This is a genomic window from Nakamurella sp. GG22 (assembly GCF_052976845.2).
In genome coordinates, this window is record NZ_JBRIIO020000022.1 from 1 (window position 1) to 57,010 (window position 57,010).

At 69.3% G+C, this 57,010-nt stretch carries 55 protein-coding genes, 2 pseudogenes and 2 riboswitches (1 of these 59 cut by a window edge); of the genes and pseudogenes, 14 read left to right on the plus strand and 43 right to left on the minus strand.

What is annotated here, in order from left to right; genetic code table 11:
* From ACVBEQ_RS19845 to nadA, 11 genes and pseudogenes are all read right to left on the minus strand, one after another.
* A pseudogene (locus ACVBEQ_RS19845) lies at window positions 1-223 on the minus strand (hypothetical protein); the annotation flags it as partial.
* Between the two features lie 150 nt (window positions 224-373).
* Window positions 374-919 carry a DinB family protein gene (locus ACVBEQ_RS19850; RefSeq protein ID WP_447155036.1) on the minus strand — a complete coding sequence of 182 codons (546 nt, stop codon included), beginning with the start codon at window positions 917-919 and terminating at the stop codon, window positions 374-376.
* 21 nt (window positions 920-940) lie between these two features.
* Window positions 941-1,639 carry a hypothetical protein gene (locus tag ACVBEQ_RS19855; RefSeq protein ID WP_447155037.1) on the minus strand — a complete coding sequence of 233 codons (699 nt, stop codon included), beginning with the start codon at window positions 1,637-1,639 and terminating at the stop codon, window positions 941-943.
* Window positions 1,640-1,649: 10 nt separating this feature from the next.
* Entirely contained in the window at window positions 1,650-2,282 is a 633-nt protein-coding gene (gene hisH / locus ACVBEQ_RS19860) for an imidazole glycerol phosphate synthase subunit HisH (protein ID WP_447155038.1), read from the minus strand.
* 7 nt (window positions 2,283-2,289) lie between these two features.
* On the minus strand, window positions 2,290-2,451 hold the full coding sequence (locus ACVBEQ_RS19865; protein ID WP_447155039.1) for a hypothetical protein: 162 nt from the start codon (window positions 2,449-2,451) through the stop codon (window positions 2,290-2,292).
* Window positions 2,448-3,053, minus strand: coding sequence for an imidazoleglycerol-phosphate dehydratase HisB (gene hisB, locus ACVBEQ_RS19870; protein ID WP_447155040.1), 606 nt, complete (start codon window positions 3,051-3,053; stop codon window positions 2,448-2,450). The genes ACVBEQ_RS19865 and hisB overlap by 4 nt, the downstream gene beginning before the upstream one ends.
* Window positions 3,053-4,156: a histidinol-phosphate transaminase gene (locus ACVBEQ_RS19875; RefSeq protein WP_447155041.1), complete on the minus strand. Its 1,104-nt coding sequence runs from the start codon at window positions 4,154-4,156 to the stop codon at window positions 3,053-3,055. Before ACVBEQ_RS19875 ends, hisB begins: the two co-directional genes overlap by 1 nt.
* Window positions 4,153-5,457, minus strand: coding sequence for a histidinol dehydrogenase (gene hisD, locus ACVBEQ_RS19880; RefSeq protein ID WP_447155042.1), 1,305 nt, complete (start codon window positions 5,455-5,457; stop codon window positions 4,153-4,155). The genes ACVBEQ_RS19875 and hisD overlap by 4 nt, the downstream gene beginning before the upstream one ends.
* A gap of 4 nt (window positions 5,458-5,461) precedes the next feature.
* A complete protein-coding gene (gene nadC, locus ACVBEQ_RS19885) occupies window positions 5,462-6,361 on the minus strand; it encodes a carboxylating nicotinate-nucleotide diphosphorylase (RefSeq protein ID WP_447155043.1) in 900 nt (299 codons plus the stop codon).
* Window positions 6,352-7,995: an L-aspartate oxidase gene (locus ACVBEQ_RS19890; RefSeq protein ID WP_447155044.1), complete on the minus strand. Its 1,644-nt coding sequence runs from the start codon at window positions 7,993-7,995 to the stop codon at window positions 6,352-6,354. The genes nadC and ACVBEQ_RS19890 overlap by 10 nt, the downstream gene beginning before the upstream one ends.
* Entirely contained in the window at window positions 7,992-8,987 is a 996-nt protein-coding gene (gene nadA / locus ACVBEQ_RS19895; protein ID WP_447155045.1) for a quinolinate synthase NadA, read from the minus strand. The genes ACVBEQ_RS19890 and nadA overlap by 4 nt, the downstream gene beginning before the upstream one ends.
* A 49-nt stretch (window positions 8,988-9,036) precedes the next feature.
* Between nadA and ACVBEQ_RS19900 the strand changes: the two genes are divergently transcribed.
* Window positions 9,037-9,732, plus strand: coding sequence for an NUDIX hydrolase (locus ACVBEQ_RS19900; protein ID WP_447155046.1), 696 nt, complete (start codon window positions 9,037-9,039; stop codon window positions 9,730-9,732).
* Here the strand turns inward: ACVBEQ_RS19900 and ACVBEQ_RS19905 are convergent.
* From ACVBEQ_RS19905 to metF, 12 genes are all read right to left on the minus strand, one after another.
* Entirely contained in the window at window positions 9,695-10,225 is a 531-nt protein-coding gene (locus ACVBEQ_RS19905) for a DUF2567 domain-containing protein (RefSeq protein WP_447155047.1), read from the minus strand. The two genes, ACVBEQ_RS19900 and ACVBEQ_RS19905, sit on opposite strands and share 38 nt — an antisense overlap.
* A complete protein-coding gene (dnaE, locus tag ACVBEQ_RS19910; RefSeq protein ID WP_447155048.1) occupies window positions 10,222-13,746 on the minus strand; it encodes a DNA polymerase III subunit alpha in 3,525 nt (1,174 codons plus the stop codon). Before dnaE ends, ACVBEQ_RS19905 begins: the two co-directional genes overlap by 4 nt.
* A gap of 77 nt (window positions 13,747-13,823) precedes the next feature.
* Window positions 13,824-14,063, minus strand: coding sequence for a hypothetical protein (locus ACVBEQ_RS19915; RefSeq protein WP_447155049.1), 240 nt, complete (start codon window positions 14,061-14,063; stop codon window positions 13,824-13,826).
* Window positions 14,064-14,170: 107 nt separating this feature from the next.
* Window positions 14,171-14,410: a LapA family protein gene (locus ACVBEQ_RS19920; RefSeq protein ID WP_447155050.1), complete on the minus strand. Its 240-nt coding sequence runs from the start codon at window positions 14,408-14,410 to the stop codon at window positions 14,171-14,173.
* The gene (locus ACVBEQ_RS19925; protein ID WP_447155051.1) at window positions 14,411-16,519 is read right to left on the minus strand and encodes an alpha-1,4-glucan--maltose-1-phosphate maltosyltransferase; all 2,109 of its coding nucleotides are present in this window, start codon (window positions 16,517-16,519) and stop codon (window positions 14,411-14,413) included.
* A gap of 24 nt (window positions 16,520-16,543) precedes the next feature.
* Complete coding sequence (gene pgi / locus ACVBEQ_RS19930) at window positions 16,544-18,172, minus strand: glucose-6-phosphate isomerase (protein WP_447155052.1); 1,629 nt, start codon at window positions 18,170-18,172, stop codon at window positions 16,544-16,546.
* An 18-nt stretch (window positions 18,173-18,190) separates the two neighbouring features.
* A complete protein-coding gene (locus tag ACVBEQ_RS19935) occupies window positions 18,191-18,541 on the minus strand; it encodes a type II toxin-antitoxin system PemK/MazF family toxin (protein WP_447155141.1) in 351 nt (116 codons plus the stop codon).
* On the minus strand, window positions 18,538-18,756 hold the full coding sequence (locus ACVBEQ_RS19940; protein WP_447155053.1) for a ribbon-helix-helix domain-containing protein: 219 nt from the start codon (window positions 18,754-18,756) through the stop codon (window positions 18,538-18,540). Before ACVBEQ_RS19940 ends, ACVBEQ_RS19935 begins: the two co-directional genes overlap by 4 nt.
* Before the next feature lie 26 nt (window positions 18,757-18,782).
* Complete coding sequence (locus ACVBEQ_RS19945; protein WP_447155142.1) at window positions 18,783-19,661, minus strand: RluA family pseudouridine synthase; 879 nt, start codon at window positions 19,659-19,661, stop codon at window positions 18,783-18,785.
* Between the two features lie 37 nt (window positions 19,662-19,698).
* Complete coding sequence (lspA, locus tag ACVBEQ_RS19950) at window positions 19,699-20,226, minus strand: signal peptidase II (RefSeq protein ID WP_447155054.1); 528 nt, start codon at window positions 20,224-20,226, stop codon at window positions 19,699-19,701.
* A complete protein-coding gene (locus ACVBEQ_RS19955; protein ID WP_447155055.1) occupies window positions 20,223-21,734 on the minus strand; it encodes a potassium/proton antiporter in 1,512 nt (503 codons plus the stop codon). The genes lspA and ACVBEQ_RS19955 overlap by 4 nt, the downstream gene beginning before the upstream one ends.
* Before the next feature lie 3 nt (window positions 21,735-21,737).
* On the minus strand, window positions 21,738-22,625 hold the full coding sequence (gene metF, locus ACVBEQ_RS19960) for a methylenetetrahydrofolate reductase [NAD(P)H] (protein ID WP_447155056.1): 888 nt from the start codon (window positions 22,623-22,625) through the stop codon (window positions 21,738-21,740).
* Between the two features lie 61 nt (window positions 22,626-22,686).
* Between metF and ACVBEQ_RS19965 the strand changes: the two genes are divergently transcribed.
* Window positions 22,687-23,733, plus strand: coding sequence for a polyprenyl synthetase family protein (locus ACVBEQ_RS19965; protein ID WP_447155057.1), 1,047 nt, complete (start codon window positions 22,687-22,689; stop codon window positions 23,731-23,733).
* A gap of 3 nt (window positions 23,734-23,736) precedes the next feature.
* Here the strand turns inward: ACVBEQ_RS19965 and ACVBEQ_RS19970 are convergent, their stop codons facing one another.
* Together ACVBEQ_RS19970 and ACVBEQ_RS19975 are read right to left on the minus strand one after the other, a co-directional pair.
* Window positions 23,737-24,072, minus strand: a complete 336-nt coding sequence (locus tag ACVBEQ_RS19970; protein WP_447155058.1) for an Rv2175c family DNA-binding protein — start codon at window positions 24,070-24,072, stop codon at window positions 23,737-23,739.
* A 5-nt stretch (window positions 24,073-24,077) separates the two neighbouring features.
* Window positions 24,078-25,283 (minus strand): amidohydrolase family protein, encoded by a 1,206-nt coding sequence (locus ACVBEQ_RS19975; protein WP_447155059.1) that lies wholly within the window; start codon window positions 25,281-25,283, stop codon window positions 24,078-24,080.
* A gap of 45 nt (window positions 25,284-25,328) precedes the next feature.
* Here ACVBEQ_RS19975 and pknB point away from each other — a divergent pair, with 45 nt between their 5' ends.
* Entirely contained in the window at window positions 25,329-27,461 is a 2,133-nt protein-coding gene (gene pknB, locus ACVBEQ_RS19980) for a Stk1 family PASTA domain-containing Ser/Thr kinase (RefSeq protein ID WP_447155060.1), read from the plus strand.
* A 15-nt stretch (window positions 27,462-27,476) separates the two neighbouring features.
* On the opposite strand, the gene ACVBEQ_RS19985 is transcribed toward pknB, so the two are convergent.
* From ACVBEQ_RS19985 to ACVBEQ_RS19995, 3 genes are read right to left on the minus strand one after another with little or no spacing between them, the layout of a single operon-like run.
* Window positions 27,477-28,865, minus strand: coding sequence for a class II 3-deoxy-7-phosphoheptulonate synthase (locus ACVBEQ_RS19985; protein WP_447155061.1), 1,389 nt, complete (start codon window positions 28,863-28,865; stop codon window positions 27,477-27,479).
* Window positions 28,866-28,896: 31 nt separating this feature from the next.
* Window positions 28,897-29,403, minus strand: coding sequence for a polyadenylate-specific 3'-exoribonuclease AS (locus tag ACVBEQ_RS19990; RefSeq protein WP_447155062.1), 507 nt, complete (start codon window positions 29,401-29,403; stop codon window positions 28,897-28,899).
* Between the two features lie 6 nt (window positions 29,404-29,409).
* Complete coding sequence (locus ACVBEQ_RS19995; RefSeq protein WP_447155063.1) at window positions 29,410-30,171, minus strand: lysophospholipid acyltransferase family protein; 762 nt, start codon at window positions 30,169-30,171, stop codon at window positions 29,410-29,412.
* 123 nt (window positions 30,172-30,294) lie between these two features.
* Here ACVBEQ_RS19995 and ACVBEQ_RS20000 point away from each other — a divergent pair, with 123 nt between their 5' ends.
* A complete protein-coding gene (locus ACVBEQ_RS20000; RefSeq protein WP_447155064.1) occupies window positions 30,295-31,059 on the plus strand; it encodes an alpha/beta hydrolase in 765 nt (254 codons plus the stop codon).
* Window positions 31,056-31,637 (plus strand): hypothetical protein, encoded by a 582-nt coding sequence (locus ACVBEQ_RS20005; protein ID WP_447155065.1) that lies wholly within the window; start codon window positions 31,056-31,058, stop codon window positions 31,635-31,637. The genes ACVBEQ_RS20000 and ACVBEQ_RS20005 overlap by 4 nt, the downstream gene beginning before the upstream one ends.
* Before the next feature lie 15 nt (window positions 31,638-31,652).
* Here ACVBEQ_RS20005 and ACVBEQ_RS20010 read toward each other — a convergent pair whose 3' ends face one another.
* From ACVBEQ_RS20010 to ACVBEQ_RS20055, 10 genes are all read right to left on the minus strand, one after another.
* Window positions 31,653-32,603 carry an ROK family protein gene (locus tag ACVBEQ_RS20010; RefSeq protein ID WP_447155066.1) on the minus strand — a complete coding sequence of 317 codons (951 nt, stop codon included), beginning with the start codon at window positions 32,601-32,603 and terminating at the stop codon, window positions 31,653-31,655.
* Window positions 32,600-32,995: a hypothetical protein gene (locus ACVBEQ_RS20015; protein ID WP_447155067.1), complete on the minus strand. Its 396-nt coding sequence runs from the start codon at window positions 32,993-32,995 to the stop codon at window positions 32,600-32,602. Before ACVBEQ_RS20015 ends, ACVBEQ_RS20010 begins: the two co-directional genes overlap by 4 nt.
* Window positions 32,992-34,212: an ArsA family ATPase gene (locus tag ACVBEQ_RS20020; protein WP_447155068.1), complete on the minus strand. Its 1,221-nt coding sequence runs from the start codon at window positions 34,210-34,212 to the stop codon at window positions 32,992-32,994. The genes ACVBEQ_RS20015 and ACVBEQ_RS20020 overlap by 4 nt, the downstream gene beginning before the upstream one ends.
* The gene (locus ACVBEQ_RS20025; RefSeq protein WP_447155069.1) at window positions 34,209-34,646 is read right to left on the minus strand and encodes an SRPBCC family protein; all 438 of its coding nucleotides are present in this window, start codon (window positions 34,644-34,646) and stop codon (window positions 34,209-34,211) included. Before ACVBEQ_RS20025 ends, ACVBEQ_RS20020 begins: the two co-directional genes overlap by 4 nt.
* A gap of 71 nt (window positions 34,647-34,717) precedes the next feature.
* A complete protein-coding gene (locus ACVBEQ_RS20030) occupies window positions 34,718-35,512 on the minus strand; it encodes a metallophosphoesterase family protein (RefSeq protein WP_447155070.1) in 795 nt (264 codons plus the stop codon).
* Between the two features lie 21 nt (window positions 35,513-35,533).
* Window positions 35,534-36,790, minus strand: a complete 1,257-nt coding sequence (locus tag ACVBEQ_RS20035) for an NlpC/P60 family protein (protein WP_447155071.1) — start codon at window positions 36,788-36,790, stop codon at window positions 35,534-35,536.
* A gap of 10 nt (window positions 36,791-36,800) precedes the next feature.
* Window positions 36,801-36,971, minus strand: a riboswitch (cyclic di-AMP (ydaO/yuaA leader).
* A gap of 172 nt (window positions 36,972-37,143) precedes the next feature.
* Window positions 37,144-38,268, minus strand: coding sequence for a glycosyltransferase family 4 protein (locus tag ACVBEQ_RS20040; protein ID WP_447155072.1), 1,125 nt, complete (start codon window positions 38,266-38,268; stop codon window positions 37,144-37,146).
* 36 nt (window positions 38,269-38,304) lie between these two features.
* Entirely contained in the window at window positions 38,305-39,513 is a 1,209-nt protein-coding gene (locus ACVBEQ_RS20045; RefSeq protein ID WP_473163194.1) for a C40 family peptidase, read from the minus strand.
* A gap of 131 nt (window positions 39,514-39,644) precedes the next feature.
* A riboswitch (cyclic di-AMP (ydaO/yuaA leader) is annotated at window positions 39,645-39,807 on the minus strand.
* Between the two features lie 228 nt (window positions 39,808-40,035).
* Window positions 40,036-40,311, minus strand: a complete 276-nt coding sequence (locus ACVBEQ_RS20050; protein ID WP_447155074.1) for a hypothetical protein — start codon at window positions 40,309-40,311, stop codon at window positions 40,036-40,038.
* 62 nt (window positions 40,312-40,373) lie between these two features.
* Entirely contained in the window at window positions 40,374-41,669 is a 1,296-nt protein-coding gene (locus ACVBEQ_RS20055; protein WP_447155075.1) for an NYN domain-containing protein, read from the minus strand.
* An 82-nt stretch (window positions 41,670-41,751) separates the two neighbouring features.
* On the opposite strand from ACVBEQ_RS20055, the gene ACVBEQ_RS20060 reads away from it, so the two are divergent.
* Window positions 41,752-43,560, plus strand: coding sequence for a DEDD exonuclease domain-containing protein (locus ACVBEQ_RS20060; RefSeq protein ID WP_447155076.1), 1,809 nt, complete (start codon window positions 41,752-41,754; stop codon window positions 43,558-43,560).
* 78 nt (window positions 43,561-43,638) lie between these two features.
* Entirely contained in the window at window positions 43,639-43,920 is a 282-nt protein-coding gene (locus ACVBEQ_RS20065) for an Lrp/AsnC family transcriptional regulator (protein ID WP_447155077.1), read from the plus strand.
* 17 nt (window positions 43,921-43,937) lie between these two features.
* Here the strand turns inward: ACVBEQ_RS20065 and trpD are convergent, their stop codons facing one another.
* Together trpD and ACVBEQ_RS20075 are read right to left on the minus strand one after the other, a co-directional pair.
* Complete coding sequence (gene trpD, locus ACVBEQ_RS20070) at window positions 43,938-44,990, minus strand: anthranilate phosphoribosyltransferase (protein WP_447155078.1); 1,053 nt, start codon at window positions 44,988-44,990, stop codon at window positions 43,938-43,940.
* On the minus strand, window positions 44,987-45,412 hold the full coding sequence (locus ACVBEQ_RS20075) for a DNA-binding response regulator (RefSeq protein WP_447155079.1): 426 nt from the start codon (window positions 45,410-45,412) through the stop codon (window positions 44,987-44,989). Before ACVBEQ_RS20075 ends, trpD begins: the two co-directional genes overlap by 4 nt.
* A gap of 173 nt (window positions 45,413-45,585) precedes the next feature.
* Between ACVBEQ_RS20075 and ctaE the strand changes: the two genes are divergently transcribed.
* From ctaE to ACVBEQ_RS20105, 6 genes and pseudogenes are all read left to right on the plus strand, one after another.
* Window positions 45,586-46,200: an aa3-type cytochrome oxidase subunit III gene (ctaE, locus tag ACVBEQ_RS20080; protein ID WP_447155080.1), complete on the plus strand. Its 615-nt coding sequence runs from the start codon at window positions 45,586-45,588 to the stop codon at window positions 46,198-46,200.
* A 142-nt stretch (window positions 46,201-46,342) separates the two neighbouring features.
* The gene (gene qcrC / locus ACVBEQ_RS20085; protein ID WP_447155081.1) at window positions 46,343-47,164 is read left to right on the plus strand and encodes a cytochrome bc1 complex diheme cytochrome c subunit; all 822 of its coding nucleotides are present in this window, start codon (window positions 46,343-46,345) and stop codon (window positions 47,162-47,164) included.
* Window positions 47,161-48,276, plus strand: a complete 1,116-nt coding sequence (gene qcrA / locus ACVBEQ_RS20090) for a cytochrome bc1 complex Rieske iron-sulfur subunit (protein ID WP_447155082.1) — start codon at window positions 47,161-47,163, stop codon at window positions 48,274-48,276. The genes qcrC and qcrA overlap by 4 nt, the downstream gene beginning before the upstream one ends.
* Complete coding sequence (gene qcrB / locus ACVBEQ_RS20095) at window positions 48,273-49,892, plus strand: cytochrome bc1 complex cytochrome b subunit (RefSeq protein ID WP_447155083.1); 1,620 nt, start codon at window positions 48,273-48,275, stop codon at window positions 49,890-49,892. Before qcrA ends, qcrB begins: the two co-directional genes overlap by 4 nt.
* Window positions 49,893-50,269: 377 nt before the next feature.
* Window positions 50,270-51,752 (plus strand): annotated as a pseudogene (locus ACVBEQ_RS20100) (MFS transporter).
* Window positions 51,749-52,351: a universal stress protein gene (locus ACVBEQ_RS20105; RefSeq protein WP_447155084.1), complete on the plus strand. Its 603-nt coding sequence runs from the start codon at window positions 51,749-51,751 to the stop codon at window positions 52,349-52,351. Before ACVBEQ_RS20100 ends, ACVBEQ_RS20105 begins: the two are co-directional and overlap by 4 nt.
* Before the next feature lie 57 nt (window positions 52,352-52,408).
* Here the strand turns inward: ACVBEQ_RS20105 and ACVBEQ_RS20110 are convergent, their stop codons facing one another.
* A complete protein-coding gene (locus ACVBEQ_RS20110) occupies window positions 52,409-52,813 on the minus strand; it encodes a cytochrome c oxidase subunit 4 (protein ID WP_447155143.1) in 405 nt (134 codons plus the stop codon).
* A 77-nt stretch (window positions 52,814-52,890) separates the two neighbouring features.
* Window positions 52,891-53,850, minus strand: a complete 960-nt coding sequence (ctaC, locus tag ACVBEQ_RS20115; RefSeq protein WP_447155085.1) for an aa3-type cytochrome oxidase subunit II — start codon at window positions 53,848-53,850, stop codon at window positions 52,891-52,893.
* Between the two features lie 302 nt (window positions 53,851-54,152).
* On the opposite strand from ctaC, the gene asnB reads away from it, so the two are divergent.
* Window positions 54,153-56,066, plus strand: a complete 1,914-nt coding sequence (gene asnB, locus ACVBEQ_RS20120) for an asparagine synthase (glutamine-hydrolyzing) (protein WP_447155086.1) — start codon at window positions 54,153-54,155, stop codon at window positions 56,064-56,066.
* Between the two features lie 15 nt (window positions 56,067-56,081).
* On the opposite strand, the gene ACVBEQ_RS20125 is transcribed toward asnB, so the two are convergent.
* Window positions 56,082-57,010, minus strand: the 3' portion of a protein-coding gene (locus tag ACVBEQ_RS20125) for a carbohydrate kinase family protein (protein WP_447155087.1). The gene runs 49 nt beyond the window's last position; 929 of the gene's 978 nt are visible here — the last part of the coding sequence; its start codon lies off the right edge, out of view — the gene reads right to left on this strand; its stop codon occupies window positions 56,082-56,084.

The window sequence follows — 57,010 nt, forward strand, 5'->3', positions numbered from 1 at the left end:
CCTCCAGATCCTCCAACGGCACAGCACCCGGCGGATCCACCGGCATCACCGGAACAACCGGCACCACCGGGGTCGGGAACGGGGATACCCGTAAGGGTGAGGGTGAAGGAGGGGGTTCACCGTGCCGCCGACGGCGCTGCGGGGCGCTCTGCCACATCAACGACAGATCACCATCACCACCGTCGTCATCGACGGTGTCGTCGCCTGCCTGGAACCCCATCATCTGCCATCCCCTACCCTCAATCGAACACATGTTCGAGAGTAGACCACGGCACCGACAGCCGACGAAAACAGTCGTCCCGGGCTGGGCAGTGATGAGAAAACAGCAGCGAAAACGTTCCCGCGGAAACGCCCCGATCCCAGAAACGACCGGTCAGTGCTGCCAGGCGTACAGATCCCGGAGCAGGGAGATCTCCGCGCCGTGATGGATGACCTCGCGGTTGATGTGCAGGACCAGCGCGGCCATCGGGTCCTGCTCGAAGCCGTACTCGCCGCACGGCTGCTGCAACCCATCGGCGTCCAGTGACCGGACGCCCGCGATCCAGTCCGCGTACATGCTGTCGATGCGATCGAGGGCATCGGCGGCCGTGGACGGGTAGTCGTAGGAGTCGTAACCGACGGCGGGACCGCCGAAGTGCTGGGCCAGCCGGGCACCGAAGACGCCGACCAGCAGGTGGCCGATCCGCCAGGCAATGGTGGTCACCGGCGCCGGCGACGGTTCGGGAAAGGAGAAATCGATGATGAAGTCCCCGGAACCGGCGGCGACCTCTGCCACACCCTGGCCGCGGGGACGGACGCTCCACATCCCGGGAACGGGCTCCCAGAAGTACTCGTCGTCACCGAGTCCGTCCCACCGCGGACGCAGGTGGTTCTCCCAGTGCCAGCTCAGTTGCTTGTCGAGCTCATCGGTCCAGTTCATGTCGACCTCCTGTCGAGATACTTATCCCACGTGGGCCACCGGTTCGTAGCCCGGTTGAACCTGCATCGGATCCACCGCCGCGGCGACTTCGATGCTGGTCCGCCCGGCGCGCATCAACAAAGCGGCCTGTCCGGCGCGACCGGCGGCCGCCCCCCGACCGCCGACCTCGACGACGAGCTCACGATCCCGGAGCCGGCCGTGTCCGCGACCCAGCCCGGTCCAGCCCACCCAGCGGGCGGTGAGTACGAGATCGGCACCCGGCCACGGTCCCATCACCAGCAGCACGGCGCCGCGCTGGCGGAGCCGCCCGGTGAGCACCCGCTGTCGGGACGGGGTGGGCCGCGCGGTGGCCGGAAGCGCCACGGCGATCATGTCGACCCCGTCCACCAGGATCGACAACACCTGCAGCACATCGGGTCCCGGCTCGGGGATGACGGCAATCCGGTCCAGGTCGATGCCGAATTCGGTGGCCGCCAGCAGGCCGATGCCGGGCATCCCGACCAGCGCCGACCAGGCGTCCTGCGGACCGGACAGCAGCGTGAACAGCAGACTGGTGGCACCCTGACCGAGGACGCTGACCACCGAACCGCGGGCCAGACCACCGCGGGGCAGAACGGCGGCGAGCGGCGCGGCGACCGGCAATACGGCTCCGGTCTCAGGAACAGCCGCGTCCATTCGATGACGCAACTCATGGAGCACCTGGTTGCGTTGATCGAACATGTGTTCGAGACTAGAGCGTGGCCACCCAGCGTCGCAAGACCTCGGCGCCGGCGTCACCCGACTTCTCCGGGTGGAACTGGGTCGCGGACAACGGGCCGTTCTCGACGGCTGCCACGAACCGGTCGCCGCCGTGCTCCGCCCAGGTCACCACCGGTGCGCTGAACCGCCCGTAGACCTCGAGTTCCCAGCGGCGGACGGCGTAGGAATGCACGAAGTAGTACCTGGTCCGCGGGTCCAACCCCTCGAACAGCACCGACCCCTCGCCGGGTTGCACGGTGTTCCAGCCCATGTGCGGGACGATCGGCGCCTGCAGTCGCTCGACGGTGCCCGGCCACTCCCCGACCCCGTCGGTCTCGACGCCGTGCTCCACCCCGCGGTCGAACAGGATCTGCATCCCGACGCAGATGCCCAGCACCGGCCGGCCACCGGCCACCCGCCGGTCGATGATCCGCTGACCACGGACTGCGGACAACCCGGTCATGCAGGCCTCGTACGCGCCGACCCCGGGGACGACGAGCCCGTCGGCGTTGAGCGCGGCGTCGAAATCGTCGGTCACCACGACATCGGCACCGGTCCGGCGCAGCGCCCGCTCCGCGGAGGCGAGATTGCCGGACCCGTAGTCCAGCACCACAACACCACTCATCGCCGCGTCACGACTTCCCGATCAGCCACAGGATGCCGCCGACGATGCACCCGGCGGCGAAGACACCCAGCACAACAGCGGCCGGTATCGACTTCTTCCGCAGCGCCAGCACCCCGCCCACCAGGAACCCGCCCAGGGCGAGCAGCAGGATCGGCAGCAACTGGCTCACAGCACGCCTTTGGTCGACGGGATGCCCTGCACCCGCGGGTCGGGCTCCACCGCCTGCCGCAGCGCCCTGGCGATCGCCTTGTACTGCGCCTCGCAGATGTGGTGCGGATCGCGGCCGTAGATCACCCGCACGTGCAGCGCGATCCGGGCGTGGAAGGCCAGCGAATCGAACACGTGCCGGTTCAGCACCACCGGGTAGTTGTTGCCGACGATGAACCCCAGGATCGCATCGGGCTCCCCGGTGTGCACGGAGAACGGCCGGCCGGAGACGTCCACCGCGGCGTGCGCCAGCGTTTCGTCCATCGGGATGAAGGCGTCACCGAACCGCCGGATGCCGGCCTTGTCGCCGAGCGCCTGGCCGATGGCCTGGCCGAGCACGATCGCGGTGTCCTCGACGGTGTGGTGCGCGTCGATGTCGACGTCGCCGACGGACCGCACCGTCAGGTCGAAGCTGCCGTGCACCCCGAACGCCGTCAGCATGTGGTCGTAGAACCTGACGCCGGTGGAGATCTCCACCTGCCCGGTGCCGTCCAGGTCGAGGTCGACCACCACCGACGACTCGCTCGTCGTGCGCTCGATTCGGGACCGACGTTCGCCGACCATCACGCCATCTCCTTGAGCCTGGAACTCACGTTCAGCAACACATCGTTCTCCGCATCGGTCCCGATGGTCGCCCGCAGGTAACCGGGAATCCCCATGTCCCGCAACAACACTCCGGCATCGAGGTACTGCCGCCAGGTCGCAGCGGCGTCATCGAAGTGACCGAACAGCAGGAAGTTCGCGTCGGATTCGATGACCTCGAACCCCCGATCGACGAGGACCGACGTCACCCGGCGGCGTTCCGCGACCAGGTGCGCGACCGAGGCCAACGTGTCGTCGGCGTGCCGCAGCGCGGCGGAAGCGGCAGCCTGGGTCAGCGTGGAGAGGTGATACGGCAGGCGCACCAACAGCAATGCGTCAATGACGGCCGGTGCGGCCGCCAGATAGCCGAGCCTGCCGCCGGCGAACGCAAATGCCTTCGACATCGTGCGCACGACGACCAACTGCGCGGGGAACTGGTCGATCAGCCCGATGGCGCTCGGACGATCGCTGAATTCCGCGTACGCCTCGTCGATCACCACGATGCCGGGTGCGGCGCGCACCAGGGTGCGGATGTCCTGCAGCGGAAGGGATCCGCCGGTCGGGTTGTTCGGGCTGGTGATGAACAGCACGTCGGGTGCCCGCTCCGCGATCATCGCGGCGGCGGCGGGGACATCGACGCTGAAGTCGTCGCGGCGCGGGCAGGACAGCCAGCTGGTCCGGGTGCCGGAGGCGATGATCGGGTGCATGGAGTACGACGGCTCGAAGCCCAGTGCAGTGCGGCCGGGGCCGGCGAAGGCCTGCAGGATCTGCAGCAGGATCTCGTTGGAACCGTTGGCGGCCCAGACGTTCGCGCTCGACAAATCAAGGCCGGTCGAGCGGGACAGATATTGCGCCAACTGTTCCCGCAGCGCGACCGCGTCCCGGTCCGGGTACCGGTTGAGATCGGCGGCGACGGCCGCGACCGAGGCGGCGAGGTCCGCCACCAGCGCGGCCGATGGCGGGTAGGGGTTCTCGTTGGTGTTGATCCGCACCGGAACGTCCAGTTGCGGTGCGCCGTACGGCGATCTCCCGACCAGATCCGCACGCAGCGGCAGGTCCGCCAGCGTGACGTCCACCCCGATCATGAGAACCGGGCCGATACCGCTTCGCCGTGCGCCGGCAGATCCTCGGCGTCGGACAACGCGAGCACGTGCGGGGCGACTGCGGCCAGCGCGTCGCGGGAGTAGTCGATCACCTGCATCTGCCGCAGGAACGTCATGGCGCTGAGCCCGGCGGTGAAACGTGCCGAGCCGCCGGTGGGCAGGACGTGGTTCGAGCCCGCGCAGTAATCGCCCAGCGACACCGGCGAATAGGAACCGACGAAGACCGCACCGGCGTTGCTGATCCGGCCGGCGACCGCGGCGGCATCCCTGGTCTGGATCTCCAGGTGCTCCGCGGCGTAGGCGTCGGCAACAGCGATCGCGTCGTCGATCGACGCGACGAGCACCGTCCCGGACTGCTGTCCCGACAGCGCCTCGCGAACACGGTCGTGGTGCTTGGTCAGCGGAACCCGTTGCAGCAGAAGCTCATCGACCGCATCGGCCAGCAGGACAGAGGTGGTGATCAACACCGACGCCGCGACCGGGTCGTGCTCTGCCTGCGAGATCAAATCCGCGGCAACGTGAACCGGGTCGGCCGAATCGTCGGCGACGACGGCGATCTCGGTCGGACCGGCCTCGGAATCGATCGCGACGGTGCCGCGCAGCAGTCGTTTGGCGGCGGTGACGTAGACATTGCCCGGCCCGGTGATGACGTCCACCGGCTCGATCGGGGTGCCGTCGACGTCGACCGCGCCCAGCGCCAGCAGGGCGATCCCCTGGGCACCGCCGGCCGCGTAGACCTCGTCGACTCCCAGCAGCGCGCACGCCGCCAGTACGTTCGGATCGGGCCAGCCGTCGTTGTCCCGTTGTGGCGGCGAGGTGACAGCGATCGCCCGGACACCGGCCACCTGCGCCGGCACCACGTTCATCACCACGCTCGACGGGTACAGCGCGAGGCCGCCGGGGACGTACAGACCGACCCGGCGCACCGGTACCCAGCGCTGGGTGACGGTCCCGCCGGGAGCGATGTCGGTGACCCGCTCGACGGGCAGTTGCGCGGCATGGCCGACCCGGGCGCGGGCGATGGACTCGGTGAGCGCCGCCCGGACCGACGCGGAGACGGACTCCAGCGCGCCGGCGAGCACGTCGGCCGGAACCCGCAGCGAGCGGGGCCGGACACCGTCGAACCGCTCGGCCGCGTCCAGCACGGCCGCTGAACCCCGCTCGCGAACGTCCTGGATCAGGGGTTCCACCGAGGATGCGGCGGCTCCGATGTTCACGGCCGCCCGCGGCAGCACGGCGCGCAGGTCGCCGAGTCCGGAGCGAAGGTCGATCCGCTGCAGCATGGGTTCAGGGTAAGGGCTGGGCAACCAGGTCCAGACCCAGGTCCAAGGCGGGCGCGGAGTGGGTCAACGCGCCCACCGCGAGGAAGTCGACGCCCGTCGCCGCCACCTCGCCGGCCCGATCCAGGCTGAGCCCACCGGAGGCCTCGAGGAGCACCGGCCGGCCCGACGAACGCACGACGGAAACGGCCTCGACGGTGTCCGCCGTCGAGAAGTTGTCCAGTAGAACGAGTTCCGCGCCGGCCGCGATGGCTTCCGCCAGCTGGTCCAGGTTGTCGACCTCCACCTCGAGCGGGATGGAGGGGTTGAGCGACCGCACCGCTTCGATGGCGGCGTGGACGGAGCCGGCCGCCGCGACGTGGTTGTCCTTGATGAGAGGAGCGTCACCCAGGCTCATCCGGTGATTCACCCCGCCGCCGCAGCGCACCGCGTACTTCTCCAGCAGCCGAAGTCCGGGCAGCGTCTTGCGGGTGTCCCGGATCCGCGCATCGGTGCCGGCGACAGCGTCCACCCAGGCACGGGTGGCGGTCGCGATCCCGGACAGGTGGGTCAGCAGGTTCAGCGCCGTCCGTTCGGCCGTCAGGATGCCGGCGGTCGGGCCGGCCACCGCAAGGGCGGGAACGCCGGGAATCAGCCGGCCGCCCTCGGCCACCAACTGCTCGAACTCCGCAGTGAACGAGACCGTCTCGAACACGGCCATCGCCACCGGCCCGCCGGCCAGTACACCGGCCGATCGCGGGGTGATGTTGGCCACGCTGAGCTGATCTGCGGGAACGGTGGCGTCGGTGGTGACGTCCGGGCCGTCCCGCAGGTCCTCGGACAGCGCGCGGTCGATCAGCGCGGCGACCTCGTCGGCGGCGAGCCCGGCCTCGGCGAGCGCGAGACGGGTCTGTTCGGTCAGGCCCATGCCACGGCCGTCCGGAGGTCCGCCACGTCGGTGCTGATCAGGCCGTCGACGGCACGGACCAGGACCGACCGCTCCCAGACCGGCAGGCTGTCCGGGTGGTCGTTGCGGACATGGCAGCCGCGGGATTCGGCCCGGACCTCGGCAGCGGCCAGCAACGCCGCCCCGGCGAGGGCGAGGTTGGCGGTCTCGACGGACCACCGGTCGGCGACGGTGGTCGGCGCGGCACCGAGCCGGGTAGCGGTGGACCGCGCCGCGAGCAACCCGACCAGATCGCGGCCGATGCCCGCCGCCCGGCTCATGGTGGCCTGCAACTCGGTCCGGCCGGCCGGGTCCGCCCCGGGGACCGGGGTCAGGATCAGTTCCGCCGGGCGGGAACGGGCGAGCAGCACGTCCGCGCCGATCGCTGCCGCGGCGCGTTCGCCCATCACCAGCCCCTCCAGCAGCGAGTTGGACGCCAGCCGGTTCGCGCCGTGCAGGCCGGTACGGGCGACCTCGCCGACTGCGAACAACCCGGGCACGGTGCTCCGGCCGTCCAGGTCGGTCAAAATGCCGCCGCAGTGGTAGTGCGCGGCGGGGGCCACCGGAATGGGCTGGGTCGACGGATCGACCCCGGCCAGCGCACAGGCGGCTGACACGGTCGGGAACCTACGGGCGAAAACGTCGCCGGCGATCCCGGTCGCGTCCAGGTAGACGTGGTCGCCGATGCCGCCGGGCGCCAGTCCCATCCGGCGGGAGATGGCCAGTGACACCACATCTCGCGGAGCCAGGTCGGCCAGCGGGTGGACGCCCGGCATGATCCGCGCGCCGGCGCCGTCGATCAGCACCGCGCCCTCGCCGCGGACCGCCTCGGTGATCAGTGGGCGGTGCCCCAGATCGCCGGGGCCGGTCCAGAGCACCGTCGGGTGGAACTGGAAGAACTCGGTGTCGGCCAGCGCGGCACCGGCGCGCAGCGCCATCGCGAGGCCGTCGCCGGTGGCGACACCGGGGTTGGTGGTGGCCGCGTACAGATGGCCGGCGCCGCCGGTCGCCAGCACGACGGCGTCGCTGCGGATCAGCCCGACGGTCCCGTCCGGGGCGAGGACGGACAGTCCGCGAGCCCGGCCGGAGCCGTCGAGGACCACGTCCAGCGCCTGGTGTCCGGCGAGCACGGACGGCAGGCCGCGGACGGCGAGCAGCGCGCGCTCTATTTCCGCGCCGGTGGCGTCGCCACCCGCGTGGATGACCCGGTTGGCGGAGTGGCCGCCCTCCCGGGTGCGCAGCAGCCCGTCCGGTCCGGCATCGAACCGGGCGCCGTGATCCATCAACCGCTGCACCGCGTCCGGGCCGTCGGTGAGGATGAGGTCGACGGCGATGGGGTCGGCCAGGCCCGCGCCGGCGACCAGGGTGTCCTCGATGTGGTGCGTGACCGAGTCGCCGGGGTCGCGCTCGTCACGGACGACGGCGACACCGCCCTGCGCCCACTGGGTGCTGGCCTCGTCGGGCTGGCCTTTGGTGATCAGCAGGACGTAGAGACCCTCGGCCGCGGTGGTCAGTGCGGCGGTCAGCCCGGCGACGCCGGTGCCGACGACGACCACGTCGGCCTCTGCCTCCCAGGACGGCAGCAGGGCGCCGGCGGCGGCGCTCAGCGGCGTCATTCGCCGCCGCCGCTCTGCCCGATTGCGATCATCCGTTCCACCGCGCCGCGCGCACGGGCGGCGATGTCGGGGTCGACCACGACCTCGTCGCGCATCTCCAGCAGCGAGGTCAGCAGCTTGACCGGCGTGATCATCTTCATGTACTTGCAGGACGCACGTTCGTTGACGGCGCGGAAATCGACACCGGGGGCGGCCTTGCGCAACTGGTGGATCATCCCGATCTCGGTGGCCACCAACACCTGTCGCGACGTGCTGACCAGTGCGGCGTCGACCATCTGGCCGGTGGACAGGATCTTGATCCGGTCGGCGGGGACGGCACCGGCGGTGGCCAGGTACAGCGCGCTGGTCGCGCAGCCGCACTCCGGGTGGATGTAGAGGTCGGCGTCGGGGTGCGCCTTCGCCTGTGCGCTCAGCTGCGCGCCGTTGATGCCGGCGTGCACGTGGCACTCGCCGCCCCAGACGGAGATGTTGTCCCGGCCGAGGACCCGGCGGACGTGCGCGCCGAGAAACTGGTCGGGCCCGAACAGCACCGGGGTGTCGGCCGGGATGGACCTGACGACGTCGACGGCGTTGGACGACGTGCAGCAGATGTCGGTCTCGGCCTTCACCTCAGCGGTGGTGTTGACGTAGGAAACGACGACAGCGCCGGGGTTCTCGGCCTTCCAGGCCCGCAACTGGTCGGCGGTCAGCGAATCGGCCAGCGAGCAGCCGGCGTTCGCGTCCGGGATCAGCACGGTCTTCTCCGGGGACAGGATCTTGGCGGTCTCCGCCATGAAATGCACGCCGCAGAACACGATGGTGGATTGCGGCGCGGTGGCCGCGATGCGGGACAGCGCGAGCGAGTCGCCGACGTGGTGGGCGACGTCCTGGATCTCCGGCACCTGGTAGTTGTGCGCGAGGATCACCGCGTCCCGCTGTGCCGCGAGTTCACGGACCTGCCGAGCCCATTCGGCGACGTCGCCGGGTGCGCCCGTCAGTACTGGTGCGGTCATGGAAGCCCTTCCTGGGCGAAGCCGAGGTTTTCGACTTACAATCGATAACGTGGCCAATGGTAGCAGTTCCGCTGTCGAGGTGCTGGCAGCTGTTTTCACCGTCCGACCCGACGGCGAGGGACGGCCGTCGCTGCAGGTGCTGCTGTGGCAGCGGGCCAGGGAGCCCGACGCGGGCCGGTGGGCGCTGCCGGGCGGCACCGTTCTGGGTGACGAGGACGTCGACGCATCCGCGTCCCGGCAGCTGGCGGAGAAGGTCGACCTGGCCAGGGTGGCGCACCTCGAGCAGATCGGGGTGTTCTCCGATCCGGAACGGGTGCCGGGGGCGCGGGTGATGGCCACCGGCTTCCTCGGCCTGGTTCCCCTGGGCGCGGACCCTCACCTTCCGGAGGACACCCGCTGGCATCCGGTGGCCGACCTACCGCCGACCGCGCTGGACCACGGGGTGATCGTCGACCGGGCCTACCGGCGGCTGCAGGCGAAGTTGTCGTACACCAACATCGGGTTCGCGCTGGCGCCGGCGGAGTTCACCATCGCCGAACTCAGACGGGTCTATGCGACCGCACTGGACCATGACGTCGACCCGACCAACCTGCAACGCATCCTGACCAGGCGCGGGATGCTGGAGCCGACCGGCACCACCGCGGCGTCCGGCCCCAGCGGGGGGCGGCCCGCCGCGATGTACCGGTTCACCATCGGCGAGCTCCGGGTCACGGATCCGTTCGCGGCGTTCCGACCGCCCCTGTGAAATCGACCGGTGTGACACCGAGGTTGGGCTGCCCGTTCCAGGCGACCAGGAACGTGTAGACCGCGGCGGCGAGGGCGGGTTGGGCGAGCACCACCAGGATGGTGCCGGTGGTCGGCGGCGCGGTGACGATGGAGTCCGCCGTGCTCGGACCGACCGTCGCGGGATCAGTCCCGGGTGCCACGAGAATGCCGATCCCCCAGGCGATCAGCGCCCCGAGCAGCGATCCGCCGACCAGTGCGACGAGGGCCTGCCAGCCGCGCACCGATCGCACCTGCCACAGCGCGACCGCCAGCACGATCCCGATCACCGCGCCGGACAGTGCGAAGACGGCCACGTCGACGAAGTGGTAGGTCGAGGTGGTCGGCAGTCCCCCGTACCGGCCGTCGGCCAGCACCTTGTACGGGATCCCCGGAGCCAGGAACGCCCAGAGCACGCCCTGGAGGACACCGACCAGGACGCACACCCCGAGGATGGCGAGGACGGCGCGTCTCATGCCAGACAGTCTGCCCCGAGCAGCGCCTTCAGATCGCCCATCAGCGCCGAGGTCGGTGTCACCCGCAGCCCGTCGTCCAGTTTCAGGGTGGTGGCCTTCGCGCCGTTGAGCAGCTTGAGGTGCACGGCCGTGGTCCCGGGGTGCGCCTGCAGGACGTCACGCAGCCGGTCGACGACCGGCGGGGTGCAGCGCGACGCGTTGATGCTGACCTGCACCGGGCCCTTGCCCGCGGATGCCGACAGATCCGGGACGACGACCTGCTGCACGTGCAGTGAGAGCCGGTCCTCCGAGCGCGCGACCCGCGCCTTGACCAGCACGATCGCGTCCTCGGCGAGCAGTAGCGAGCAGTCCAGGTAGACCTTCGGGAAGAAGGCGACCTCCACGCCGCCGGCCAGGTCCTCCAACGTCGCCGACGCCCAGGGATCGCCCTTCTTGGTCAGCCGCCGTTGCAGGCCGGTGAGGATGCCGCCGACGGTCACCACGGCACGGTCCGGAACGGTGCCGTCCAGGATGTCCGGGATGGAGGCGTCCGACTGCGACGACAGGATGTGCTCAACCCCTGCCAGCGGGTGACCGGAGACATACAGGCCGAGCATCTCCCGTTCGAAACCCAGGCGCAGCTTGGTGTCCCACTCGGTGTCCGGGACGCTGCCGCGGAACGAGCCGCCCTTCTCCTCCTGGCTCATCTCGCCGAACAGGTCGAACTGGCCGATCGCCTCCGCCCGCTTCAACCCGAGCACCTCGTCGATCGCCCGGGCGTGCTCCATCAGCAGTCCCTTGCGGGGGTGCGACAGGGAGTCGAAGGCGCCGGCCTTGATCAGCGACTCGACGACCTTCTTGTTGCAAGCGACCTGGTCGACCTTCTCCAGGAAGTCGTAGAAGTCGCTGTACGGCCCCTTCTCCTTGCGGCAGGCGACGATCGAGGCAACCACCCCGGTGCCGACGTTGCGGACCGCGGACAGCCCGAACCTGATGTCGGTGCCCACCGGGGCGAAGTCGCGGACCGAGGTGTTGACGTCCGGTGGCAGCACCTTGATGCCCATCGACCGGCACTCCGCCAGGTAGATGGCCATCTTGTCCTTGTCGTCACCGACACTGGTCAGCAGCGCGGCCATGTACTCGGCCGGGTAGTTGGCCTTGAGATACGCCGTCCAGTAGGAGATCAGCCCGTACGCCGCGGAATGCGCCTTGTTGAAGGCGTAGTCGGAGAACGGCAGCAGGATGTCCCACAGCGTCTTGACCGCGGCTTTCGAGTACCCGCGCTCGGCCATGCCGCCGGAGAACTTCTCGAACTGGGCGTCCAGTTCGGCCTTCTTCTTCTTGCCCATCGCGCGCCGCAGCAGGTCGGCGGCGCCGAGCGAGTACCCGGCGACGTGCTGCGCGATCGCCATGACCTGCTCTTGGTAGACGATGAGACCGTATGTGTCGCCGAGGATCTCGGACAGCGCCTCGGCCAGTTCGGGATGGATTGGGATGACCGGCTTGCGCTTGTTCTTGCGGTCGGCGTACTCGTTGTGCGAGTTCGCGCCCATCGGGCCCGGCCGGTACAGCGCGCCGACGGCGGAGATGTCCTCGAAATTGTCGGGGCGCATCGACCGCAGCAGGGCGCGCATCGGACCGCCGTCGAGCTGGAAGACGCCGAGGGTGTCGCCGCGGGCCAGCAGGTCGAAGGTCTTCTGGTCGTCGAGGGCGAGGTCCTCCAGCACGACCGTCTCGCCGCGGTTGGCCTTGATGTTGATCAGCGCGTCGTCCAGGACCGTGAGGTTGCGCAGCCCCAGGAAGTCCATCTTGATCAACCCGAGCTTCTCGCACGTCGGGTAGTCGAACTGGGTGATCACGGCGCCGTCCTGCTCGCGCTTCATGATCGGGATGAGGTCGAGCAACGGCTCCGACGACATGATCACGCCGGCCGCGTGCACACCCCACTGGCGCTTGAGACCCTCGAGCCCGCGCGCGGTCTCGACGACCTTGCGGACATCGGGGTCGGTGTCGACCAGCGCCCGGAACTCGCCGGCCTCGTTGTACCGGGGGTCGGACGGCTCGAACATCTTGGCCAGCGAGACGTCCTTGCCCATCACCGGCGCCGGCATCACCTTGGTGATCCGGTCGCCGACGGAGAACGGCATGCCGAGCACCCTGGCGGAGTCCTTGACGGCCTGCTTGGCCTTGATGGTGCCGTAGGTGACGATCTGCGCGACCCGGTCGTCGCCGTACTTCTCGGTGACGTAGCGAATGACGTCACCGCGCCGGCGTTCGTCGAAGTCCACGTCGAAGTCGGGCATCGAGACACGGTCGGGGTTCAGGAAGCGCTCGAAGATCAGCCCGTGCTGCAACGGGTTCAGGTCGGTGATCCGCATCGCGTACGCGACCATCGAACCCGCGCCGGACCCGCGGCCGGGGCCGACCCTGATCCCGATGTCCTTGGCCCAGTTGATGAAGTCGGCGACCACCAGGAAGTAGCCGGGGAAGTTCATCTGGGTGATGACGCCGACCTCGAAGTCGGCCTGCTTCTGCACCTCGGGCGGGATGCCGTCGGGGAACCGGGCGGTGAGACCGCGGCCGACCTCCTTGACGAACCAGGTTTGCTCGGTCTCCCCCTCCGGCACCGGGAACCGGGGCATGTAGGAAGAGGACTCGTCGAAGTCGACAGAACACCGTTCGGCGATCAGCAGGGTGTTGTCGCAGGCCTCGCGCAGCTGGTACTTGCCGTCCCACAGCGCGCGCATCTCGGCCGGTGACTTGAGATAGAAGTCGCGGGCGTCGAACTTGAACCGGTTGGGGTCGTCCAGGGTCTTGCCGGACTGCACGCAGAGCAGCGCCTCGTGGGTGTCGGCATCCGCCGCGTCGGTGTAGTGCAGGTCGTTGGTGGCGACCATCGGCAGCTGCAGATCCCTGGCCAGCCGGAGCAGGCCGTCCCGCACCCTGGTCTCGATGGACAGCCCGTGGTCCATCAGCTCGAGGAAGTAGTTCTCCTTGCCGAAGATGTCCCTGAACTCGGCGGCCGCGGCGCGCGCCTTGGCGTAGTCGCCGATCCGCAGCCAGGTCTGCACCTCGCCGGACGGGCAGCCGGTGGTGGCGATGAGGCCGTCCGAGTACTGGGCGAGCAGTTCCCGATCGGCGCGCGGCTTGTAGAAGAAACCCTCCAGCGACGCCCTGGAGGCCAGCCGGAAGAGGTTGTGCATGCCCGCGGTGGACTCGGACAGCAGGGTGATGTGCGTATAGGCACCGGCACCCGAGACGTCGTCATCACCGCCGTCGGCCCAGCGCACCCTGGTGCGCTCGAACCGCGAGGTGTTCGGCGTGAGATAGGCCTCCATGCCGATGATCGGGTTGACGCCCGCGGCCTTTGCCTGGCGGTAGAAGTCGTGCGCGCCGAAGACGTTGCCGTGATCGGTCATCGCCAGCGCGGGCATGCCCATCTCGGCGGTGCGCTCGAACAGCTTGCCGAGCCGGGCGGCCCCGTCGAGCATGGAGTACTCGGTGTGCACGTGCAGGTGAACGAACGAATCAGTAGTGGACACCGAGCCCCTTCCACATAGGCAGGCTCGTTTCTATCACTGATTCCCGACAGCCCCGGGCGCGCCGCCGCCCGCGAGTTCTACCGCCCGCCGTTGCAGTACCGCTCGGCGTACAGCGTGACGTCCTGTCGTTCCGGAGCCAGTCGGGTCAGCAACTGCTGGACGTGCATCTTCACCTGCTGCGCCTCGGGCGCGGTTTCGCCGACGAGGTGCTCGGCAAGCCTGTCGAGTTCATGGACGACCCGGGAGTGGGCGACCCGCGGTTCGCGGGCCGCCGCCTCCACCGTCGTCATCCAGTGCTGGTAATCCTTATCGTTCACTGCAATCTCCCTCGGAATGACGGCGTCAATATCAGGTTGACGACGCTGTCAGACCCGCCTTCCATGCTTGTTGAGCACGCATGGAGCGACAAGGGACCAAGGACCTGTTAAGGCTTGTAGCGCCTGCGCCCAATCAGGAAGCCGGCGAGCAGGCCGCCGACGGCCGCGATGGTGAGCGCCACCCAGAGTGCGATGGTGGCGCTGAAGAAGACGAAGGACACCTCGACCTGATCCCGGTTGATGGCAATGAAGACCACGACCAGCGCGGCGATGACGAGACCGCCGATCGCCCGGCCGCTGAGCCCGCTCTTCTTGGCGGGAGCAGCGCCCCCGGGATACTCGGTCATCTACTGATACCGCCTCACCTGAACAATGTGGACCGGCTCCGACTCCGGGCCGAGCCAACTCCAGTTGTGCTGGGACCAGTGCCACGTCGCACCGGTGACCAGATCGTGCGCTTCGAACGAATCATCCCATCCGAGACCGATGTCCGGCATGTTGAGATGGAACCAGGACGCCTGATTCTGGTGCGGATCCAGGTTCGCCACGACGATGATCGTGTCGTTGCCGCGGCTCTTGGAGAACACCATCACGTTGGAGTTCTCGGCGTTGTGGAAGCGCAGGTTCCGCAGCCAGTGCAACGCCGGGTGCTCGCGGCGGATCCGGTTGATCAGCGACAGGTACGGGGCGATCGACTGCCCCGCCTTCGCCCCGTACTCGTCGTAGTCCTCCCAGTGCCGGTCCTTGAACTGGTACTTCTCGTTGTCCAGTTGCTCCTGAACGCCCGGCCGTGGCTCGCTCTCCATCAGTTCGTAGCCGGCGTAGATGCCGTAGGTGGGCACCAGGGTGGCCGCCAGCGCCGCCCGGAGCTTCCAAGCGGCCCGGCCGCCGGTCTGCATGTACGGCGTCAGGATGTCGTGGGTGGTCGGCCAGAAACTCGGCCGCATGTAGTGCGCCGAATCCCGGGCGAGTTCCTGGCAGTAGTCCTCCAGCTCCCATTTCTGGTTGCGCCACGCGAAGTAGGTGTACGACTGCTGGAAGCCGATCTTGCCCAGCCCGTGCATCATCGCCGGCCTGGTGAACGCCTCGGCGAGCCAGATCACCTCGGGATGATCAAGGGCCACGTCACCGATCAGCCACTCCCAGAACTCCACCGGCTTGGTGTGCGGATTGTCGACGCGGAAGATCTTGACCCCGTGGTCGATCCAGACCTGGACGACCCGGCGGACCTCCGCGTAGATGCCCTCGGGATCGTTGTCGAAGTTCAGCGGGTAGATGTCCTGGTACTTCTTCGGGGGGTTCTCGGCATAGGCGATCGTGCCGTCGTTGCGGGTGGTGAACCACTCCGGATGAGTGGTCACCCAGGGATGGTCCGGCGCGCACTGCAGCGCCAGGTCCAGGGCGACCTCGAGCCCCAGCTCCCCGGCCCGGGCGACGAAGTAGTCGAAGTCCTCGAACGTGCCCAGTTCCGGATGGATGGCGTCATGCCCGCCGTCGGCGGACCCGATCGCGTACGGCGAGCCCGGATCGTGCTCACCGACGACCAGGGTGTTGTTGGGGCCCTTGCGGTTGATGGTGCCGATCGGGTGCACCGGCGTGAGATAGATGACGTCGAAACCCATCCCGGCGACGGCGTTCAGCCGCTCGGCGGCGGTGCGCAGCGTCCCGCTCTGCCAGAGCCCGGTGGTCTCGTCGAAACGGGCGCCCTCCGACCGCGGGAAGAACTCGTACCACGCGCCGTACAGTGCCCGCTCGCGCTCGACCAGCCACGGGTAGTCCGGGCTCGGCGTGACGTAGTCGCGCAGCGGCCTGGCCTCCAGTTCGTGCACCACCCACGGCGAGATGCCCGCGCCCAGGCGGTTTCCCGGCGAATGGTCGGTGTTGCGGAGCTTGCCGATTGCGTCCAGCAGCGGGGCCTGCTGTTCCGGGGTACGGTCCACCTCGGCGACCGCCCGCTCGAGGACCCTGGCGCCCTCCTCGAGCATCATCTCGGTGTCGACGTCGGCCGCCACCTTGATCACGGCGTCGTGGTGCCAGGTGCCGTAAGGATCCGACCAGCCCTCCACCCGGTAGGACCACCTGCCGGTGGTCGGCGCGCTCACGGTCGCGGTCCAGTGGTCCAGACCCGGGTTGACGCACGTCATCGGCAGCGAGGTCGTGCTGCCGTCCGGGGCGGTCAGCACCACCGTCGCGTTCACCGCGTCGTGGCCCTCCCGGTACACCGTCGCGGTGACGTCGAATTCCTCCCCGACCACCGACTTGGACGGCCGGGTGCCTTCGTCCACGGTCGGGAAGACGTCGGCGACCGGGATCCGCCCCAGCTTGCGCGACCCGGCTGTGGGTGGGATCCGTGGCGGTGCGGCGGGTGCCTTCTTGGCGGGGGTGCGACGGGCTGGCTTCTTCGGAGTGGCTGCGGTCTTTGGAGTGGCAGTGTCTTTGGGAGTGGCAGTGGTCACGCGAAGAAGGTACCCAAAAGGGCGTCAGCCGCTGCGCGCCGCCCGGTACCTGCGGATCAGCTCATTGGTCGAGCTGTCGTGCTGCAGGTCGGGCTCCTGCGTCGACTGCAGTTCGGGGATGACGCGCTGGGCCAGTTGCTTGCCGAGCTCGACCCCCCACTGGTCGAACGAACCGATCGACCAGACCGCTCCCTGGGTGAACACGCTGTGCTCGTACAGCGCGACCAGCTGACCGAGGACGTACGGGGTCAGGCGGTCGATCAGGAAGGTCGACGACGGCCGGTTCCCCTCGAAAACCTTGAACGGCACGAGGTTCTCGGGTGTGCCCTCGGCCCGCACCTGCTCGGCGGTCTTGCCGAAGGCGAGCGCCTCGCCCTGCGCGAAGACGTTCGACGTCAGGTAGTCGTGGTGATCGCCCAGCGGGTTGAGTGAGTGCGCGAAGGCGATGAAGTCGACCGGGATGGTGAGCGTGCCCTGGTGGATCAGCTGGTAGAAGGAATGCTGGCCGTTGGTGCCCGGCTCGCCCCAGTAGACCGGCGACGTCGGGTAGTCGACCACGGTGCCGTCCAGCGTGACGTACTTGCCGTTGGACTCCATCGTGAGCTGCTGTAGGTAGGCCGGGAAACGGTTGAGGTACTGGTCGTACGGCAGCACCGCCTGGGTCTGCGCGTCGAAGAAATTCGTGTAGTAGAAGGTCAGCAGGCCCATCAGGACCGGCAGGTTGTGCTCGAGCGGGGCCGTCCGGAAATGATTGTCGACGGCATGCGAACCGGCCAGCAGCTGGTCGAAGTTGTCCGGTCCGATGGCGATCATGGTGGACAGCCCGATGGCGGACTCCATGGAGTAGCGGCCGCCCACCCAGTTCCAGAACCCGAACATGTTGGCGGTGTCGATGCCGAACCCGCTGACCGCTTGGGCGTTGGTGGAGACCGCCACAAAATGCTTGGCCACGGCCGAGTCGTCGCCGAGCGCGGCGAGCACCCAGTCGCGCGCCGATCCCGCGTTGGTCATCGTCTCCAGGGTGGTGAAGGTCTTGGAGGAGATGATGAACAGCGTCTCGGCCGGGTCGAGATCGTGGGTCTTCTCGGCGAAGTCGGTGCCGTCGACATTGGAGACGAAGCGGAAGTCCAGGTCGCGCTGGCTGTAGTGCCGCAGGGCCTCGTAGGCCATCACGGGGCCAAGATCCGACCCGCCGATCCCGATGTTGACGACGGTCCTGATCCGCTTGCCGGTGTGCCCCTTCCACTCCCCGGACCGGACGCGGTCGGCGAACGCGCGCATCCGGTCGAGCACCTCGTGGACGTCGGGGACGACATCGCGCCCGTCGGTCTCGATCACCTCGCCGGTCGGCGCCCGGAGCGCCACGTGCAGCACCGCGCGGTCCTCGGTGATGTTGATGTGCTCACCGGCGAACATCTTCTCGCGAAGCTCGACCAGACCGGACTCCTGTGCGAGATCGACCAGCAGTGCGATGGTCTCGGCGGTCACCCGGTGCTTGGAGTAATCCAGGTAAATACCCTCGGCCTCCAGGGTCAGCGCCGTCCCGCGGGTGGGATCCGTCGCGAACAATTCCTTGATGGTCAGGCCGCGCACGCTCTCGACATGCTGTTCGAGAGCTCGGTACGCCCCGCGTCGGCGCAGAGGTGTCGTCATGCGCGAGAACCTACCGGCCTACAGGTCGAGGTGTAGGCGCAGGGCCTGGTCGAGTTCCGCCATGAGCGGGGCGTGCAACTGACCGAGCGCAGGCCCCAGACGTTCGTACGCGATCGATCGGACCTGTTCGGCCTGGGCCTTGGAAGCCGTGCGCAAACCGCCGGATTCGGCGGGGATCAGCACCTGGAACGCGAAAACCCTGGCGGTGTTGGTGGTCAGCGGCACGACGGTGACCACTCCTCGACCCGAGCGTTCGGCGGCGGCGTTCGCCCGATCGTTGCTGACGATGACAGCGGGCCGACGCTTGTTGGCCTCACTGCCTCGAACCGGGTCCAGATCCACGATCCGAACCTCCCCGCGGCGCATCAGGCCAGCCCGTCGGTGGCCGCAGACTCCCAGGCCTCACGGTCGCCGGAGTTGTCCCATTCTTCCCACGCGGCCGCGTACTCCTCCTCGAGCCCGGACCGTCGGAGCAGCCGGATCGCCTGATGAATTGCGGCCGACCTCGACGCCAAGCCCATTGCGCGAGCGTGCTCGTCCAACGCGGCCACGTCGTCGTCGGGCAGGCTGATGCTCAGTTTCACACCGTGATGCTACCGCGGTAGCACCGTCACCGGGACAGCACCTCGAGCGCGTGGGCGAGGTCGGCCGGGTACGGGCTCGTGAACTCCACCCGGCGTCCGTCCTCCGGGTGCGCGAAGGCAAGGGTGCGGGCGTGCAGCCACTGTCGGGTCAGGCCGAGCCTGGCGGCCAGCGTGGGGTCCGCACCATAGGTGCGGTCACCGACACACGGGTGCCGGGTGGCGGCGAAATGCACCCGGATCTGGTGCGTGCGACCGGTTTCCAGGTGGATCTGCAGCAGGCTGGCCGACGGGAACGCCTCGAGGGTCTCGTAGTGGGTGATGCTCTCCCGGCCGCCCGCGACGACCGCGAATTTCCAGTCCGACGACGGATGCCGGCCGATCGGGGCGTCGATGGTCCCGGAACTGGGATCGGGGTGTCCCTGCACGACAGCGTGATAGATCTTGTCGACCGTCCGGTCCCGGAAAGCGTCCTTCAGCACCGAGTACGCCCGCTCGCTGAGTGCGACCACCATCACCCCGGTGGTCCCGACGTCGAGCCGGTGCACGATGCCGCGGCGTTCCTCGGCCCCCGAGGTGCTGGTCCGGATCCCCATCCCGGCCAGCGCGCCCAGCACCGTCGGGCCGGTCCAGCCGGGGCTCGGGTGTGCGGCGACCCCGGCCGGCTTGTCGACCACCGCGATGTCGGCGTCGCGGTACAGGATCGTCAGGCCGTCGACGGTCTGCGGGACCACCGTCGCCGGCCGCTCGGGCTCGGGCAGGGTGATCTCCAGCCAGCTGTCCGGCGTCAGCCGCAGTGAACGGATCGCGGCGGATCCGTCGACCAGCACCCCGCCACCGTCGATCATCGCGGCGACGCTGGTGCGGCTCATCCCGAGCAGCTTCGCGAGCCCGGCGTCGACGCGCATGCCGGCCAGCCCGTCGGGGACGGGCAGTCTTCGTACCTCAGGCACTCTTGGCCTTCCTGGTGGAGGTGCCGTCGAAGTCGATACCGAGCAGCGCGGTGATGACGAGACTGATCCCGCCGATGGTGATGGCCGAGTCGGCCACGTTGAAGACCGGGAAGTACTCGGCGTTGGGCCCGAAAACCGAGACGAAGTCGACGACGTGACCCTGCAGGAAGCCCGGCGCGCGGAAGATCCGGTCGATCAGATTGCCGATCGCGCCGCCGAGCACCAGGCCCAGCGAGACCGCCCAGGGGGTCGACCGCAGCCGCGGCGCCATCCGGATGATGACGATGACGACGCCGATCGCGGCGAGCGCCAGCAGCCAGGTCATCCCGGTGGCCAGTGAGAAGGCGGCGCCGGGGTTCCGGATCAGCGAGAGGTAGACCAGCCCGCCGAGCAGCCGGACCGGCTGATTCGGCTGCACGGTCGCCACGATGATGATCTTGCTGACCAGATCCAGGACGACGACGGTCGTCGCGATGGCCGCGAGCAGCCCCACCTTGCGGGGTTGGAGGGTTTCGGTCACTGTCCCATTGTCCCCGGATTGCCCCGCTCACCGAACCAGCCCGCCAGCGCACCGCCCCTGCCGACCGCCCGCAACCGCCGTTCGGTGGCGGCGCGAACCCGCTCTGGAGCCACGATCAGCAGCTGATCGCCCGACTGCAGCCGCACGGTCGGGGTGACCGCGACCGGCTCCCCGTCGCGCAGCAGCAACCCGATCGTCGAGGGCGCAGGCAACCGCAGCTGCGAGACGTAGACGCCGTGCATCCGCGAGTCCTGCGGGATGGTCACCTGCAGGACGTGCGCATTCATCTCGTCCAGCGGTGCCGCTTCCAGCTGGATCTCCAGCGGCTCGCCGCCCTGGATCACCCGGAGCTTCCGGGCGACGAACGGCAGGCTGGTGCCCTGCAGCAGGGTGAAGATCACCACCACCACCACGATGACGTCCAGCAGCTTCTCCGCCGACGGCACCCCGTTGAGCAGCGGGATGGTGGCCAGCACGATCGGCACCGCGCCGCGCAGCCCGGACCACGACAGGAACGCCTGATCGCGCCATGGCACCCGGAACGGTGTTGCGGCGGCCAGCACGGACAGCGGTCGGGCGACCAGCAGCAGCACCAGCCCGATCGCGATACCGGGGAACAGGGCGGCGGGCAGCCTGCTCGGCTCCACATAGAGCCCGAGCATGACGAACAGGCCGATCTGCGCCAGCCAGCCGAGCCCCTCGGCGAACGACAACGTCGACGCCCGGTGCGGCAGCCGGGAGTTGCCCAGGATCACGGCGGCGACGTAGGTGGCCAGGAAGCCGGACGCGTGCGCCACGGTGCCCATCGCGTAGGCGCCCCCGATCAGCGCGATGGTGGCCAGCGGGTACAGGCCGGCGGCGGGCAGTGCCTCCCGGCGAAGCAGCCAGGCGCCGGCGAAGCCGATGCCTGCGCCGACCACCGCACCGGCGATCAGCTCGTAGACCACCAGCAACGGGTCGACCCAGGTGATCTCGGTGCTGCTGGCCAGCAGTACCACCGCGATGACCACCGGCGCGTCGTTCAGCCCGGACTCCAGCTCCAGCGCCGCGGACAGCCGCGGTTTGACGCCGATGCCGCGGAGCACCGAGAACACCGCCGCGGCGTCGGTACTGGAGAGCACCGCACCCCACAGCAACGACGTCCGCCAGTCGTACCCCAGCAGGAAATGCACACCCGCGCCGGCCACCGCGATCGAGACCACGACCGAGACGGTCGCCAGCGAGATGCCCAGACCCAGTGCCGGGCGGACGTTGTCCCACCGGGTGGTGAGCCCGCCCTCGGCGAGGATGAAGACCAGTGCCACGAAGCCGAGTTGCTCGGTGAGCAGGGCGTTCTGCAGGTCGATGATGCCGAAGCTGTCGATGCCGAGGACCATCCCGATGCCCAGGTACAGCAGCAGTGACGGCATCCCGAGCCGGCTGGACAGCCGGACAGCGATCAGCGCGAGCAGCAACACGAGGGAGGCGATGCCGAAGGCACCCTCGGGTGTGTTCAGGCTCAGGTCCATCTGTCAGCGACGCAGCGCCGGCGTCATGCCGAGCGCACTCAGGACCTCGATCGTCGCCTTCGAGCGATTGAACGTGTAGAAGTGCAGGCACGGCGCGCCCGCGGCGAGCAGCTCCTCGCTCATCCGCACGGCATGCGCCATCCCCACGGCCCGCCCGGCGGCCGGGTCGTCCTTGACCTGCTGCAGCTCCTCCGCGAGGTCGGCCGGGATCCGTTGACCGGAGAGCTCGTGGATTCGCATCAGCCGGCCGTACGAGGTGATCGGCATGATCCCGGGCAGCAGTGGCACGTCGGCCCCGGCGGCCGTCATCCGGTCGCGCAAACGGCAGTAGTCCTCTGCGGAGAACAACATCTGGGTGATCGCATAGTCGGCGCCCGCCCGGATCTTCGCCACCAGGAACGCGGTGTCCGAGTCCAGGTCGGCCGACCGCGGGTGCTTGTCCGGATAGGCGGCGACACCCACCGAGAAGTTGCCGAGCGAGCGGGTCAGCCGGACCAGTTCGCTGGTGTACTGCAGCCCCTGCGGGTGTGCCACCCATTCGCCGAGCGGGTCACCGGGCGGATCACCGCGCAGGGCCAGGATGTTGCGCACCCCGACGGAGGCGTAGGCGCCGATCACCTGACGCAACTCGGCGACCGAGTGGCCGACGGCCGTCAGGTGTGCGACCGGGACCAGCGTGGTCTCCTCGGCGATCCGCTGGGTGACGCGGATGGTCCGCTGCCGCTTCGACCCGCCGGCCCCGTACGTCACGGACACGAACGCGGGCCGCAGGGGTTCGAGCCGCCGGACCGCCGTCCACAGGACGTCCTCGTCCGCGTCGGTGCGGGGTGGCATGAACTCCACCGAGAAGTGCGGTCCCGGGGCAGCGAGCTGTTCCGAGACTGTTGGCATTGGCGGAGCTTAACCGGGCCCGATCACGTTCGGATGAACCGACCTCGCGCAAACTGGACCCGTGAACCCGGACCGCCTGCAGGAAGTTCTCGCCACCGAGCTCGCGGTGCGCCGCGCCGAGCTGCTCGCGATCGACCCACGATTGGCCGACAGCGTCGATCTGCTGATCGCGTTCGTGACCGACGGGGGCAAACGGATCCGGCCCGAGTTCCTGTTCTGTGGCTGGTCGGCCGCCTCCGGCGGTGACCATGATGCTGCCCTGCTGACGGTCGCTGCGGCGCTGGAACTGATCCAGGCCTGCGCGCTGATCCACGACGACATCATCGACCGGTCCGAACGCCGGCGCGGCCGGCCGGCCACCCATCGCGCGCTGGCCAAGCTGCACGCCGACTCCGGGCTCGCCGGGAACTCCGAGCACTTCGGGGTGTCGGCCGCGCTCCTGCTCGGTGATTTCGCGCTGGCCTGGGCGGACGACCTCTTCGCCGCGGGGGCGCAGGCGCTGGGCGCGCTGGATCGGGCGCTGCCGATCTGGCGCTCGATGCGCACCGAGGTGCTGGGCGGGCAGTTGCTCGATCTGCTGGTGACGGCGTCGACCGGCCGTGACCCGGCAGAGCAGGCCTCGGATGCGTTGCGCATCAACAGGTTCAAGACCGCCGCCTACACCGTCGAGCGACCCCTGCAGCTGGGCGCGGTGCTGGCCGGGGCGGACCCGCAAACCGTCGCGGCCCTGCGCACCTACGGAGCGGACATCGGGGTGGCCTTCCAGTTGCGCGACGACCTGCTCGGGGTGTTCGGTGATCCCGCGGTGACCGGGAAACCCGCGGGCGACGATCTTCTCGAGGGCAAGCGCACCCTGCTGCTGGCCACCGCCAGGGCCGCCCTGATCGGCGACCCGCTGCTGACCGAACTGGATACCGGGATCGGCACGCCGGGGGCCGACCCGGCACGGCTCGCGGCGATCATCGACGGAACAGGTGCCGTCGACCGTCAGGAGGAGCACATCCGGGAACTGGTCGACGCCGGCTTGGCGGCGATCGGCGGGGTCAACGACGCGGCCCGGCGGCGGCTGACCGAGTTGGCGCACGCCGCCACGGCGCGGCGTCATTAGCTGTCAGAACCCGGCGACCTGCGCCCTGCGGTGCACCTCCCGGCCGCGGTTCTCCCGCAGCGCGTCGATCGGGGCCCCCGGCAGCGAGTCCTCCGCGGTGTACAGCCAGTTGACGATCTCCTCGTCATTGAAGCCGCCGTCGGTCAGCAGGGTGATCGTCGCCGGTAGCCCCTTGACGACCAGGCCGTCCTGGATGAACTCCGCCGGAACGCGCAGCACTCCCTGTACCCGGACGGCGAGCAACTGGCGCTCCCTGATCAGCTGGTGGACCTTGGTGACCAGCATCCCGAGTTGATCGGCGATCTGCGGAACCGGCACATACGTTGGTGATGTCGACACGGGTGTCAGCGTGCCATCTCCCGGCCACCTATGAGAACCGCGCGGACATCGGCCAGTGCACCGATGCCGGCCCGCAGGTCTCCATCCACGATCAGGATGTCGGCGTCATAGTCCTTGCGCAGCAGGCCTTTCCGGTCACCCACCCCGCAGGCGCGGGCCGCGATCGAGGTCGATGCGGCGAGCGCCTCGGCCGCTGTGGCGCCCGCGTCCACGAAGAATTCCGCCGAGCGGCGGAGGTTGCCGTGAGCCATGAACGGGTTGATCCCGGAGTCGGCCCCGGTCACGAAGGTGACCCCCGCGTCGCGCATCCGTGCCACCATCGCCAACCGGATCGCCCGGAAGCCCTCCGGGGTGGTGCCCATCCGCTTGATCATGTCCCGGATGGCCTGCGGCGCCCTGTCGATGGCGTCGGCCGGCGGCGAGCCGAACGCCCCGCCGACGACGATCCCGCTGCGGACCATCGTGTCCAGCGCGTCGTCGCCGATGTCCACGCCGGTCCCGGTCAGGCAGCTGCAGTGCTCGATGCCGTCGACGCCGACCTCGATTGCCTGCAGCACGGCCGGGAGTCCGTGCGCGTGCGCGGTGACCGGCAACCCGGCGGCGTGGCTGCGATCGACCAGGAAGCGGAAGTCCTCGGTGCTGAACTGGGTGTGCAGCACATCGGTGCCGGGGGTCGTCATCCCGCCGCTCGCCATCACCTTGACGATGTCGACCCGGCGCTCGACCCGCTCGTCGATCATCCGGGCCAGCGACGCCCGGTCCGCCACCTCGCCGCCCATGTAGTGGCAGTGCCCACCGGGACTGGTCAGCGGCGGGCCCGAGCCGAGGATGGTGGGCTCGAGATCAGAATCGCCGCGGTCCCGGCGGTCGACGACGCTGTAGTCGCGGTCCCCCAGGTCGCGCACGGTGGTGACCCCGGCGGCCAACTGGCGACGCAGCGATTCGGTGATCACCGCGTCGATCTCCTCCGCGGTGAACCCGGCGACCTTGTCGAGCGCGCTGAACGTGCTGTCGGCGACGAGGTGCGCGTGGGTATCGATCAGGCCCGGGAGAACGGTGCCGTCCCGGACCTCCCGGATGTCGATGCCCTCGGGCAGGTTCGGCAAGCCGTCCTCGACGCCGACGATCCGGCCGTCGTCGACGACAACCGTGGCGTCATCGGCGGCGAAGTCCTCACCGTCGAACAATCGTGACGTTCTGATCGCCAACATCGGTCCGGAGTACTCCGGACCGATGGCTCCGTCAACCTAGAATCGGTGGTTGTGGACCCCTACTTCGGCCTGACGAGCGGCACGGTGCTCGACGGCCGGTACCGGGTCGGGGCGCTGATCGCCCGGGGCGGGATGTCGATGGTCTACCGCGGCGTCGACACCAGGCTGGACCGCCCGGTCGCGATCAAGGTGATGAGCCCGCAATACGTCACCGACCAGGCATTCCTCACCCGGTTCGAGCGCGAGGCGCGGCTCGCGGCCTCCCTGGGACACAGCGGCGTGGTGGCGGTCTACGACCAGGGCCGGGACGGCGACCTGGTGTTCCTGGTGATGGAACTGGTCGACGGCGGAACGCTGCGCGACCTGTTGCGCGAGCACGGGTCGCTGTCGGTTCCCGTGACGCTGTCCGTGCTCGAGCCACTGCTGGCCGCGCTGGGTGCGGCGCACGCCGCCGGGCTGGTGCACCGGGACGTCAAGCCGGAGAACGTGCTGATCTCCTCCCGCGGCGAGGTGAAGATCGCCGACTTCGGACTGGTCAGGGCGGTGACGTCACAGACCATGGCGACCGGTGACGTCATCCTCGGGACCGTCGCCTACCTCTCCCCCGAGCAGGTCGCCACCGGCGCCGCCGACCCGCGATCCGACGTCTACGCGACCGGCGTGATGGCGTACGAGATGCTCACCGGCACAACTCCTTTCGCCGGCGACACGCCGATGTCGGTGGCCTACCAGCACGTCCATTCCGACGTGCCGCCGCCCGCCGACCGGGCCATCGGGACGCCGCAGGCGCTGGACGAACTGATCGTCGCGGCAACCAGGCGCAATCCAGCGGCCCGCCCGCGCGACGCGTCCGCCTTCCTCGCGGCACTGGTCGGTGTCAGGTCCCAACTCGGCCTGCGCAGGGTGCCGGTGCCCGTTCCGCACCGTCCCGCGGTGCTGGCCGGGGTCAGCGGTACCCGGGTGTTCGCCGGGCCGCCGCCGACCGCGCCGGCCCCCTTCCACCCGGCACCGGCACCGGCACCGGCGCCGGCACCGAGCCCCACGCAGGGACCGGCACCCGCCCCCACCGCCGTGACCCGCAGACCGGTGGCGGCGAAGTCCCTGCGCCGCCGGCGATGGTTGATCGCCATCCTGGTGATCCTGTTGCTGGGAATCAGCGCGGCCGCCGCTGGCTGGTGGCTCGGCGGCCGGTGGGCGGCGACGCCCGCCGCGGTCGGCCTGACCCGGATACAGGCCGAGGCACTCATCCGGGACGCCGGGCTGGTGCCCAGGGTCAGCACCGGTCACCAGAACACGGTGCCCGCCGGGGTGGTCGCCAGTTCGGAGCCGGACGCCGGGTCGCGGCAGCTGCGCGGGTCCGAGGTCGACCTGCTGGTGTCCAGCGGGCGGCCCGAGGTGCCGGCGATCGCCGCCGGCATCGACCCGGCGGCCGCGGCGGCGGCGGTGAAGGCGGCCGAACTGACCGCTGTCGTCGGCGCCGACAAGTCATTCGACGACACGGTTCCGGCCGGCGCGGTCGTCCGCACCGATCCCAAGGCCGGGACCGCCCTGCCGGTCGGCGGCCGCGTCACGCTGGTGCTCTCGGCCGGACCGGCCCCGTTGAAGGTCCCCGACGTCACCGGCAAATCCGCCGAGGACGCCGAGAACAAGCTCAAGGTCGCGGGTTTCGCGCTCGGACCGCGGCAGCGCACCTTCGACCCGGTCGCCGAACCCGGCGCGGTGCTGGGCTCGACGCCCGGTGCCGGTACGACGGTGCCCAGGGGCAGCACGGTGTCGCTCAAGGTCGCCGACGCGCTGACCGTGCCCGACGTGCGCGGGACCGCCACCGAGGATGCCGTCGCGGCACTGGAAAAGGCCGGTTTCACCGTCACCGTCGGCAATCCGGCCTTCGACCGGGAGATCGACGCCGGCGACATCCTGCGGACCGACCCGGGTCCGGGGACCAGGGTCGACCCGAACGGCGCGGCCATCTTCCTGGTGCCCTCCAATGCCGTCGCCGTTCCCGAGTTGACCGGCGGCACGGTGGCTCAGGCGGAACAACAGGCTGCGGCGCTGGGGCTTTCGCTCAGTGTCAGCGCGCTGTTCGGGGCCGAGGACGCGACCGTTTGGGATCAGAGCCCTGGCGCGGGCGGCCGGGTGGAGCCCGGTGGCACGGTCAGCGTTTCGGCGTTCCCGTAGCGCTTTCGGTCGACGTCAGCCGCGGAGCATCTCCGCCACCAGGAAGGCCAGTTCCAGCGACTGCTGGGTGTTCAGCCGCGGGTCGCAGGCGGTCTCGTAACGTCCGGCGAGATCGGCATCGGAGATCTCCTGTGCGCCGCCCAGGCACTCGGTGACGTCCTCACCGGTCAGCTCGACGTGGATGCCGCCGGGGTGCGTGCCCAGTTCGCGGTGCACCTCGAAGAATCCCTGCACCTCATCGACGATGCGGTCGAAATGCCTTGTCTTGTAACCGGTCGAGGCCTCGTGGGTGTTGCCGTGCATCGGATCGCACTGCCAGATGACCTGGTGTCCCGACGCCTGCACCTTCTCGATGATCGGCGGCAGCACGTCCCGGACGGCGCCGTTGCCCATCCGGGAGATCAACGTCAGCCGGCCCGGCTGGTTGCGCGGGTCGAGCAGCTCGACATACTCGACGGCCTGTTCGGGGGTGGTACCCGGACCGATCTTCAGCCCGATCGGGTTCGACAGGAGTTGCGCGAACGCGATGTGCGCACCCTCCAACTGGCGGGTGCGCTCACCGACCCACAGGAAGTGCCCCGACAGGTCGTACAGCCGCGGCTCGTCGTGCCGGGTGTCCAGCCGCAGCATGGCGCGCTCGTAGTCCAGCAGCAGCGCCTCGTGGGACGCGAAGATGTCCACCTGGTGCAGGGAGTGACTGTCGACGCCGCAGGCCGACATGAACCGCATCGCCCGGTCGATCTCGCCCGCCACCCGCTCGTACCGCTCCCCCGCCCTGGAGGTCAGCACGAACTCCTGGTTCCACTCGTGCACCCGCGCCAGGTCGCCCATCCCGGTGCTGGTCACCGCCCTGACCAGGTTCATCGCGGCCGAGGAGTTCGCGTACGCCCGCACCATCCGGGACGGGTCGGCGACGCGCGCCTCCGGGGTAGTCGCCAGCGAGTTGATGATGTCGCCGCGGTAGGACGGCAGGCCCAGCGAGTCGGTGCCCGACGAACGCGGTTTGGCGTACTGGCCGGCGATCCGGGCGACCTTGACGACCGGCATCGAGGCGCCGTAGGTGAGCACCACCGCCATCTGCAGCAGGGTGCGGATGTTGCCCCTGATGTGCGGCTCGGTGTTGTCGACGTAGGTCTCCGCGCAGTCGCCGCCCTGCAGCAGGAAGGCCTCACCGCGGGCGACGGCGGCCAGCTGATTCGCCAGGTTGTCCACCTCGGCGGGCACCGTCACCGGCGGCACGGCCTCCAGCACCGCCCGCACGGCGAGCACCTGCTCGGGATCCGGCCACTCCGGCTGCTGCGCGGCCGGCCGTGCCAGCGCGTCATCGAGGCGGTCGCGCAGCTCCTGCGGCAGCGGCGGAAGGCTCGGCAGGATGTCGGCCGGGATGTCGATCGTCCAGTTCACGGGGACCAGCCTAGGCCGAAAAACGAGCGGCTCAGGCCGGGTACTTCCGCGCCTCCAGCGCGTCCTGCGCCACCCGCCACCTCGCGTAGGCCAACCGGGCATCCGCGAGCGCGTCGTGCCGGTCGGCGCCGGGACCCGGAATGGGCGGCGAACCGGCGGCCTCCCAGTGCTGACGGATCTCCCGGGTCAGCCGGGGGACGTCCCGCGGCAGGTCGGGCATCGCACCCCACAGCTGGGCCAGCACGACGTGGTCGTAGGCGGCGAACCAGGCCCACAGTTCGATGGGCTCCCCCGGCGCGGACAGGAAGGCGTAGAGCTCGTCACGGATCGACGAGCGCGACCGCCATGCCTTGTCGGCGGGCGACGGCAGCTTGTCCAGGACGTGCCGGCGGACCCACTGGTTCGCCTTCCCAGGGTCGAACTCCGTCGAGACGGCGTAGAACTCGCGGCCGTCCTCGGCGATCACACCGATCGAGACCAGCTCGATCGTCCGACCGTCTTCGAGGAACTCGCAGTCGTAAAAGTACCGGGCGACCAACTCCGGTCAGCCGGCCTTGGTGCCGGGCAGCCGGGTGACGGTGCCGGGGCCGCGCCCCTCCGCGGTCACCGGCGGCTGTCCCGCCTCGACGGCGGCAGCATCGGCCTTGACCTTGGCGGCGTACACGTCGACGTATTCCTGGCCGCCGAGTTCCATCAGGCGGTACATGATCTCGTCGGTCATCGACCGCTCGACGAACCTGTCGCCCGCCATGCCCTCGTAGCGGGAGAAGTCCAGCGGCCGGCCGACGATCATCGCGATGCGCCGCGGCCGCCACATCTTCGATCCGATCGGGTTGACCTTGTCGGTACCGATCATCACCAGTGGGATGACCGGGACACCGGCCTCGAGAGCCATCCGGGCCACGCCGGTCTTGCCCTTGTACAGCCGGCCGTCGGGCGAGCGGGTGCCCTCGGGGTAGATACCGAGGATGTGCCCCTCCTTCAGCAGCCGGACGCCGGTGTCCAGCGCCGCGCGCGCCGCCGAGGCACCGCTGCGGTCGACCGGGACCTGACCCATGCCGCTGAAGAACGCCTTCTTGAACGCCCCCTTGATGCCCTTCTCGGTGAAGTACTCCGCCTTCGCGAGGTAGGTGACCCGGCGTTTGATGTGCAGCGGGGTGAAGAAGGAGTCCGCAACGGACACATGGTTGCCGGCCAGGATGGCCGCGCCGTGCTCCGGGATGTACTCCGCGCCGATGACCTTGCAGGGGAAGAAGAGTCGGAGAAGCGGCCCGAGCAGGACGTACTTCATCAGTTTGTAGAGCACGCGGGAAGGCCCCTTAGCTCGCCGGTCACGATTGCGACAACCGTACGCCGCTGCGCAACCCGGCGCCCCCACCGCCACGCGTGCGACCATGGACTCCATGCACGTGACAGCTCGGGAGCGTAGATGACCGACCTTCCCCCCGACCGTGGGCGAACGGCCTTTCGCTACGACGGCAACGACGTCGGCGTCCTGCTCATCCACGGATTCACCGGTGCTCCCGGTTCGATGCGCCCGTGGGCCGACCACCTCGTGGCGGAGGGCTACACCGTTTCGCTGCCGGTGCTCCCCGGCCACGGCACCAGGTGGCAGGACGCGAACCGGACGACGTTCGACGACTGGCTCGCCGCCGTCACCTCCGAACTGCGACAGCTGACCGAACGCTGCCGCTCCGTCGTGGTCGGTGGGCTGTCGATGGGCGGAACCCTGACCCTGCGACTTGCCGAGCTCTATCCCGACGCGATGGCAGGCATCATGCTCGTCAATCCCTCTGTCCTGACCCTGCACTGGGAGGCCAAGCTGCTGCCGGTGCTGCACCGGGTGCTGCCGTCGTTCCCGCCGATCAAGGGCGACATCGCGAAGCCCGGGACGGTCGAGCCCGGCTACACCCGGCTGCCGGTCAAAGCCATGCATTCGCTCTGGCGCGCCTGGCCCGTCGTCCGGCAGGACCTCGACAAGGTGACGGCGCCGGTCCTGCTGCTGCACTCGCGGGTCGACCACACCGTCGAGCCGATCAACTCGCAGATCGTCCGCGAGGGCCTGCGGTCCACCGAAGTCACCGACATCGAACTCGAACGCAGCTATCACGTTGCCACGCTGGACTACGACGCCGAGTTGATCTTCAGCTCGTCGGTGGAGTTCATCGAGAAGGTCACCGCGGGCCTGCCGTGACGACCGCACCGGGAGAAGGCGAGGACTTCTCGAACCAGGACGAGCAGCCGGGGCCGCAGGCGTGGCGCAGCCACCCGTCCGACGCCGACGTCGACGCGGCGTTCGCGCAGATCATCTCGGGCCTCATGGTGGAGGGTGGGCCCGGACGGCACCCCTCCGCCGGCGGGTCCGCCGCGGGACTGGACGACCCACCTGCACCGCCCCCTCCCCCGCAACGCGGCGAAACCGGCGCCGAACGGGCCAGGCGCCGCGAACTCCGCAGGCTGGAAAGGGCCGAGGAGGTCGCCGAGTTCGCGGCCCGGCAGGCCGAGGTGGACGCCGAGAGAGAAGCCGACGAAGCACATTTCACGCCACCGGAGCCGCCGCCGCTGCCGCGGCCCAAGGGCCGCACGATCGGGGCAGTGCTGATGATCGTCGCCGGGATCGTGCTGTTGGCCAAGCCCGGCCTGCTGGCGATCGGGCCCGACCTGGTGCTGGTGATGGCCGCCGGGCTGCTGCTCGGCGGTGCCACGCTGCTGCTCACCGGGATCTGGCGCCGGCGGGGCGCGGAGGACGGGGACGACGGCGCGATCGTGTGACCCGGAGACGACCGGTCAGTGACCGGCGGCCAGCAATGCCGCGCCCAGGATGCCGGCCCGGTCGCCGAAGCGGGCCAGTTCGACCCTGGGCACCGGGCGGTGCCCGGCGCCGGTGATCGACCCGGCGAACTCCGAGACCGCCAAAGGCAGGAACATTCCCGCCGCGCTGGCGACTCCTCCGCCGATCACGATCATCTCGGGATCGAGGACATCGGTCACCAGGGCCAGCCCGACCGCCAGCCAGTGCCCGAGATCGTCCATCGCGGCCAACGCGGCAGGGTCCCCCTCGGTGGCCGCGATGGCCACCATCGTCCCGGTCAGCGCGCCAGGGTCGTTGCCGCTGAGCTGACGCAGCACAGGCGCATCGCCGGTGGACATCAGGTCCCGCGCGGTCTCGGCGAGCGCGGTGCCGGAGCAGTACCGCTCCCAGCATCCCCGCTTCCCGCACGGGCAGGCTCGGCCGTCCGGCACCACCGTCAGGTGACCGAGTTCGGGTGCGACACCGTGTGCACCGCGGTAGATCTCACCGTCGATGATCAGGCCGGCGCCGATGCCGGTCCCCAGCGCGATCAGCAACGCGATGGACGCGCCGGCCGACGCGCCGCGGCGGTACTCGGCCCAGGCGGCTGAGTTCACGTCGTGGTCCATCACCACCGGCAGCTGCACCCTCGAGGAGATCCGCTCCGGCACGTCGGCGTCACGCCAGGCCAGGTGCGGGGCGAACATCACCTTCTGCCGGTCGCGGCTGATGAACCCGGCGACCGCCAGACCCACCGCGGAGACCGGATGGGTGCCGGCGAGCTTCCCGATCAGCGTGACGAGGCAGTCCTCGGTCTCCCGCTCGGTGTGCGGGGTGGCGTCCCGCAGCGATGCGTGGATCTCCCCGTCGGCGTCGATGACGGCGGCGCGCACCGACGTTCCGCCGATGTCTACCCCGATCGTCGCCGGAACAGCCTTGCCGCTCATGAGATGTCGATGTGTTCGAGGCCCCCGCGACGCGGTGGGGGCGGGCCGGGATCGGGCCGGGGCGGGTCGGTGGCAGCCGCGCCGTCGGGCTCGGGGATCAGCGATCGCAACGTCCGGACTATCAGCAGGGCCCCGTCGACGAGGCGCGCCGTTGCCTCCGGCCGCTCCCCGCGGAGCACCGCGACGAACCGGCACAGCGGGCACGCCGTGCACGAAGCACCCTGCACCGACCCGCACTCCGGGCATCGACCCGCGGCGTCGGTGGTCTCCTGGGCCGCACCCTCGGCCGGTTTCATCGACGACAGCCGGTCCGCGACGACGTCGAGCAGCATGGCGGCCTCCTGGGCCAGCGGCCCGACGGCGGGCTGCTCCGGCGGCTGGTCGCCGGTCAACCGGCACCGACCAGGGACGAGGCGGCAAGACTGGCGGGCCAGAGGTCGGGGTCGGCCGCGAAGTCGATGATCAACCTGCCCTGCTGGAAGCTCGCCCCCTCGGTGCTGCAGCGCTGCAGCACCGACGGCAGTGCGATCCGGCGACGGACGTCGCCGACCGTCACGACAAGATCGGTTCCCGACCGGGACAGCGCGATGTCGCCGCGTTCCACCAACGGCAACGGCAACGAGAGCTGGTACCACCCGTCGGATCCGCTCACCTGGATCCCGAGCGGCGTCCCACCTCCGGACATCGGGTCGACGTCGGCGAACATGACCGATGCCAGCTCCGAAAGACGCTGCACGCCAATGGGTTCCACCGGACTCTGGGCAACCCGGCGGATCGGCACACCGGCGAACGACTCGAGCACCTGGGTCATCGTCTCCCGCTGTCCCTCGCGCTGCCGGCGCAGGAACTCACCGCCGACGCCACGCGGCAGCAGCCGGTTGACGGTGACCGCCTCGACCCGGAAGCCGTGCAGCGAGAGCGCGGTGAACAACCGCCTGGCCTCGGCGACGACGACCCGCTCGGGCGTGAGCACCAGCCGCACACCCGTCACCGCAGGGTCGGCCAGCAACGCGCGGGCCGCCATCAGCTCTGCCAGCAGGTCGCCCATCGCATCCCTGACCGTCGCGCTGGGCCCGGCACCCGGCGAACCGGTGAACGACGCCGCGATGGTGCGCAGCACCCGCTGCGGTGCGCCCAGCAGGCGCTGTGCATAGAAACCGATCGTCTCGGGCAACGCCAGCAGGCGGAGGGTCTCACCGGTGGGCGCGCAGTCGACGACGATGACGTCGAACTCCCCGGACTCGGCGAGCCGGCGCAGCTCGAGCAGGGCGACGATCTCCTCGGCCCCCGGCAGCACCGTCAGCTCCTCGGCCTGCACCTCGGCCATCCCGCGGGCGGCCAGCACGCCGACCAGGTAGCTGCGGATGTGTGACCAGCTCTGCTCGAAGCGGCCCCGGGTGTCGACCTGGGCAGCCCACAGCCCCGGCATCCCGGGGACCGGGGTCGGGTCGGCGTGCACCGGGACGCCCAGCACATCCGCGATCGAGTGCGCCGGGTCGGTCGACAGCAGCAGCGTCCGCGCGCCTCCGGTGGCACAGGCGATGGCCGTGGCCGCCGAGATGGTGGTCTTGCCGACGCCGCCCTTGCCGGTGTGCAGGGCGATCCTCATCCGCCCTCGACCCTCTTGCGCAACTCCTTGAGCGCGGTGTCCAGGATGACCCGCTCGGCCTTGCGGCGCAGCACCCCGACCATCGGCAGCATCAGGTCGACCGCCAGGGTGTACGTGACCTCGGTGCCCTGGTCGGTCGTGCGCAGCACGTACGACCCTTCCTGCGACTTCTGGAACTGTCCCGACACCAGGGTCCAGGAGACCGACATCCCATCATCGGGCCAGGTGTACGCCAGCTCGTAGGTGTCCTTCACCAGGCCGGCGTCCAGGCTGAAGCGCACCTGATTCGCGCGCTTGCCGTCCCCCGGGTCGGTGATCTCGACGGCCTTGACCGCCCCCGTCCAGTGCGGATACGCCTCGAAATCCGCGATCACATCCATGATCTCTTCGGGTTCGGCAGCCATGGTCAGTGTCTGCGAGGAGGGTGTGGCCATGGAGGAAGGCTACCCACGTCGTTGACGCTCGGCTGCACACCTCCCGGCAGCGCGGTGACCGGCGCGAACGTTCAGCTCAGCCAGACTTCGAACGGTTGGGGAAAGCGTTGGAAGTGCCCCACATTCACGCATTCGGTGAACCGGTGACGGGTGCGCCGGGCGATCGGCTGGTGGACGTGACCGAACACCGCCATCGTCGGGCCGTGCTCCTCGATGGACTCGCGCAACCCCGGCCCGAACATCTCCAGCCGTCCGGGCACGACGTCGTACCGCAGCCGGGCGAGCCCGGGCGGCACGTGCGAACAGAGGATGTCGACCGGGCCGACCGCACGAACCGCGGCGGCGAAATCCTCGGCCGAGCGGATCAACGGCTGCCAGACCGAACTGGGCGGGCGGAACGGGTGGCCGGGCCGCGACGACCCACCGGCGACGAAACCGAGCCGTCGACCGGCGATCTCGACCACCTCGCCGTCGAGGTAGGGCTGCTCGTTGCCGGCGACCTCGTTCCAGACCGCAGCCACGTCGACATTGCCCAGGGTCAGCAGCGCATCGGGGCCGACGGCGTCCAGCACCTCCCGATACCGGGTGGCGACAACGTCGGTCAAGGTGCCGACCGGGTCGGGGATGCCCGCCCACAGGCGGTGATTCAGCTCGCGCAGCGCCGTGAAGTCGCCGGCCAGCCTTAGCGCGATGAACTCGTTCACCCGCCGTTCACCGAAGATCCGGCCCAGGATGCCGGCCGACGCGTCGTGATAATCGACGTAATCGAGCAGGTCGCCCAGCACGACCAGCTGCTCGGAGCGGCGCGCTACGTCGGCCAGGCCGTCGATGTTGCCGTGGATGTCAGAGACGAACGAGAGCCGCACAGTTCGCCAGGGTAAGCGGACTCAGCGGTTGACCTTGTGGCCGGTCGGGTTCGGGCCGGCCGCGGCGAGCGGCACGACCTTGATCGGCACGCCCGGCATCGAAGCGTGCAGCACCTTGCCGTCACCGACGTACATGCCGACGTGCGACACCGGTGAGTAGAAGGTGACCAGATCGCCGGGCTGCAGCTGGTCGAGCGGGATCTCCGGCAGTGCGTCCGCCTGCGCCGCGCTGTTGCGCGGGATCTCCACGCCGGCCTGGCGCCATGCCCACATCATCAGGCTCGAGCAGTCGAAGCTGTCCGGTCCCTCGGCCGCCCACACATACGGCAGGCCCTGCCTGCTCAGGGCTGCCTCGACCGCGATACCGGCCTGGGTGCTCGGTGCGTGCCTGGCCGCCCAGGCGGAGAACTCCGGCCCGGTCGCGACGGGGGCCACGTCGTCGGCGAGTCCACTGCGATCGCGCTGCGCCGCCTGCTCGGCCTGCCTGGTCTGCGCGGCGGCGTCGAGGTTCGCCGCCTCGGCACCGGCGACGGCGGCACTGATGTCCGCGGTCGAGAGCCGGGCGTACGCGAGTTGGTAGCCGGCGATCTCCTTGTCGAGCTTGGCCTTGCCGGTGTCCAGTGCGACCCTGGCCGCCTGGGCATCTGTCGTTGCCTTGTCGGCGGCCTTCTTCGCCCGCTCGGCCTGATCCTGTGCGGACTGTGCCGTGGCGCGCGCCTTGTCGGCCGCGGTGCGGGCGGCCAGCGCACCGGTGAGCGTGTTCTGCTGGTCTGTCGCGACCTGGCTGAGGGAGCTCGCCTGGTCGAGGTAGTCCTCCGGCGACGCGGCGGTGAGCAGCACGGACAGATCCGTCAGCCGCGCGCCCTGGAAGCTGGCGTTCGCGAAGGAGTCGACCTTGCGTTGGTAAGAGGCGACGACCGCGTCCGCCTCGGCAACCTTGCGTTGTTCGCCGGCCGTACGGTCCGCAGCCGCCTTCACCTTCGCGCCGGCCGCGGCAGCGTCCTTCTTGGCGGCTGTGACGGCTGCCTCGGCGGCCAGCACCTGCTCGTTGTAGGCCTCCGAACGCCGAGCGGCGTCGAGCCAGGCCTGCTTGGCCTCCTCGGCGGTGTTCGGTGCGGCGGGTGCCGGTGCGGCGGGTGCTGGTGCGGCGGGCGCTGCGGGTGCCGGTTCTGCGGCGGCGGGCAGCGCGGCCCCCATGCCGAGGACGACGGCCGACAGCAGAATCGCGCTGGACGTGCGGAAGGCGCGCAGGGAGTACCTGCTGTGGTGCGTCCTCACGGAGGGTGGGCCTTTCTTCCTTCGCCGCCGACCGGGTTAGCTGACGGATTCGGGCCAGGAAGTAGCCCTACCCCCGTCGGTCGGCGCAGGCCGCCGGCGGGCGATTCACCCCACTGCAATCTGGGTCCCCGGTTCGAGGCCGCGCAGGAGCGCGGCAACATCGATTAGGCAGTGACCATGGGGGCGCCCTCGTGGCGATCCGCAATCCAAGGTCACGATGAGGTTACGATCCCGCGTCGGTAGCAGGCAATACCCGAATGGGCCTTGAGCGTTCTGGTGCAGCGTGCTGCGTCATCATTGAGCACGAAACGATTACGGCTTGTGACTGATCTCACCGCTCGATCGTGGATCGGTCACGATGACAAAAGGGTGGCCAGCCGGTTCGCCGACCGGTCCCAGTTCCATTCCCTGCCCACCCAGGCGCGACCGTTGGCGCCCCACTCGGCCGCACGACCCCGGTCGGTCAGCAGCGCCGTCGTCGCGTCGGCCACCGCGACGACGTCCCGGCCGTTGACGACCAGGCCGGTCACGCCCTGCCGGACCGTTTCCGGCGCGCCGCCCGAGCTCCCGGCGATCACCGGCAGACCGCTTGCTGATGCTTCCAGGAAGACCAGTCCCAGGCCCTCCACGTCCAGTCCCGATCCGCGCGTCCGGCAGGGCATCACGAAGACGTCACCGGCCGTGTAATGACCGGGCAGATCGGGCCACGGCACCCGGCCGGCGAAGACGACCCGCTCGGTGAGCGCCAACCGGTGCACCAGGCTCCGGAGCCGCCCGCCGTTCGGCCCGTCCCCGACGATCAGCAGCCGGAGGTCGGGCACCTGTCGCGCGATGGCGGGCAGCGCGCGGATCAGGGTGTCGTGACCCTTGCGGGCGACCAGCCGGGACACCGAGACCAACAGCGGCGCGGCGCCGAAACCGTACCGGGCGCGGACCGCCTGCCGGGCCGCGGGATCGGGCCGGAAGGTGTCCACCCGGACCCCGGGCGGCAGGTACTCCAGCGCTGCGCAGGGCCCCAGCGCGGCGGAGATCCGCCGCCGGGCGTAGTGGCTGACGAACGTCAGGACGTCATTGGCCCGGCCGATCCTGCGCAGTGCCTGCCTGCCCACCGGGACCATCGACCAGCCGACCTCGTGTCCGTGCGTGCTGGCCACCGTCCGGACGACGCCCTCGGGGCGCAGCGCCGGCGTCAGCAGACCGAGGGGTGCCGCCGCTCCGTACCAGACCGCACCGATCCGGTGTTCCCGGACGAGTTCGACGGCCCTTCGCCGGACGTCCCCGCCCGGCAGCATCAACGGACCGGGATGCCGATAGATCGGAAACGGTTGCCGCGCATCGAATTCCGCGGCACCGGACCAGTGCGGGGCGTAGACGACCAGCGAATCGGTCGGCAACCGCTCCGCCAGAGATTGAACGTAGGACTGGATCCCACCCGCCCGTGGCGGGAAGTCGTTGGTCACCAGCAACGTTCGCCGCACGGAGTGCAGAGTAGCCCCGGGCGGCCGGACCGCGGGTCAGCCGACCCGGTGGCCCGTCGGGTTCGGGCCCGCCCCTTCGACAGAGGTGATGTAGACCGGGCGGGACTCGGTGGAGGCGTGGATGACCTGGCCCCCGCCGATGTACATCGCGACGTGGCTGACCGGCGAGTAGTAGGTGACGAGATCGCCAGGCTGCAGCTCACTCAGTGACACCTGGGGCAGACCTGCCTGGCCACCGGAGGTCCGCGGGATGGTGACCCCGGCCTGCGCCCAGGCCCATGAGGTCAGACCGGAGCAGTCGAACGCGCTCGGACCGGCCGCGCCGTAGACGTAGGCCGACCCCTCCTTGGACAGTGCGGCGGCGACAGCGGCCGACGCCGCGGAGTTGCCGGACGGTGCGGCGGGTGCCGGCGCGGGTGCCTCGGAGGAGGGCTCGGCCGCCGGTGCTTCGGCGGGAGCCTCCTCGGCAGGAGCCTCCTCGGCCGGGGCCGCCTCGGCCGGGGCCTCTTCGAGCGGGGCGCGATCGGCCCGGTCGGCGGCGACGGGCGCGGGCGCCTCGGCAGCTGCCTGCTCCGCTGCTGCGGCTTCGGCGGCGGCCGCTGCGGCCGCTGCCGCTTCCTCGTTCGCCCGGCGTTCGGCCTCTTCGGCCGCCTGCCGCTCCTGCTCGGACAGCGACTCGTAGAGCTCCTTGTACCTGGCCGCCTCGGCGTCCAGGGTCGACTTGCGCGCGGTGGCGTCGTCGGTGGCCTTGGCGGCGGCGGTTCGGGCCGCGTCGGCGTCCGTCTTGGCCTTCTCGGCCGCGGCCTGCGACGCGGTGGCGTCCGTCTGGGCCTGCGCGGCTGCGTTCTTCGCGGCTTCCGCGGCGTCGAGGGTGACCTGGGTGTCGGCGGCGACCCGGTCGAGCGAACTGACCTGGTCGAGCAGGTCGTCTGCGGAACCAGCGGTCAGCAGGGCCGACATCTGGCTGAGCCGCGCGCCGCGGAAGCTGGCGTTGGCGAATGCGTCGACCTTCTCGCGGTAGGCGGCCGCGGCGCGGTCGGCGGCGGCGGAGCGCTCCTTCGCCTTCTCGGCCGCTGCGGCGGCGGAGGTGACCTGCTTGCCCGCGGTGGACGCGGCGGCGACGGCGGCCTTCTCGGCCTCCTGCGCGACCAGCACCTGCTCATTGAGCTCGCCGGCCCGCCGGGCACTGTCCAGATAGGCCTGCTGGGCCTCGTCGGACGTCACCGGCGTCTCGGGTTCGGCCATCGCGGAGCCGCTCCACAGGAGACTGAAAGTCAATGCGGCGGCTGTGCCGAGCGCAATTCCCCTCGTACGCCACCGCGCCGGTCGAAGCGCAGCAGAACGAGAGCCGAGATCACTGGTCGCCAAGGCAGGCGTACCTTCCTTTTCGCCGCCTACCGGGTTAGCTGACGGATTCGGGCCAAGGAAGTAGCCCTACCCCGGGAGGTGCTGCGCGCAGCACACCGCCGGGGATTCACCCCACAAACGAAACCTGGTTCCCCGGTTCGGCGCAGTGCGTCGATTCGGCGGTGACCCCGCGGACCACCCGAGTGGTGGTCACGATCCAAGGTCTCGGACAGGTTACGAGAAGGACACGCTCGAGTCCAGTACGCATGAGAAAGTTCTGCACAAAGCCTGTTCAACGGCTCCCGGATGGGCATCGAAACCGCCGCTGAACTGGACAAACAGCATCGTGTGTTGGATGGGACACACAGGTTGCGTGAAAGAGACGGCCGTCACATTGTGTAACGCTCGACGTTCGGACTTTCACCCTACGGCGCGATTGCCACGTGGTCGTCCCCTCATGACCTGGTCCTGACCGATGAAGGTCGGCACCATCCGCAGTGGCGGGACAAGGCCGGAGTCGGCGAGCACTCCGAGGGCCGCACGCTCGGTCTCGTCCCATTCCACGCCGTCGGGCGTGCTGCCCAGCAGGGCGGTCACCACGCATCCGCCGCAGGCAGGTCCCCTGACGGCGCAGGTATCGCAGTCGATGTGCATGACGTCGGTTCCTTCCGGTCGCACCCTGGTGGTCTTGTCCACTCCTCGCACGGTAGGTGGGGGCACCGACAGTCCCGTTTTGCGGAACCAGCATGTCTGCGGACCTAGCCGCCTGCGCTCCCTCCGGCGAAGGCCGCGAGCAACACCGGCGAGCCCGCGGTCCGGGCGCCATCCGTGGCCGCACGGTCGGCGACCTCCCGGTCGGAGGTCACGACGGTCACCACCCGGCCGGACGGCTCGGCCCTGACCAGATCGCCGATCACCGTGTCGGCCAGCACCCCTGGAGGCGAGAACAGCACCCGGACTCCCCTGGCGGGGGGCCGCGCCGTCGACACCGCCGCGCCGTCGAAGACCACCGTCACCTCCGCCGACGTCCGGGCCGCGAGCGCACTCAGGGAGCGGGCCAACCGGTCCCGCTGTTCGGACAGTGACAGCTCGGGAAAGCCGGTCTTGGTCACGTTGTAACCGTCGACGATGAGATGTGCCCCGGGCAGACCGGCCCATGCGGTCAGTCTCGCCGGGTCGGCGGTGCGCTCCGCGTCGGCGGACATCCTCGGCAGACCGGCGGCCACCACGTCGGCCGGGGCCGGTCCTCCGCCGATCAGATCCCATTCCCGGCGCAGTCCCGACGCCGCGCCCTCCAGGGCACCCAGCAGGAGTTCGAGGCGGCGGTCCGACGCCGCGCGCCGCTCGCCGGCGGATCGGCGCAGCCGTTCGATCTCCTTGGCCGCGGTCTCTGCTCTGGCGGTGGCCGCCTCCGCCCGCTGCTGCCACACGGCAGCCTCGGCGCGGGCGCTGTCCCGCTCGGCGGCCGCCTCGGCCACCGTGGCCGCCGCCTCCGCGGTTTCCGACTGCAGCTGCTGTTGGAGTTCGCGGATCCGGACCCCCTGTTCGCGCAGCCGCAGCCGTAGCCGTTCGGCCTCGTCCGACCGCTCACCATCGGCCGCGGGCCGGGCACGCAGCTCCGCGGTCGCGCGGTCGAGCCTGCCGGACAGCGATCTCACTTCCTGTTCGAGCTCGACAACCCTTGCCCTGGAACTACCCTCGCGCGACGCCTCCTGGACAGCGGCGAGCAGTTCCGCCTCGTCCGGGAGCCGCAGCAGGTAAGCCCTGGCCGCTGCGCCGACGGGATCGGTGGCCGCCGCTCGCTCGGCGACCAGTGCGCGGAACGCCGGGTCGTTCTGCACCGCCTGCCCGAGCGCAGCCGCGGCGAGCTTGGCGCGTTTGGCCGGCGCGAACCGGGCGACCCTGACCAGCGAGGACGGCACCGCCGCCGGGTCCGCGCCACCGAGCGCCTGCGCCGCCCATTCGACGATCCGCTGGCGGACCGAATCCGGAAGTTCCGTCATCAGGCGGGCAGCCGGGTCCCCGGGTTCGACGGCGCTTCCGGTGGTGCTCACGCCGCCATCCTGACAGCAGGACGGCGGTCGGCCCCGGCGCGCCACCCCTGCACTGTCGTACTGGCGTTCTACGGTTCGCCTCATGTCATTGTTCGTGGATTCCGGGCGGCTTGTCGGGGCGCCGGCCGGTCCCCCATGGGCGGCCGGATTCGACCGGCTTCGCGGAGCCGAACCAATTGTCCGGCCAGGCATCTCGACCCAGCGCAGCTTCGACGAGCTGGGCGAGCCGCTACGGGAGGTCACCTTCGTCGTGGTCGACCTCGAGACGACCGGCGGCTCGAGCCGGACGGAGTCGATCACCGAGATCGGTGCGGTCAAGGTGCGCGGCGGGGAGGTCCTGGGCGAATTCGCGACCCTGGTGGACCCGGGCCGCAGCATTCCACCGCAGATCACCATGCTGACCGGGATCACCGACGCCATGGTCTACGACGCCCCGCGGATCGGCGCCGTACTGCCGGCATTCCTGGAATTCATCCGAGGTTCCGTGCTGGTCGCGCACAACGCCGGGTTCGACGTCGGATTCCTGAAGGCGGCTTGCGCCGGGCTCGGCCTGCCATGGCCCGGGCCGGCGGTGGTCGACACCGTACGACTGGCCCGCAAGGTGCTGACCCGCGCCGAGGCCCCGAGCGTCCGGCTGTCCGCGCTGGCCGCGCTGCTCGGCGCCAGGGTCGCCCCGGACCATCGTGCGCTGACCGACGCGAGAGCGACCGTCGACGTCCTGCACGCGTTGTTCGAGCGTCTCGGATCCCTTGGCGTGCACAGCCTCTCGGAACTGCAGGACGCCGGCCGCGACGTGGCACCGGAGCGCAGGCGAAAGCGGCGACTCGCCGACCACCTGCCACCGACGCCCGGCGTCTATCTGTTCCGCGGACCGGGTGACGAGGTGCTGTACGTCGGGACATCGGGCAACCTGCACCAGCGGGTCCGCTCCTACTTCTCGGCGGCCGAGACCCGGAACCGGATCAAGCACATGGTGACGCTGGCCGAGCGGGTGGACCACGTCGAATGCGCACACGCCCTGGAGGCGCACATCCGTGAGCAGCGGCTGATCGCGATCCACCAGCCGCCGTACAACCGGCGCTCACGCAAACCGGGTGGCGGATGCTGGGTGACGCTGACCGACGAACCGTTCCCACGGCTGAGCATCGTGCGGTCACCACCGGACCGGACGGCCACCTGCCTCGGGCCGTTCCCGTCCCGGCAGGCCGCGCAGACGGCGGTGGAGGCGCTGCAGGACGCGGTGCCCATCCGGCGCTGCACCGCCAGGATCCGGCGGCTCGATCCCGACGGAAGTGCTTGCGCCCTCGCCGAACTCGGCCGCTGCGGCGCCCCCTGCGCCGGATCGGAGAGCACCGATCACTACGCCGGCCACGTCCGGCGGATCGCCGCGCTGGTCGACGGGCTCTCCGACGAGGTGCTGGCCGTGCTGCGCTCGCGGCTGAACGAACTGTCGTACACCGGCCGGTTCGACCAGGCGGCACTGACCCGCGATCGCCTCTCTGCACTGGCATCCGCCGTGGACCGCCGCCAGCGGTTGGGTGCACTGGCCGGCATCGGCGAGGTGGTCGCGGCCAGGCCGGACGAGCTGGGCGGCTGGGACCTGACGGTGATCCGTTACGGGCGCTTCGCAGCGGCCGGACGGGCCCGCCGCGGCGTCGACCCGATGCCGATCGTGGAACTGCTGGTCGCATCGGCCGAGACGGTGCTGCCGGGGCCAGGTCCCCTTCCGGCGGCGTCCGCAGAAGAGACCACCACCCTGCTCCGGTGGGTCGAGCGGCCGGGCGCGCGTCTGGTCCGGACCACGGAAGCGTGGTCCAGCCCCGCGGCGGGCGCCGGCCGATGGCGCTCGTTCATGAAGGCGGCCGAACTGGCCCGTCACACGGTCTCCTGAGGCGCTCCTGATGCGGGGGGTGACATAGCATCGTGCTCCGCCGATTTCCCCGGCGGACGTCGAGAGAGGTCGCGGGCCATGGTGACGGCAATTGTGCTCATCGATGTCGAGGCCGACCGGATCCCGGAAGCGGCACAGGCGATCGCCGACCTGGCCGGGGTCGATCAGGTCTACTCCTGCGCAGGCGATGTCGATCTGGTAGCGATCGTCCGGGCGGCCGACCACGAGGCGATCGCCGACCTGGTGCCGGGCCACATCTCCAAGGTCGCCGGGGTGCTGCGGACCGTCACCCACATCGCCTTCCGCGAGTACTCCCAACGCGATGCCGACGATGCCTTCTCCATCGGGATGCAGTCCTGACCGTTCGCCCGGTCGGGTCAGCCCGCCGCTGACGCGAGCGTCCGCCCGGCGACCACCCATCGCTCGAGAACATCGGCAGCGGCACCGGAGTCCAGCGCTTCGCCGGCCCGCCGCACGCCGGCCCGCAGGTCGGACACCAGGTCTCCGGTCAGACCGGCGTGTGCGGCAAGACCGGCGGCCGCGTTCAGCACCACCGCATTCCGCACCGGCCCGCCGGCCCCGGCGAACAGTTCCCGCGCGACCGCCACGTTCTGCGCCACGTCGCCGCCGCGCAGGTCCGCCGGGTCGGAACGTTCGATACCGAGATCCCGTGGGTCGACGCCGAGCTCCCGCACCGCGCCGCCGCGCACCTCCCACACCGTCGACGTGGTCGTGGTGGTCAGTTCGTCCAGTCCGTCATCGCCGCGGAACAGCAGCACGTCCGACCCGCGGAGCGCGAACACCTCCGCCATCACCGGTGCCATCCGGAGGTTGCCGCAGCCGATGGCACCCGCCGCCGGCTGTGCGGGGTTGGTCAGCGGGCCGAGAAAGTTGAAGACCGTCGGGATGCCCAGCTCGCGACGCGCGGCGCCGGCGTGCCGGAAGGAGGGGTGGAACACCGGGGCGAAGCAGAATCCGATGCCGACCTCGGTCACCGTTGTCGCCACCGCCGCCGCGGGCAGCGAGATCGCCACCCCGAGGCCCTCCAGGAGGTCGGCCGCGCCGCATTTGCTGGAGGCGGCCCGATTGCCGTGCTTCACGACCGGTGCTCCCGCGCCGGCCATCACCACAGCGGCCATCGTGGAGATGTTGACGGTGTTCGCCCGGTCACCGCCGGTGCCGACGATGTCCACGGAACGACCGGGCACGGTGACCCGCACCGCGTGCGACAACATGCTGTCGACCAGTCCGGCGACCTCGACCGCGGTCTCGCCCTTGGCGCGGAGCGCGACGGCGAAACCCGCCAGCTGCGCGGACGTCGCCTCGCCCGCCATGATCGTGTCCATCACCCAGCCGGTGTCGGCGGCGTCGAGGTTCTCGCCCGCGAGCAACGTGCTCAACAGGGCCGGCCAGGACCTCGCCCCGCTCACCGCGGGTGAGGTTCGGTGACCGCGGGGATCAACCCGGCGGCCCGCCGGCGCAGCAGTCCGGCAATGCAGTCGGCCGCCGTCACGGGATCCAGCGGGTGCACCAGGATCTCGTCCGCACCGGCCCAGGTGGCCAGCCAGCGATCGTCCGCCCGGCGCACCACGATCACCACCGGCGGCACGACCGCCGCCTCCTGGTGGATCTGCCGGCTGATGCCGATACCGCCCGTGGGTTGCGCCTCGCCGTCGAGGATCAGCACGTCGGCCAGTTGGCCCTGGGTCGCCATCATCACCTCGTGGACGCCGGAGCATTCGAGGTAGTCGACCCTGCCGACATCCGGCGCCGGCCGACGGCCGATGGCAGTGATGATCCGCTCCCGGACCTCGGGACGATGGCTGTAGACCAACAGCACGGGTTTGCTCACGCCGCTGATGCTAGTGCCCCTCCTCCCGACGGTCCCTGCGCGGCTCGTTTCGACAAGCCGTCGAACCGCCGGGAACGCCCTGACCTGCAACGATCGCGGTGCCGGCAATCCCGCGACCCGCCCGGGTCGTACCCGCAAGCGCATGATCACCGGTGGCAGTCCATAATCCATCTGTGACGACAGCGACCAGCCCCACGGGCCCCTCCGCGATCAGCAGCAGGATCCACACGCTGAACCGCCCGAACATGGTCAGCGTCGGCGTGATCGTGTGGCTCTCCAGCGAGCTGATGTTCTTCGCCGGACTGTTCGGCATCTACTTCACGGTGCGAGCGCAGGCGGCTGAATGGCCCCCGCCGCCGGCGGAACTCAACGTTCCCTACGCCCTGGTCTTCACGATCATCCTGGTGGCGTCGTCGTTCACGTGTCAGTTCGGCGTGTTCGCCGCGGAGCGCGGTGACGTCTTCTCGCTGCGCCGCTGGTATCTGCTGACGCTCCTCCTGGGCACGATCTTCGTGCTCGGCCAGGCCAACGAGTATCGGGTGATGATCACCGAGCACGAGACGACGCTCGCGTCGTCCCCGTTCGGCACCGTGTTCTTCCTGACAACCGGGTTCCACGGACTGCACGTGATCGGCGGCCTGCTGGCCTTCGTGCTGCTGATCGCCAGGACGAAGATCTCCAAGTTCACGCCGGCGCAGGCCACCAGCGCCATCGTGGTGTCCTATTACTGGCACTTCGTCGACGTTGTCTGGATCGGTCTCTTCGCCACCATCTACATCATTCAGTGATAACTCTTCGCATCCGCCGCCGGAACTTCTACAGTAGTTAGAAGTACGGCCGACCGGCATTCCCGCGGAGCACGCCGCACAGCACCACCGCGACGTCCCGCACCCGCCAGCCGCAGCTACCGAGCACGAGGTGTCAGAAAGAATGTCGGTCAACGACACACCGCCCACGGGCGGCCGATCACGAGCGCTCCGTCGTACGAAGGCCGTGCGCCGGATCACCGGTGCGCTCGCGCTGATGTTCGCGCTCACCACGGTCGCCTTCGTCTACAGCGCCTTCACGTCGAACAGCAACGAGGCGGTCGCCTCCGACGTGGACGCGGCGCTGGCTGCCGAGGGCCAGTCGCTGTACCAGAACTCCTGCATCAGCTGCCACGGCGCGAACCTTCAGGGTGTGGTCGGGCGCGGACCGTCGCTGGTCGGTGTGGGCGAGGCCGCGACCTACTTCCAGGTCTCGAGCGGACGGATGCCGGCGGCGATCAACGGCGCGCAGATCCAGCGCAAAGAGCCGGTGTTCGATGCGGAGCAGACCGACGCCCTTGCCGCCTACATCCAGCAGAACGGCGGCGGCCCGGTGATTCCTGTCGGGGACCTGCGGGCACCGGACCAGATCGCCCGCGGCGGCGAGCTGTTCCGGCTCAACTGCGCCTCGTGCCACAACTTCACCGGTCAGGGCGGCGCACTGTCGCAGGGCAAGTACGCGCCCAACCTCGACCCGGCAACGGATCGGCAGATCTGGGGCGCGATGCTCAGCGGCCCGCAGAACATGCCGGTCTTCGGTGACAACCAGCTGACTCCCGACGAGAAGCGGGCGATCATCACCTATATCCAGAACAACAAGGAGACGATCGATCCGGGCGGGTACACCGCCGGCGGCTTCGGTCCCGCCCCCGAAGGTCTGATCGCCTTCCTGGTCGGCATGGGCGCCATCGTCGCGGCGACGCTGTGGATGGGATCGAAGGCATGAGCGGCAACCCGAACCTGCAGATCCCGGATGCGGCCGAACGCGCGAAGATGTCGCGCGAGGAGCTCAGCGCCCTCGGCATGGCGTTGGACGGCGTCGAGCTTGTCGAGTACGGCGAGCGCTACGTGCCGGGCTCCCCCGCCGAGAAGCGCGCAGAACGGTCCGTCGCGATCTGGTTCCTGCTCGCGGCGCTGTTCGCGGTCATCTTCATCGTCGCCTTCATCTGGTGGCCGAGTGAATGGGTGCCGGCGGAGTCGGACGGCGAGCTGGCGTATGCCCTCTACACCCCGATCATCGGCGCGACCCTCGGGCTGACGGTGCTGTGCTTCGGCATCGGGATCGTCGCGCTGGCCAAGAAGGTCATGCCACACGAGGTCGCGGTCCAGCAGCGGCACGTCGGCCTGTCCGATGAGGTCGACCGGCAGACGCTGGCCGCCCAGGTGCTCGACACCGGCGACAAGGCCGGCGTCAAGCGCCGCGGGGTGATCAAGGGATCGCTGCTGCTGGCCGGCGGTGGTCTCGGGGTCGCGGCCGTTGTCCCGATCCTCGGTGGCTTCATCAAGAACCCGTGGGCCGAGCGCGCCGATTCTCCGCTCTGGGTCACGCCGTGGGCACCGGCCGCTGACGGCACCAAGGTTCGGATGGTGCAGATCGACGGAACACCGGTCCGCCCTGAGGATCTCGATGCCGGCTCGATGGCCACCGTCTTCCCGGGCGTTCCGGGCGGTGCCAAGGCCTCGGACGCCGCGGTGATGCTGTTCCGGCTGCGGTCCGACTCCGTCGTTCGGATCCGGGACGGCCAGCAGGGGTTCCAGTTCGGCGACTACTACGCCTACTCGAAGATCTGCACGCACGTCGGTTGCCCGGTCTCGCTGTACGAACAGCAGACCGGCCGGGTGCTGTGCCCGTGCCACCAATCGCAGTTCAACCTGTACGAGGGAATGTTCCCCGTGTTCGGACCCGCGGCCCGCCCGCTCCCCCAGCTCCCGATCGAGCTGGACGAAGAGGGCTACTTCGTCGCCGCCGGTGATTTCGTCGAAGCAGTCGGTCCCGGTTTCTGGGAAAATGGCAAGTTTCCCGCGTGGTATTCCGAACCCAAGGAGACAAGCGGATGAGCCGCCTCACCACCCCCACCAAGGCGTCAGCCGGCCCGTCCGTTGTGCAAAAGGCACTCGACGGCGCCGACATCCGCTACCACGGAGCCCGTCCGCTGCGGACGGCACTCAACAAGGTCTTCCCGAGCCACTGGTCGTTCATGCTCGGCGAGGCCGCCCTGTACTCGTTCATCGTCGTGCTGCTGTCCGGCGTCTACCTGTCGCTCTTCTTCGACCCGTCGATGGCGGAGACCGTCTATCAGGGCGTGTACGAAAAGCTTCGCGGTGTTCCGATGTCGATGGCCTATGCCTCGACCCTGGACATTTCCTTCGAGGTACGCGGCGGTCTGCTGATCCGGCAGATCCACCACTGGGCAGCGCTGCTGTTCATCTTCTCGATGCTGATCCACATGATGCGGATCTTCTTCACCGGCGCGTTCCGTAAGCCGCGTGAGGCGAACTGGGTGATCGGCGTCCTGCTGCTGGTGCTGGGCATGGCCGAGGGCTTCCTCGGCTACTCGCTGCCGGACGACCTGCTGTCCGGCACCGGCCTGCGTGCCGTCAGCGCCTTCATCCTGTCGATTCCGGTGATCGGGACCTGGACGCACTGGGCGGTGTTCGGCGGCGATTACCCGGGCGAGATCATCATCCCGCGCTTCTACTCGCTGCACGTCGTGCTGCTGCCCGGGATCATTCTCGCCCTGGTCGGCGTACACGTCGCCCTGGTCTGGTTCCAGAAGCACACACAGTTCCCGGCTGCGCGAGCCACCGAGAACAACGTCGTCGGCCTGCGGGTCCTGCCGTCGTTCGCGGCCAAGGGGGGCGGCTTCTTCGCCGTCGTCTTCGGCATCATCATCATGATGAGCGGCCTGTTCCAGATCAATCCGGTGTGGAACCTCGGTCCGTACAACCCCTCTCAGGTCTCCGCCGGTGTTCAACCGGACTTCTACATGGGCTTCCTGGACGGGATGGTCCGAATATGGCCGGACTGGGAAGTCAGAAACCTGTTCGGGCACTACATGATCCCGTCGGTGTTCTTCCCGTCGATAGCCGGCGCGACGCTGCTGATGATCATCGTCATCGCCTATCCATGGATAGAGAAGGCATTCACGAAGGACAACGCGGTGCACAACCTGCTGCAGCGTCCGCGCGACGTACCGGTCCGCACCGCGCTCGGCGCCGCGTTCATGGCCTTCTACATCGTCAACCTGATCAACGGTGCGAACGACCTCTTCGCATTCAAGCTGGACATCTCGTTGAACGTCATGACGTGGATCGGTAGGGTCGGCTCCATCCTCGGCCCGGTGATCGCGTACATCGTGACGTACCGGTTGTGCCTGGGCCTGCAGCACTCCGACCGTGCCGTTCTCGAGCACGGTATCGAGACGGGCATTCTCAAGCGGCTGCCGAGCGGTGAGTTCATCGAAGTCCACCAGCCGCTCGGCCCGTTGGACGATCACGGACATCCGATTCCGCTGGCCTACCAGGGTGCCTCGGTGCCCAAGCGGATGAACCAGCTCGGATCGGCGGGTGTCGCGGTTCCCGGGCTGCTCAGGCCGGCGGATGAGACCGGGACGATCGCCTACGACGACGAGCTCCATCCGGTACCCGAGATCGAGGCCGCCGCGAAGCGGTAGCTCCGCTCGGTTCTCAGCAACGACTCTGCCCCGCCACGACCATCGTGGCGGGGCAGAGTCGTCTCTGCACTTCTGTAGCGACAGAAAATAATTGGTGTGAGTTTCGTGTGAATGCCGTTCTCTCGGGAACTTATCCGGTGCTCACCACATCGACTCCTCCCCAGAGGTCAGCCATGGCATTCGACGCCGAATCAGGCTGCGGCCCCGGCAATCTCGCGCACAGGCACCCAGCCGCTCGCGATCGATCGCCCTGACCGCCAACTGTTCCTTCCCGCACCAGGCGGATATCACCGCTCCACTTCGTTTCACCCGCTGATGAACCCGCGATCCTGCGTGGCTGACGCGCGCCCGAAAACTTTCGAGGACAGGAGAACCACATGGCAACAACGTCGGGAGTCACGGGGCAACCCGTGACGAGTTTGGTGCCGGCCCGGATGGACCGGTTGCCGTGGACGAGATTCCACTGGTCGGTGGTGGTCGGGCTCGGGGTGTCGTGGATCCTCGACGGTCTCGAGGTGCAACTCGTCTCGGTGGGCGGGTTCGCCGGCACCTTCAACATGACCTCCGCCGAGATCGGTTTCACCGGCACGATCTACCTCGTCGGCCAGGTCGTCGGCGCGCTGTACTTCGGTCGATTGACCGACAAGCTCGGCCGGAAAAAGCTCTTCATCCTCACGCTGGCGATCTATCTGGGGGGCAGCGGGATCGCCGGCCTGTCGCCCAACGTGTGGTTCCTGTGGTTCTTCCGGTTCGTCGCCGGTCTCGGTATCGGCGGCGAGTACACCGCGATCAATTCCGCGATCGACGAGCTGATCCCGTCCCGCTACCGCGGTCGGGTGGACATCGCCGTCAACGGAACCTACTGGGCAGGTGCGGCTCTCGGTGCGACCGCCAATCTGTGGTTGACCGACCCGGCCTTCATTCCGCAGGACCTCGGCTGGCGCATCGCATTCTTCATCGGACCGGTGCTGGGTCTGGTCATCATCTACCTGCGCCGGCACATCCCGGAGAGCCCCCGCTGGCTGCTCACACACGGCAGGGCCGATGAGGCGAACCGGACCGTCGACGAAATCGAGGCCAGGGTCAGGGCTGAAGGGCGCGAATTGCCCGATGTGCCGGAGAGCAAGGCGATCTCGGTGGTCGAGAAGCCGCCGGTCCCGTTCAAACAGCTGATCGGGATCTTCGTGAAGGTGTACCCGAAGCGCACCATTCTCGGCTTCACCATGATGGTCACCCAGTCCTTCCTCTACAACGCGATCTTCTTCACCTACGCGCTCGTGTTGGAGAACTTCTACGACATCCCCAAAGAGAACACGGGTTACTACTTCTTCCCGTTCGCCATCGGCAACCTTCTGGGACCGCTCATTCTCGGGCCCCTGTTCGACACCATCGGGCGCCGGAAGATGATCTTCTCGACCTACGGGCTGGCGGGCCTCGTGCTCGCCGTGTCGGCGGCGCTCTTCCAGGCCGACGCGCTGACGGCGACCACCCAGGTGGTGTTCTGGTGTGTCTCGTTCTTCTTCGCCTCCGCGGGCGCATCGGCGGCCTACCTCACCGTGTCGGAGATCTTCCCGCTCGAATTGCGCGGGCAGGCCATCTCGTACTTCTTCGCAGTCGCGCAGGCGGCCCGGAGCGCTTGCCCCGGTCATCTACGGCGCGATGATCGGTGAGGGCACGGATCGTGGGCCGTTGACCGTGGGCTACTACTTCGGCGCCGCCCTGATGCTGATCGGCGGGATCGTCGCTTTGATCTTCGGTATCAACGCCGAACGACAATCACTGGAGGACATCGCCGATCCGTTGTCCAAGGTCGGATCCGCGTCTGATACGCGGACGACGGCGAGCGGTGAGCAGCAGTGACGGCGGCGCCCACGGCCGAGGAGTTCGCGTCCGAGATCGACCCGGACCAGTACGTCGTCGTTGTCGGCGTGAGCGCCAGCAGCGGCTCCCCCACCGCGCTGCGGTGGGCCGTGGACGAAGCTCGTGAATACGGCGGCCGACTGATCGCGGTCCGGGCCTGGCGGCCACCGCCGCCGCCCGCCTCTTCCGCCGGCCGTCCATCGGTCTTCACCTTTGACGCGGAACAGCTGTACGCCGACGCCCAGGATCAGCTCGGGCGCGATGTGCGGTCGGTGCTGGGACCGGATGCGGAGGTGGAGTGCCGGGTGGTGCACGGCGGCCGGCGGAAGGTGCTGCTGGCCGCCGCCCGGGTGGCCGACCTGCTCGTGATCGACGCGCCGCAACGTACGGACCTGTCCAGCGGGCCGCTGTTCGCCCGCCGGCTGGTTTACCGGGCGGGGTGCCCGGTGGTGATCATGCCGCCGGCGATCAGCGAGCTGCCCGACACCGCGGTGGTGGCGGCAGGGAAGCGGATCGGCCGCGGCCTGCTGACTGCCGCCGGTACCGCGGGAAGACCGGGGGTCCGCGTCCCCATCACATCTGACGTCGACGGGAACTGACCCGCACGCACAAGAGCTGGTCCGGCATACTGCCGGACCAGCTCTGTGGGCTTTCGATCAGTGGTGCGCGGGCCTGCGGTGGTACTCGAACACCAGGCCGCAGACAGCGAACAGCAGGAAGCCGACACCGATGGTCACCAGCCACCAGAGCAGGTAGGCAAGCGCAAAGGCGGTCGTTGCCGTGGCGAGCGCGCACGCGAACGGCCAGTAGGAGCCGGGTGAGAAGAAGCCGATGTCGCCTGCGCCGTCGGATACCTCGGCGTCGTCGTTGTCCTCCGGTCGGGGCTCGTCGAGCCGCCGGGAGACGAAACGCAGGAAGGTGCCGACGATCAGGGTTAAACCGGCGGTCAGGAACAGCGCCGTGATGCCCACCGGTTCGTTCGGTGACAGAAACAGGTACACGACGGCGGCGAGCAGGAAGAAGGCGGTGAGCGCGAGGAAGATCCAGGTCTCGACCTGCATCCCGCGCTGGGCTGCGACCGGCTTCTCCGGCAGCGTCTGCTGGTCGCCGGTGCTGCCGGAGTCGTGACGGGGAGCCATCAGTTGCCTCCTGAACTGGCCGACCCAGTGGGTTCGGACGGTCCCTTGTTGAGCCGGTCAGGGTTCAACGGGTAGGTGGTGGTGGCCAGCGGTGCGCACAGCTCGCCACAGGACGGGTCCGCGGTCCCGACGGCACGCAGGGCGTCGGCGGCCGAGAACGGCTGCCCCGTCACCGGATTCGTCTGCTGGCGCAGATCGAGGTAGGCGTTGTAGATGTTCTCCGGCACCGCCCGAACCTCGAACTGCATTGCGCTGTGGTAGGTCCCGCACAACTCGGCGCAACGACCGACGAATGCGCCTGTGGTGTCGATGGTGTTCTGGAAGATGTTGTTCGACTGGTTCGCCGCCGGATCCGGGAAGACGTCCCGCTTGAACAGGAAGTCGATCGTCCAGAACGAGTGGATGACGTCCTTGGACTCCAGTTGGTACTGGATCAGCTTGTTCACGGGCAGGACGAGGATCGGGATCTCCTCGCTGGTGCCGATGGTGTGCACCTCGCCGCCACCGGGCACCTCGGTACCCGGGTAGCCGAAGTCCCAGTTCCATTTGAACGCGGTGACATCGACGACGACATCGGGATCTGCCTTCGTCTCGATCGCGAAGTTCTCTGTGGTGACGGTGAAGTAGAACAGCACGCCGACCATCAGGAAAGGCACCGCGGTGTAGATGAGTTCGAGGGGGAGATTCTCTTTGGTCTGCTTCGGATACAGCGGACCGTTCTTGCGCTTGCGGTAGACGATGAACGCCCAGAACATCAGGCCCCAGACACCGGCGCCGACAAGCAGTGCGGCCGTGAACGAACCGGACCAGAACTCCCGCATGCGATGGGCCTGCGGGGTGATGCCATCCGGCCAGCCGTAGTTGGGCAGGTCTGCGACGGAACAGCCGCTGATCAGCACCAAGGCCAGGCCCAGCAGTCCGGCCAGCGTCAACCGCCGTCGTGCGCGAGACCGTGTCACGTGCGCCCTTTCTCTCGCCTGCGTACCGCTGTCATGCAAAGGGCAGGGCCCGATGACCGCGGCACCTGTCCCCGACTCCGGAAGATTACCTCGCCGGGTGGCGGCGCACCCGGCCGGGGCCCGGCAATTTCTACAGAACGTCGGTGTTCACCCTGATGCCACCGACGGCGTGAACAGCGGGTCGCGCGGCCGAGCGGGCCGGTGGACCGGCGATACTGGCTGTCGTTGACGGCAGGGCGGTCGTGGAAGGTCAGGACAGCCGGCGAACAGTTCCGGGTTCGGGACAGGATGGTGGGCACCTCGTGTGCGGATTGATGGGTTTCGTCTCGGCAACGGGACAGGCGGAGTCGCGGGTCGACGCGATCGCGGCCGGCATGGTGTGTGCGCGGCACCGCGGCCCGGACGAGTCCGGAACCTGGAGCGACGGCGACGTCGTCTTCGGCTTCAACCGGCTCTCGATCATCGACATCGAACACTCGCACCAACCGCTGCGGTGGGGCCCGCCGGAATCACCCGACCGCTATGCACTGGTCTTCAACGGCGAGATCTACAACTACATCGAACTGCGGGAGGAACTGGCCACGCAGCACGGTGCCCGGTTCCGCACCGAGGGCGACGGCGAGGCGATCGTCGCCGCCTTCCACCACTGGGGCCCGGAGGCCGTCGCACGGCTGCGCGGGATGTTCGCCTTTCTCATCTGGGACACCCAGGACCGCGTGCTGTTCGCGGCTCGTGACCCGTTCGGGATCAAGCCGCTGTTCGTCGCGCAGACACCGGACGGCGTCGGCTTCGCCTCCGAGGCCAAGGGACTGCGCGAGCTGACCGGCCGGGCCCGGGTGAATGTGCCGGCGCTGCAGCACTACCTCGTCCTGCAGTACGTCCCCGAGCCGGCCACCATGGATTCGGCCATCCGGAAGATCGAGTCCGGCACCCATGTGACGGTGCGCCCCGGCCGGCCGATGGTCAACAAGCGGTACTTCCACCCGGTCTTCGCCGGGCGTCCGGCGATCTCCGACGCCGAGCGGTCCGCGCTGTACCAGCGGATCGCGGCCGTGATGGACGACTCGGTCGCCAAGCACATGCGCGCGGACGTGACGGTCGGCGCCTTCCTGTCCGGTGGCATCGACTCGACCGCGATCGCCGCGCTGGCCAAGCGCTACAACCCCGACCTGATCACCTTCACCACCGGCTTCGAGCGCGAGGGTTTCTCCGAGGTCGACGTCGCCGCCGAGTCGGCGGCCGCGATCGGTGTCCGGCATGTCATCCGGACGGTCTCCGAGCAGGAATTGACCCAGACGCTGCCGCTGATCATCTGGTATCTGGACGACCCGGTGGCCGACCCAGCCCTGGTACCGCTGTACTTCGTCGCCAACGAGGCGCGCAAGCACGTCAAGGTGGTGCTGTCCGGTGAGGGGGCCGACGAACTGTTCGGCGGGTACAACATCTACCGCGAGCCGTCCAGCCTGCGCGGGATCACCGGATTGCCGGACGGGATGCGGAAGGGGCTGGCGGCGGTCGGACGTGCTCTGCCGCAGGGCTTCCGGGGCCAGGACATGTTGCGCCGCGGCTCCCTCGAACTGGAGGACCGGTATTACGGCAACGCGCGGATCTTCCGCGAGGAGCAGCTCGCCGGACTGCTCAAGACCTACGATCCGCAGCGCTCCTTCCGGGACGTGACCGACCCGGTCTACGCGCTCAGCAAGGAAACCGATCCCATCGCCCGCATGCAGCACGTCGACCTGTTCACCTGGCTGCGCGGCGACATCCTGGTCAAGGCCGACAAGATGACGATGGCGAACTCGCTGGAGCTGCGCGTGCCGTTCCTGGACACCGAGGTGTTCGAGGTGGCCAGGACGGTGCCGGCCGACCAGAAGGTCACCAAGCAGACCACCAAGCTCGCGCTGCGCAGGGCGATGGAGCTGATCGTGCCGCCGCACGTGCTGCACCGCCGCAAGTTGGGTTTCCCGGTGCCGATCCGGCACTTCCTGGCCGGCGACTCCTACGAATGGGCACGCAACATCATCACGACCGCGCACACCGACGAGTACCTCGACCCGGCGGCGGTGCTGGCCATGCTGGACGCGCACCGGTCCGGCGAAGCGGACCACTCCAGGCGGATCTGGACCATCCTGGTCTTCCAGCTGTGGCACGAGATCTTCGTGACCGGCGCGGTCACGCCGGTCGTGCCGGAACCGGCCTATCCCGTCCGGCTGTAGATCAGCGGCCGGCGGTCACCAGCCGACGGCGTGCGTGATCTCGGCCGCGGCGTCCTCGCCGTAGGCGTCGGCCAGCCGCACCCGGGCGACGTCCGAGTCGAGTTGGTACTCCTGGGTTCCGACGGTCTCCAGGGTGAGGGTGGCCATCAGCGATCCGAGCTGGGCCGAGCGTTCCAGCGAGAGGTTCAGCGCGCTGCCGGCCAGGAACCCGGCCCGGAAGGCGTCACCCACGCCGGTCGGGTCGGTCTTCGACTTCTCCGGAAGGGCATGCACCGCCAGCCGGCTGCCGTCCGCGGCGATGATCTCGACGCCCTTGGACCCCAGGGTGGTCACCCGGAAGCCCACCGCCTCGCTGATCTTCTCCTCCGACCATCCCGTCTTCGAACGGAGCAGGCCGAGCTCGTAGTCGTTGGTGAACAGCATGCTGGCGCCGGTCACCAGCGACGCGACCTCGGGACCGTCCATCCTGGCCAACTGCTGCGACGGGTCGGCGGCGAACCGGTAGCCGCGTTCGCGGCATTCCTCGGAGTGCCGGACCATCGCCTCGGGATCGTCGGCGGCGATCACCACCAGGTCCAACCCGCCGTAGGCCCGGGCGATCGGCTCCAGCTCGATCTCGCGGGCGCGGGCCATGGCGCCGGCATAGAACGAGGCGATCTGGTTCATGTCGTTGTCGGTGGTGCAGACGAAACGCGCGGTCTGCACGTCGTCACACAGGTGCACCTTCGAGGTGTCCACGCCGTGCCGGGACAGCCAGCTCTGGTAGTCGGCGAAGTCGACGCCCGCCGCGCCGACCAGCACCGGGCGCAGCCCCAGCTTGGCCATCCCGAAACAGATGTTCGGTGCGACTCCCCCGCGTCGGACGACCAGATCGTCGACCAGGAAGGAGAGCGAGACCCGGTGCAACTGGTCCGGCAGCAACGAGTCCTGGAACCTGCCGGGGA

Excerpts from the sequence above, each read along its gene's own strand:
- metF (WP_447155056.1), bottom strand. The coding sequence starts at position 22,625 with ATGCCAACAGTCTCGGAACAGCTCGCTGCCCCGGGACCGCACTTCTCG.
- nadC (WP_447155043.1), bottom strand. The coding sequence starts at position 6,361 with ATGGGCCTGACCGAACAGACCCGTCTCGCGCTCGCCGAGGCCGGGCTC.
- nadA (WP_447155045.1), bottom strand. The coding sequence starts at position 8,987 with ATGACCGCACCAGTACTGACGGGCGCACCCGGCGACGTCGCCGAATGG.
- ACVBEQ_RS19890 (WP_447155044.1), bottom strand. The coding sequence starts at position 7,995 with ATGACGCCGCTGAGCGCCGCCGCCGGCGCCCTGCTGCCGTCCTGGGAG.
- hisD (WP_447155042.1), bottom strand. The coding sequence starts at position 5,457 with ATGCTGCAGCGGATCGACCTTCGCTCCGGACTCGGCGACCTGCGCGCC.
- ACVBEQ_RS19905 (WP_447155047.1), bottom strand. The coding sequence starts at position 10,225 with ATGAGACGCGCCGTCCTCGCCATCCTCGGGGTGTGCGTCCTGGTCGGT.
- hisH (WP_447155038.1), bottom strand. The coding sequence starts at position 2,282 with ATGAGTGGTGTTGTGGTGCTGGACTACGGGTCCGGCAATCTCGCCTCC.
- ACVBEQ_RS20010 (WP_447155066.1), bottom strand. The coding sequence starts at position 32,603 with ATGAGCGGCAAGGCTGTTCCGGCGACGATCGGGGTAGACATCGGCGGA.
- qcrB (WP_447155083.1), top strand. The coding sequence starts at position 48,273 with ATGAGCCGCCTCACCACCCCCACCAAGGCGTCAGCCGGCCCGTCCGTT.
- ACVBEQ_RS19920 (WP_447155050.1), bottom strand. The coding sequence starts at position 14,410 with ATGACCGAGTATCCCGGGGGCGCTGCTCCCGCCAAGAAGAGCGGGCTC.
- ACVBEQ_RS20020 (WP_447155068.1), bottom strand. The coding sequence starts at position 34,212 with ATGAGGATCGCCCTGCACACCGGCAAGGGCGGCGTCGGCAAGACCACC.
- qcrA (WP_447155082.1), top strand. The coding sequence starts at position 47,161 with ATGAGCGGCAACCCGAACCTGCAGATCCCGGATGCGGCCGAACGCGCG.
- ACVBEQ_RS19850 (WP_447155036.1), bottom strand. The coding sequence starts at position 919 with ATGAACTGGACCGATGAGCTCGACAAGCAACTGAGCTGGCACTGGGAG.
- ACVBEQ_RS19955 (WP_447155055.1), bottom strand. The coding sequence starts at position 21,734 with ATGGACCTGAGCCTGAACACACCCGAGGGTGCCTTCGGCATCGCCTCC.
- qcrC (WP_447155081.1), top strand. The coding sequence starts at position 46,343 with ATGTCGGTCAACGACACACCGCCCACGGGCGGCCGATCACGAGCGCTC.
- ACVBEQ_RS20065 (WP_447155077.1), top strand. The coding sequence starts at position 43,639 with ATGGTGACGGCAATTGTGCTCATCGATGTCGAGGCCGACCGGATCCCG.
- hisB (WP_447155040.1), bottom strand. The coding sequence starts at position 3,053 with ATGGTCGGCGAACGTCGGTCCCGAATCGAGCGCACGACGAGCGAGTCG.
- ACVBEQ_RS20060 (WP_447155076.1), top strand. The coding sequence starts at position 41,752 with ATGTCATTGTTCGTGGATTCCGGGCGGCTTGTCGGGGCGCCGGCCGGT.
- ACVBEQ_RS20000 (WP_447155064.1), top strand. The coding sequence starts at position 30,295 with ATGACCGACCTTCCCCCCGACCGTGGGCGAACGGCCTTTCGCTACGAC.
- ACVBEQ_RS19855 (WP_447155037.1), bottom strand. The coding sequence starts at position 1,639 with ATGTTCGATCAACGCAACCAGGTGCTCCATGAGTTGCGTCATCGAATG.
- ACVBEQ_RS19975 (WP_447155059.1), bottom strand. The coding sequence starts at position 25,283 with ATGTTGGCGATCAGAACGTCACGATTGTTCGACGGTGAGGACTTCGCC.
- ACVBEQ_RS20025 (WP_447155069.1), bottom strand. The coding sequence starts at position 34,646 with ATGGCCACACCCTCCTCGCAGACACTGACCATGGCTGCCGAACCCGAA.
- ACVBEQ_RS19875 (WP_447155041.1), bottom strand. The coding sequence starts at position 4,156 with ATGATCGGGGTGGACGTCACGCTGGCGGACCTGCCGCTGCGTGCGGAT.
- pgi (WP_447155052.1), bottom strand. The coding sequence starts at position 18,172 with ATGACGACACCTCTGCGCCGACGCGGGGCGTACCGAGCTCTCGAACAG.
- ACVBEQ_RS20045 (WP_473163194.1), bottom strand. The coding sequence starts at position 39,513 with ATGGCCGAACCCGAGACGCCGGTGACGTCCGACGAGGCCCAGCAGGCC.
- ACVBEQ_RS19945 (WP_447155142.1), bottom strand. The coding sequence starts at position 19,661 with ATGCGCGTCGACGCCGGGCTCGCGAAGCTGCTCGGGATGAGCCGCACC.
- ACVBEQ_RS20110 (WP_447155143.1), bottom strand. The coding sequence starts at position 52,813 with ATGCAGGTCGAGACCTGGATCTTCCTCGCGCTCACCGCCTTCTTCCTG.